The following is a 55,631-nucleotide window of genomic DNA, read 5'->3' as shown; positions in this document are numbered from 1 at the left end:
GCGAGGAAGGCCACGCGGCGCTCGATCTCCTGCCGGGCGTCGAAGGACGCGCTCACCTGGAGGTCCCGGGCGATCTCCTGCTGCAGCGATATGGACGCCTGGTCGGTCACGATTGCTCCTCGGTCGGGCCCCACGGACAGGTCGGTTCGCGCCGCGGGGCGGGCCGCGGCCGCGAAGAGGGGCCGGAAAGCACTCTAGAGGAAAGGCCGCAGAGCCCTGTTCGAGGGCGGTGGCAGCCGCGCGGACGGGGCAGGCGGGCCGACGGGGCGGACGGGGCGGACGGGGCAGGTCTGGCCACCGGGCGGCGGGCGGCCGGCCCGCGTCATCCCGCCGCGATGAGACCGGGCAGGTCGCGCATGTCGTGGAACACGCGGGTTCCCGGCCCTTCGAGCCGCTCGGCGGGGGTCATCCCGCCCGCGTAACCGAAGGAGCGCATCCCGGCGGCGCGGGCCGCCTCGACACCCGGCCGGCTGTCCTCGACCACCACGCAGGCCGCCGGATCGACGCCCATCCGCTGCGCCGCGTACAGGAACAGGTCCGGGGCCGGCTTGCCGCGGGCCACCTCCGTGGCGCTGTGGATGCGGCCCGCGAAGCGGTCGTAGAGCCCGGTGCGGCCCAGGGTGTGGCGCATCTTCTCGTGGGAGCCGCTTGAGGCGACGCAGGTCGGCAGGGAGATCGCGTCGAGCGCGTCGGGCAGCCCGTCCACGGCGGTCAGACCGGCGTCCACCGCCTCGCGGTGGAGCTGCTCGAACCGCTGCGCCCAGACGTCGGCCGCGGCCTCCCCGAGGCGGGCCCCGATCAGCTCCCGCACGGAGGCGTCGGACCGCCCGATGAACAGCTCGATCACCTCGCCCTCGGTGAGCGGCCACCCCAGCTCCGCCCCCAGGGCGACCTGGACGCGCGTCGCGATGCGCTCGGTGTCGACGAGGACGCCGTCGCAGTCGAATATGACGAGTTCAATCGGCTTGATCATTCCCGCAGCATAGGGTCCTGGGATCTCCGCGCGCCGGGCCCGTGGCGGACCGGGGGATTCCGTCCGTATGCATGAGGCGCCGGCCGCGGGGCAGGCGGAGTCCACGGGGAGAACGGACACCCCGCGTACGACAGACGAAGAAGGACGGACGGCAGGGACCTCCCCGCCGTCCCCCGTCCATCGGAGGAGTTGTTTCCGCGTGACTGAGCATGTGTGGAGTTACAAGTCGACCTCGGGCCACCTGGCCGGCACCGATCTGACCGGCTACAAGGTCGAGGCGACGGACGGCGGGATCGGCAAGGTGGACAAGCACTCCGACGAGGTCGGTGACGCCTACCTGGTCGTGGACACCGGGGTCTGGATCTTCGGCAAGGAGGTCCTGCTGCCGGCGAGCACCGTCGTCAGCATCGACCCGGAGACCGAGACCGTCTACGTCGACCGCACCAAGGGCCAGATCAAGGACGCCCCCGAGTTCCACCGGGAGAAGCACCTCGGCGACCGGGACTACCACCAGGAACTGGGCGCCTACTACGCCGCCACGCGTTTCGGCCTCCCGCCGCTCTGACCGGCCCGAGTCCGGCCGTTTCGAGGCCGTGGGCCCGAACTCACCGAGTTCGGGCCCACGGCCGTGCCGCATCCCGAGGAGGGGCGACGCCGTACGGCACCGTCTCCCCGGACCCGCACGCGTTATCGGGCCGTTGCCGGGTACCCGCGCAGCAGATGCCCGAGCGCGGACAACTCCCAGGAGAGGGAAGCACCATGACGCTGATACCGCACGCGAACGACAAGTCCGTCCCCACGCCGGCGGAGCTGCGCCGTCAGGTCGCCCGCGCGACCGGCCGGCTGAGGGACACCGCCGTGCACGTCGGGCGGCTCGTCGAGGACAAGACGCCCGACCCCGTTCTCGCCGGGGCGTTGCGGACGGCGACGCGCGTCCGGGACACGGCAACCCGCGCGGGGCGGCTCACCGGGCACCGCAACCTCGGTTCCGTGCGGGCGAAGGCCGGCCGGGCCGCGACCGCGGCGCGGGCCAACCGCACCGCGCTGGCCACGGCCGCCGGCGTACTCACCGCCGCCGTGCTCGCCCGGCGCGCCCGACGGGCACGGCGCGCGAAGTAGGGCGTCCGAGGCCGGCCCGGCCCGGCCCGGCCGACACGGCCCCGGGCCGGGCCGGCCGGGAGCGGCGGCTCCGCCGGGCCGCCGGCGTTCAGCCCCCCGGCCCGGCGGCCCGCCCGCGAGCCCGCTCGGCGTTGAACTGCGCACCCGTCAGCAGTGCCAGATTGGCGAACCAGAGCCAGACCACGAAGACCACGATCCCGGCCAGCGACCCGTACAGGCGGCCGTACGTGTCCAGTTGCGTGTACAGCGTGAAGAGCCCCGATGCGGCCAGCCACAGCAGCGCCGCCAGAACGCCGCCGGGCAGGCCCCGCCGGGTTCCCCGGCTCTGCACCGGCCCCGTCCGGAAGAGGACCAGCACCAGGAGGGTCACGACCACCAGGAGCACGGGCCAGCGCAGCAGCGCGACGGCCTGCGGGCCGCTCCCCCCGACCGCCCGCGCGGCCCATCGGGCCGGCGGCCCGGACAGGACCAGCCCCACCGCACCGACGACGAGCAGCACCAGGAGCAGCCCCGCGTGGACCACCAGGGTGTGCGCGGCGCGCAGCGGACGCCGCGTGTCCGGCACCCGGTGCATGGTGTGCAGGGCGCGCCGGAACACCGCCAGGTAGCTGCACGCCGACCACAGCGCGCTCACCACCCCGCCCAGCAACAGGGCCCACATCGACGTATGCCCCTCCGGGAGGCCGCCCAGCGCCTCGCGGAGCACCTGCGCCGACTGCGGGGGTGCGTACGCGGTCAGGTCGGCCACGAGGCGGTCGCGCCGCGCCCCGCCCAGCAATCCCACGACGGACACGGCGATGACGAGCGCGGGCAGCAGCGCCAGCAGGGCGTAGTAGGTGAGGGCCGCAGCATGGTCGGCCAGGTTGTCCGTCCAGACGCGGACGGCTGTACGGCGCAACTCGGCGCGGGTGCGCGCCGCGAGGGCGGTGGAGGCGGCGCCGGAGGAGGGCGGGCCGCCTCGGCGCGATGCGGTGCGGGGGATGTCGGTCACCCCGTGCGCGTGCCCTCGGGGACGCGCTCCCATGCGCCCGCGGGGCAGCAGCGTACCGGCCCATCCGCCGGGTACACGCGCCCCCATGACATGGAGCCACGCGCGGCGGCGCGACGAAGAACCGCGGGAAGCGGTGCGGCCGGTCACAGCAACCGCGACGAAGTCCCACCCGGCGTATCCGGCCCACCCGGCCGTGCGGGCCCTGGCCATGCTGGCCGCCTTCGCCGGGACCGTCCTGTTCAGCGTTGTCCTGGCCCGGCTGACGCTGGAGCCGTCGGCGGCCTCGGCGGCCCTCGTGCAGAGCAATCTCCGGCCTGGCCGCTCGATCCAGGCCTACCTGCACAACGCGTCGGCGCTCGAAGCCGCCCGCCAACTGGGCGGCAACCTGCTGCTCGGCGTCCCGTTCGGCGTGCTCCTGCCCGTCCTGCTGCCACCCGCACGCGGACTGCTGCGCGTAGCCGCGGTGACCGTGTGCCTGATGACACTGGTGGAGCTGGTCCAGGGCGCCCTCGTCACCGGACGTGTCTTCGACATCGACGACGTCATCCTCAACACGGCCGGAGCGCTCCTCGGGTACCTCTTCATCGGCCTGCGCCTCGGCCGCGCCGTACACCCGCGCCGCAGCCACTGGTGGCACCGCCGTCCTTCGTGACTCGTGAGTACTGCACACCCCATCGGTGACAGCGGTGACTGTCGGCCCCTCCGCCCCGCGTGACACGGTCGGGTCTGCCACCGACCGAGGGAGCAGGTGTGAACAAGGGGTACGCCGCCTTCTGCGACGCCGACCGCTGGTTCTACGACGCGCCGTACCGGCGGACCGGCGAGAGCTACCCGCCCGCCCTCGCCCCCGTCCCGTCCGGGTGGCGCTCGCACCGCAGCGGCGACTGGCTCGCACTGCGCCCCGCCGGCGCCGAACTGCCCCCGCAGGGCTGGAAGGTCCACGTCTCGGCCACGCTCGACAACGCCGAGTCGGTGCTCAGCACGGTGTACGCGTACTGCACCGAGCGGAACATCGCCTTCAAGTTCGTCCCGAGCCGCTACCTGCTCCACCTGCGCAACGCCAAGTACGCCGACCGCGCGGCGAGCGGGAAGTTCATCACCGTGTACCCCGTCGACGAGCGGCAGTGCCGACAGATCGCGGAGGACCTCGACGCCGCCCTCGGCGGCGCGGCCGGCCCGTACATCCTCAGCGATCTGCGCTGGGGCGCCGGGCCGGTCCACCTGCGCTACGGCAGCTTCACCCTGCGGCACTGCTACGGCGAGCACGGCGAACTGGTCCCGGCCGTCGAGACCCCCGACGGCCGGCTCGTACCGGACCGGCGCGGACCCGCCTTCCAGCCGCCCGAGTGGCTCGAACTGCCCGCCTTCCTCGAACCGCACCTCCGGGCGCGCTCCGCCGTCACCCTGGCCGGCCTCCCCTTCACCGTGGAGCGGGCGCTGCACTTCTCCAACGGCGGCGGCGTCTACCTCGGCAAGGACAGCCGCAGCGGCGAGACCGTGGTCCTCAAGGAGGCCCGGCCGTACGCCGGACTCGCCGCCGACGGCGCCGACGCCGTCACCCGCCTGCACCGCGAACGGGCCGCGCTGGAACGGCTCGCGGGCCTCGACTGCGTACCGGCCGTCCGTGGCACCTTCACCGTCGGCGACCACCACTTCCTGGTCCTGCAGCACCTCGACGGCAAACCGCTCAACACCTACTTCGCCCGCCGCCACCCCCTGATCGAGGCCGACCCCGACCCGGCGGAGCTGGCCTCCTACACCGCATGGGCGCTGAAGATCCACCAGCGGGTGACCGAAGCCGTCGACGCCGTGCACGCCCGCGGGGTCGTCTTCAACGACCTCCACCTCTTCAACATCATGGTCGCCGAGGACGACACCGGCGAACCCTCCGTGGCACTCCTGGACTTCGAGGCCGCCGCACACATCGACGAGGGCCTGCGGCAGACCGTGGCCAACCCCGCCTTCGTGGCCCCCGCCGAGCGGCGCGGATTCGGAGTCGACCGCTACGCCCTCGCCTGCCTGCGGCTCGCCCTGTTCCTCCCGCTGACCAGCCTGCTCGTCCTGGACCGCACCAAGGCCGTGCACCTGGCCGCCGTCGCCGCCGAGCAGTTCCCCGTACCGCGCCGGTTCCTCGACGAGGCCGTCGAGGAGATACTCTCCGGCGTATCCGCGGGCCTGCAGGGCGACCGCCTGCCCGCACCGCCCGGACCGTACCTGCCCGTCGAACCCGGCGACTGGCCGGCCGCCCGCACATCGATGACCGCGGCGCTGCGAGCGAGCGCCACCCCGCACCGCGAGGACCGCTTCGTCCCCGGCGACACCGCCCAGTTCGCGACCGCCCATGGAGGCATCGGCTTCGGCCACGGGATCGCCGGGGTGCTCCACGCCCTCGCCGAGACCGGCGCCGGACCCTGGCCGGAGGCCGAGGAGTGGCTGCTCGACCGGACCGCGGAACCTGCCTCCGGCACCCCGCTCGGCTTCTACGACGGCCTCGCCGGCACAGCCTGGACGCTGGACCGGCTCGGACACCGCGAGCGCGCCCTCGCCCTCGCCGACCGCCTGCTGCGCCAGCCCTGGCAGAGCGCGGGCCCCGACCTGTACGGCGGCCTCGCCGGCATCGGCCTCGCCCTGGACGCCCTCGGCACCGCGAGCGGCGAGGGCGAACTGCACACCGCAGCCCTGCGCTGCGCCGAGCTGGTCGCCCAGCCCGACCGGCGGCCCGCCCGTGCGGGCCTGCTGTACGGCAACTCCGGACCCGCCCTGCTCCTCTTACGCCTCTACGAGCGCACCGGCGACAAGGAACTGCTGATCCAGGCCGCCCACGCGCTCCACCGCGACCTCGACCGCTGCGTCACCAGCGCCTACGGCACCCTCCAGGTGAACGAGGGCTGGCGCACCATGCCGTACCTCGGCGAAGGCAGCGTCGGCATCGGCATGGTCCTCGACGACTGGCTGGAGCACGGCCCCGACGAACGGTTCGAACAGGCCCGGATCGAGATCGTACGGGCGGCGCAGGCCACCTTCTACGCCCAGCCCGGGCTGATGCGCGGCGCCGCCGGAATGATCCTGCACCTGGCCCGGACCACCACGCCCGGACCCGGCACCGGGCCCGGCGCCATCGCCCGCCAGATCGACGCACTGGCCCGGCACGCCGTGCCGTACCAGGGGCATCTGGCCTTCCCCGGCGAGCAGATGATGCGGCTGTCCATGGACCTCACCACGGGTACGGCCGGCGCTCTCCTCGCCCTCGGCAGCGCGGCGCCCGACGGGCGCGCCCACCTGCCGTTCCTCCCGCCGCTGCGCCGAGGCGCCGCGGCCCACCAGCCGGCCCCGACCGGGGCCGTGACCCATCGCACCATCCGAGAGAAGAGGAATCCGACATGACGCTTCTTGACCTGCAGTCGATGGAGACCCCCAAGGAAGAGACCGCCGAGGTCGCGATGACCGGCGGAGGCAGCCGCGCCAGTCTGCTGCTCTGCGGCGACAGCAGCCTCAGCATCACGACCTGTAACTGACCCGGGTCACCTCGGGCCCGGGCGGTTCACCGCCCGGGCCCGCACCACATCACTGGAGGCATCCGCCGATGAGCCCCTCCGACGCGGCCGCCGCCACTACGCGGGAGCCGGAGCCCGACCTGGCGCGCGGCGCGGACCGGGAACTCGTCGCGGCGGCCCGGCACAGCGGCGGGCGCACCGCCGCCGTCCTCGCATGCACCGTGGCCGCCGCCGCGGCGGCCCTCGCCGAACCGGCCGTCCTCGGCCACACCCTGGACCTGCTGCTGCGCCGGGACCCGTCCGGCCCCGCCTGGACCCTGCTGTGCGCCGCCGTCATCACGGCCGAAGTGGCCCTGGACGCCATCGCCGCGCGGCTGACCGGCGAGGTCGACGGCCGCTCCACCGCCAGGCTGCGCAGGCTCGGCCTCGCCGGGCTGCTGGGGACCGCCCCGCACCACGCGGCCCGCCACGCGCCCGGCGAAACGGCCGCGCGGCTGACCGCGCACGCCGCCGAGGCGGGCAAGGTCCCGGCTGCCGTCGCACACGCCCTCGCCGCACTGCTGCCGCCGCTCGGTGCAGTGGCAGCGCTCTTCCTCATCGACCTGTGGACGGCGCTCACCTTTCTCCTGGGTCTGCCGCTGCTGGTACTCCTGCTGCGGACGTTCACCCGCGACACCCTCACCAGCGTCGCCCGCTACCAGCAGGTGCAACTGGCCACCGCCGGACGCCTCGTCGAGGCCCTGGCCGGTGCGCGCACGATCGCCGCCGCCGGGACCGTCGACCGGGAACGGGCCCGGATCCTTGCGCGGTTGCCCGAACTCGGCGCCGAAGGCAGGCGCATGTGGCAGGTCTACGGCGGCACGACGGCCCGGTCCACGGCCCTCATGCCGATCCTCCTCTACGCGGTCCTCGCCGTCGGCGGCATCCGCCTTGCGGCCGAAGGCATCAACGTCGGCGAACTCCTCGCCGCCCTGCGTTACGCGGGCCTCGCGGCCGGCGTCGGCGCGGTCACCGGCGCACTGGCGGCCGTGGCCCGGGGCCGGGCCGCCGCCCGGCGGACCGCGGCCCTCCTGGCCCTGCCCCCGCTCGGCCACGGCCGGGCCGAACTGCCGGAGAACGGGCCCGGCACCCTGGAGCTGCGCGATGTCCGGGTCGTGCGCGGTGGCTCGGCCGTCCTGCACGACATCAGCCTGGTGATTCCCGGCGGCAGCACCGTGGCGGTGGTGGGCCGGTCCGGCGCCGGGAAGACGCTGTTCGCCGCCGTTGCGGGCCGGCTCGCCGACCCCGACGCCGGTCAAGTGCTGCTGGACGGTGTGCCGCTGCGGGAGCTGACCGCCGACGCCCTGCGCCGCGAGGTCGGCTACGCCTTCGACAGGCCCGTACTGCTCGGCGACACGGTCGCCGACGCGATCGGATTCGGTGCGGAGCCCGCCCCCGGTCCTCAGGCGGTCCGGGCCGCGGCCGGCGCCGCCGGCGCGGAGCCGTTCCTGCGGCGCCTGCCCGACGGGTACGCAACGCGCCTCGCCGACGCTCCGCTGTCCGGCGGTGAGGTCCAACGCCTCGGCCTGGCAAGGGCGTTCTGCGGGGCGGGCCGACTCCTCGTACTGGACGACGCCACCTCCAGCCTCGACACCGTCACCGCACGCGAGGTCGAGCGCGCGCTGGCGCGCCAGATCCGGCCCGGGACCCGGATCGTGGTCGCCCACCGCCTCTCGTCCGCGGTCCGCGCCGACCTCGTCGTATGGCTGGAGGACGGGCGGATACGGGCCGCCGGCACCCATGCCCGGCTGTGGCGGCACGACCCCGCCTACCGGGCGGTGTTCGCCGCCGAGGCGACGACGGACACCGGCGCTGATCCGCATCCGTGTGGGGGCTCGCAGGCCGGGACGGACGAGCACCCGGCACCCTCGCGGAAGCAGGAGGCGGGACGGTGACCGGAGCGGGGACAGGGGCCGGTAGGGGGACCGGAGCGGGGAACGGCACCGAAACGGATGCATGGCGCCGGGTGGCCCCCGACGGCCGGCGGTTCCTGCGGGGCCGCAGGCGCGCCCTGGCGCGCCTGGCGGCATGGTCGCTCCTCGAGTCCGCCCACACCTTCCTCGGAGGCTACGGAGTCGCCCGCGCCCTGGACGACGGCTTCCTCGCCGGGCACACCGCAACAGGCCTGGCCTGGCTGGCCGCCGCGGCGGCCGGGGCGCTCCTCGGCGGATTCGCGCTGCGCGGCGTGTTCGCCGGCCTCGCCGACCTCGCCGAGCCCCTGCGCGACGGCCTGGTACGGCGGGCGGTGCGGCAGGCGCTGGACCGCGCGGTGGCCGACCCGGTAAGGCCACCTGACGCGGGCGCCGTGTCCCGCCTGACCCAGCAGACGGAAATGGCCCGGGACTCCTTCGCCGGGCTGGTCCTGACGGTGCGTTCGTTCGTGTTCACCGCCGTGGGCGCCTGCGCGGGCATGGCGGCCCTGGCACCGGTCCTGCTGCTGGTCGTGCTGCCGCCCCTGCTGCTCGGAGGCGCGGCCTTCCTGGCCACACTGCGCCCCATGGCGGCCGTGCAACGCCGGTCCCTCGACACGGACGAGGCGCTCGCCGACCGGCTGGGGGAGCTGGGGGAGGGGCTGCGCGACGTCGTCGCCTGCGGCGGGCAGACGGCGGCGCGTGCCCGGGTCGAGCCGCTGATCTCGGCACAGGAACGGCTGGCCCGCAGGCTCGCAGGCTGGGCGGCCCTACGGACCTTGGCGCTGGGTACGGCGGCCCGACTGCCGGTGATCGCACTGCTCGCCGCGGCGCCCTGGCTGCTCGCGCACGGCATCACGGCCGGGACGCTGGCAGGCGGCCTCACGTACCTGCTTCAGGCCCTGCTCCCCGCCGTCAACGCGTTGATGACGGCACTGGGTTCGGCCGGGACACGCCTGCTGGTGGTCCTGGAGCGCTTCTGCGACCCCGTCGCGCCCCGGACCCCGTACCTCGCGGACACCGCCGCCGGGAGAACCGCCGGGAGGGCGGAACCTCGGCCGGTACACCGCCCGGCCGGGTCGACCGCTGCGGCGGAACTCCGTGGTGTCACCTTCGCCTACGGCCGCGGCGCGGCGCCCGTGCTCGACGCCCTCGACCTGGTCGTCCGGCCGGGGGAACACCTCGCCGTCGTGGGTCCCAGCGGTATCGGGAAGTCCACGCTCACCGCCCTGCTCGCCGGCATGCTCCTGCCCGACGCGGGCACCGTGCTCGTCGCCGGGTCGGCCGCCCGGCGGACACCGGACGCGAGGGGGCCGGACCCGCGGCGGACCCTCCTGCCGCAGCAGGCCTACGTGTTCACCGGCACCGTGCGGGAGAACCTCACCCACCTCTGCCCGGACCCGGGCGACACCCGGTCCGGCGACACCCCGTCCGGGGACGCCCGGGTCCGGCGCGCCGTCACCGCCCTCGGGCTCGACTCCCTGGTGGACCGGCTGGGCGGACTCGACGCCGAGGTGCGGCCCCGGCTGTTGTCCCGCGGCGAGAGCCAACACCTCGCGCTCGCCGCCGCCTACCTCTCGCCGGCGCCGCTCCTGCTGCTCGACGAAGCCACCTGCCACCTGGACCCGCGTACGGAGGAACGTGCCGAGCGGGCCCTCGCGGCACGGCCCGGCACCCTCGTCGTCGTGGCCCACCGCGTCTCGTCCGCGGTCCGCGCCGACCGGGTCCTCGTCCTGGACGGGACCCGCGCCGTGTGCGGCACCCCTGCGGAACTCCCGGCCAGATCCCCGCTGTACCGCGATCTGGTGGGGAAGTGGAACGGCCCCGCGGACGGCTGACCCGGCCGTCCGCGGGGCCGCGGCGGCCATGGATCAGACCCAGCCCTCCCGCCGGGATATCCGGATCGCGTCGATGAGGTTGCGCGCGCCGGTCTTGCGGGTCGCCGCGGCCATGTAGTTGCGCACCGTCCCGCTCGCCAGGTGCAGGGTGCGGGCGATCTCGGCGATGGAATCGCCCTCGGCGGCCCGGGCCAGCACGCTGAGCTCGCGGGGGCTCAGCGGTACGGGGTCCGCCTCCATGAAGGCGGAGGCCAGGGAGGCGTCTATGAACCGTTCGCCGGCGGCGACCCGCCGGACCGCCCTTACCAGACGTCCCGGCGAGCCGTCCTTGTCGACGTAGCCGCGGGCCTCGGCGCGGAAGGCCCGGTGCAGCGAACCGGGCGCGCCCGTCGACGCGAGCACCAGCACGGGAGAGGGGGAGGCGAGGACCTGGCGGTCCGCCGCCCGCCCCTGGTCGGCCAGTACGGCCGTCGTCCCCGGACAGTCGAGGTCGACGACCGTCACGTCCGGGCATAAGGACTCCGCTCGGCGGGCGGCGCTCGGCCAGCCCGCGGACGTCACCTCGAAAGGCCCTTCCGATCTCAGCAGGGCGGCCAGTGCCGACCGGACCAGGCTGACGCTGTGCAGGACCAGGACCTTCGTCATCGTGAGCTCTCCTCGGGGAACGAACCGACAGCACCACGCGGCTGCCCCCGGACGGGGCGGATGGAACGTCACTGCGGGGGGCGTGCAGGGGCGCACGGACAACTTGGCCGAGATGCCCGGGGATCCGGCTCCCCTTAGGCGGGTTACCCCCTTGAACCCCGAGCCGTCCCGCTTCACCCGTCCCTGCAGAACCGGGCGCCAGGGCTCCCACCTCACGCCTCCCTCGCGCCCTCACACCTCGCGCCACCGGGCCATCGCCCAGGAGAACGCACCGAAGAGCACGAGTCCCGCGGCGACCGCGACCAGCAGCCACGGCCCCGCCGGAGTGCCGGCGAACGACCTCAGGGTGTCGTCGAGCCCCTTCGCCTGCCCCGGGTCATAGCGCAGCGCCGCGTACACGACGAAGCCGCCGGCCGCCGCGAAAACGGCCCCGCGGGCCAGCCCGCCGGCCACCCCGAGGAAGTCGACCGCCTTGCGCGATCCCCTCGAGGCCCCTCCCATCGCGAGGTGCTCGCGGAAGCGGCATCGCGCCGCCTGTACCGCGATGACCACGCCCGCGACGGCGATTCCGAGGCCGACGGCACCCACCAGCCACTGGCCGGCGGGCAGAGCGAGGGACTTCGCGGTCATGTCACGCGACTGCTCGTCCCCGGAGCCCCCGCCGCCGCCCGAGGCGAACACGAGGACGGAGAAGGCCGCCACCGCGTAGAACACACACCGGCCCACCGAAGCCAGCCGTTTGGTGGGCTTGTCGCCGTCCGGCCCGGCCGCGCCGAACACAGCTTCCGACAGCTGCCACAGCACCATGCACACGAGACCTATGCCGACGGCCCAGATGAGGACGGAGCCGAAGGGCTTGTCCGCGAGTTCCTGGAGCGCCCCCTGCCGGTCGGCCTCGCGGTCGCCGCCGCCGAAGGCGACGCGGACGGCCAGGACCCCGATCAGCATGTACAGCACCCCGCGCGCCACCAGCCCGGAGCGTGCGGTGACCTCCCGCAGTGTGCCGCCTTGCGACGCGGACCGGGCGCCCTTGCGCGCGGTCTCCCCGCTCACCCCGCTGACCCGACCCATCGCGATCAGACCTCGCCGCGCCAGGCGCCCGTCTCGACCCCGCGGGACTCGATGAACAGCTTGAACCGCTTCAGGTCACCGGTGACCTGGCGTTTGACGAAGCCGAGCTTGTCGGCTGCGGCCTCGGCGATGCCGTCGGGCACCCAGTTCATCTGCAGGACGACCTTGGTGGTGGTCGCGTCGATCGGCTGGAAGGTGACGAGCCCGGCCTGGCGGGCCTCACCATCGACCGTCATCCACGCGACGCGCCGGTCCGGGAGCTGCTCGGTGATCTGCGCGTCGAACTCGCGGCGGACCCCGTTCACGTTCGTCACCCAGTGGGTGAGCGTGTCGCTGCGCTGGTCGATGCGCTCGACCCCCTCCATGAAAGCGGGGAAGTCCTCGAACTGCGTCCACTGGTTGTAGGCCGTGCGTACCGGAACGTTGACCTCGACATACTCCTCGACGTGCGACATGCGCACCCCTTCCGCGTCATCGGCGATCCCGCACCCCCGAGGTGCGGGCGTCCGTCTGGACGTCTCGTGGCGCGGCTACCCGGAGCCCCTCGCACCATGCAACCCGCACAGCGTGTGTACGGCCGACGACGCAGGGCACACGCGTGTGCATGACCGTAGTGAAGACAAGCGTCATCGTCCTGGACGCCGCGGAACCCGAGCCCCTGGCCCGCTTCTACGCCGACCTGCTCGGCGCGACGGCCGGCCCGGCCGCCGACGACGGCGACCTGTTCCTCGTCACCGGCAGCGCAGGCGTGCTGCTCGGCATCCGCCGCGACCCGCAGCACACACCGCCGAGCTGGCCGCTGCCGGAGGGAACCCAGCAGGCCCACCTGCGGATCCTGGTCGCGGAGGACTCCCTCGACGAGGCGGAGCGCGAGGCGGTCGCCCTCGGCGCGCGCCCGGTGGCAGCGGAGGAGAACGGCACCCGCCCGGACAACCGCACCACCCTGCGCCGCTACGCCGACCCGGCGGGCCACGCGTTCGTCCTCGCGTCCGTCGGGCCGGCCGGCGGCTGACGGTTGCGGGACACGCTCGGAAGGAGGCGACCGCACGGACCGGAACGCCGACCTGCACAGCCGATGAACCCACCTGCGCCGCCCGCGGGCGGGCGCCACCCACCTGACCGTCCGCGGGGCCACCCGGCTCCGCCGACGCCACCAACCCCCTGAGTGCCCGGGACGGCCGCAAGCACATACCCCGCAACACGCGTACCGCGAGGCCGTCGCCCGGTACCGGGCCACCCGCACCGCGTTCCCCGCCGCAGCCACCGCAGCCGGGCACCACGGGACGTCAAGCAGATCGGACGCGGCTTCGGAGCCGCCCTCGACACACTGGACAGCCGCTGTCCCTTCGAGACCGGACAACGCGATGAGCTGTTCGCCGCGTCGAAGCCCGGCGGTCCCGGGCCTCGTCCCTCACCGATCCGTACGGCGTGCTGTGCCCGCGGGCCGCCCGGCACGCGATGCGACAGGGCAGCCCGCTCGTCTGCGCCTGAGACGCAACCGGCCCGTCAGCCGTAGGTGATCGTCACCTCGCGGAAGCCCAGGGAGCGGAGCAGACCCTCCAGCATCGACGTCGTGTTCTGCTCGGCGCGCTCGGCGAGACCGCCGGTGCGGGCCGCCTCGTCTATGTGCTGCGCGGCGAGCTTCTGCACGGCTTGTTCGCCGGCCGGGTTGTCGGAGAAGAGGTCGCCGATCCGGTCCAGCAGGCCCCGCTGCTTCGACACCGCGTACGAGCGGTTCGGGTCGAGGGCCGCCGTCCCGAGTTCCGCGTGCGGCAGCCGGATCGAGGCAGCGGTGCGGTCCTCGTTCACGGTGACGCTGCGCTCGTCCAGCCCGCCCATGTCGACGTAGCCGCTCACCGTGCCCGCGCCCACATAGAGGGTGCGGGTCCCGCGGATCGCGTCGGGCAGGAACGCCGCGTCCTTCTCAAGGTCCACGACCACCTGGAAGTTGCCGACGGCCGCCTCGTAACGGTCCATGTCCTGCACCGACTTGAGCAGTGCCGGACCCGAGCGGTCCCGGGTGTCGCCGCCGAAGAGGCCCCCGAAACCCGGAACCAGGCTGAAGCGCTCCACGAGCACGAGCAGCACCGCGACCACCGCCACGCCGACGGCGATACGCCCCCACATCGGGCGCCGCGCGCCGCCCGGTCGATCCGAAGAGGTTTCCATGTCCCGCGGATACCCCGCGGGGACGGCTCCACTACGCGCGACGAGGACGGCCTATCGCCCGGTGGGCCTGCCGGACACCAGCCGGGCGACGTCGATCTCGGCCCAGACGGCCTTCCCGCCCGGGTGCGCGGTCGCGCCCCAGCGGTCGGACAGCCGCTCCACTATGTGGAGGCCGTGGCCGCCCGGGACGCCGCGCCGCGGTGCCGGATCGCGGCGGGGGAGTACCGTCGTGCCGTCGCACACCTCGATGCGCAGCACCTTCCCGGCCGTGAGGACGAGCTCGTGGCAGCCGTCGGCGTGCAGTGACGCGTTCGTCAGCAACTCGGACACGAGGAGCAGGGTGTCCTCGGCGGTCTCGGTCCCGTCCCAGCCCCAGTCCCGCAGGGCCTGGCGCGTGAAGTCGCGCCCCTTCGCCACGGAGCCGCGGACGCCCGCCAGGGCGAGCCGGCGGCGCTGCCCCGCAGCGGGTAGGCCGACACTCACAGGATCACCCGTTTCCGGTCCGACGGTCTCCACTGAGCTCTCTCACCCCCGCGTTGACACTGGTCTCTGTCACAGGCGTATGCCCGGCGCGGCACGATCGATGTACGCGACCGTCCACGCACCGCCGGCGGTTCGCGGACCGCCCTGGCAAGCGCAGGACATTGTAGGCGACGCCCGGTCTCAGGGCGTGGCCGCGTGCAGCCGCAGTGTGAAGCCGCTTGCCGTGGCGCGAACCTCCACCAGGTCGCAGAGCTGGTGGATCATCCACAGACCGCGGCCGCCGTGCGACGACGCCAGGGAGGGGCGCCGCCGCCCCGCCAGCGGGTCCGCCAGACGGCCGCCGTCGTGGATCTCGGCCACGACCCCCGCCGCGGCCCCTGTGACGGTCCACAGGCGCAGCGTGCCCTTCCCACCACCATGGGCGAGGGAGTTCGCCGCGCCCTCGCTGATCGCCATGATCAGGTCGCTGCGCCGGGCCCGGGTCAGAGCGGTGCCGCGTGCCCACCCCTCGGCGTACTCGCGCACCTCGGCCAGCCCTCCATGGGTGTACGCGAACCGCGCGACCGGGCCGTCGGGCTCGGGCAGCGGACGGTCCAGGTCCGCCGTCACCCGCGCGGCGTCGTCGTAGGCCGCGCTCGGCAGGTCCCGGCCCTCGTCGATGAGCAGGGGGTGGGTGCGCCGGGCGTCGTCCACCACGGCGGGAGCCAGCCCGACGACGTCGTACGGGCACAGGACGGTGGCGGGCCGGCCCGCGAAGGCCGTGTTGATGAGGGCCTCGTGGCGGGTGGCCTCCAGCACCTCGGCGGCGGAGCGGCCGGGCCAGATCGGTTCGCCGACGATCCGCGCCGCCCGGCCCGCGTGCCGGTCGGCGAACTCCTGGAGGGCGGCAAGGATCCGGCCGGGGTTGCGGCCCAGCTCCGTCATGTCCGTCCAGGTGATCCCGGCGCCGCCGTCCGCGCCGAGGCTCTCGCGCAGGGCGTCCAGGTGCGGTCCGGGTACGGCGACGAGCACCGGCTCCTCGGTTGCGAGGGCGCCGCGTACGAAGCCGCCCACCCCCGCCACGTACTCGGTGAGGTCCCGGTAGAAGAGGGCGGGATGAACGAAGGCCCCCGGCCCGTCGGGCGCAGGAACAGTGATCATGCTGCGACCTCCAGCGCGGCGCACTCGTCCGGGAACATCTCCACTACCTTGCGGAGCGAGTATGGCGGGTCGTGGAGCAGCAGGCGCCGCCCCTGCCCGCTGAAGTCCGCCGATGCCCGGACGAGTGCGGCGACCGCGGCCGGGTCTAGGAAGGCCACGGCGGAGAGATCGAGGTGCACGACAGGGCCGGGGATCCCGGCCACCACGCCGAGCGCGCCTGCCAGCGCCTGCCGGGTGTCGAGGTCACAGCTGCCGCACAGGCGCGCGCCCGGGCGGCCCTGCAGCGGCAGGGCGGTCAGCGGCGCCGTCGCGCCCGTGCTCGGCGTCATGGTGCGGGCGCCTACACCGTGAGCATCCCGGCACGCAGCCGTGCCAGGGTCCGGGACAGCAGGCGGGAGACCTGCATCTGCGAGATGCCCAGTTCGGCACCGATCTCGGCCTGGGTCCTGTCCTGGCCGAAGCGCATCTGCAGGATGCGCCGGTCGCGTTCGTCGAGCTGCTCCAGCAGGGGTGCGAGGGTGTGGAAGTCCTCGAAGAGCTCCATGGCGGGGTCGACGTCACCGAGGCGTTCCGCCAGCGGGCGGGCCGTCCGGTTCGCCGTGGACGGCGCGTCGTCGTCCGCGCCCGCGGCGTCGAGGGAGCCGCTCGTGTAGCCGTTCGCGGCCACCAGCCCGTCGATGACCTCGTCCTCGGACAGCTCCAGGTGCTGGGCGACCTCCTTGACCGTCGGCGCCCGGCCCAGGACGTCGGTCAGGGCCTCCTGCGCCTTGGCGAGTTCAGTACGGAGCTCCTGCAGCCGGCGGGGGACGTGCACGGCCCACGTGGTGTCGCGGAAGTACCGCTTGATCTCACCCGTGATGTAGGGCAGGGCGAGCGTGGAGAACTCGACCTCGCGTTCGAGGTCGTAGCGGTCGATGGCCTTGATGAGGCCGATGGTCCCCACCTGGATGATGTCGTCCATGTCGAGGCCGCCGCCGAGCACGCGGGCCCGGAAGCGCCGCGCGGCGAACTGCACGAGCGAGAGGTTCATCTCGATCAGGGTGTTGCGGGTGTACTGGTATTCGCGCGTGCCCTCCTCCAGGGACTGCAGTCGCCGGAAGAAGTGCCGCGACAACTCACGGGCGTCGGACGGCGCCATCTCACGGGCGTTCTCCACCCGCGTCAGGACCTCGTCCCCCGTCAGGGCCTCGTCCCCCGTCAGGACCTCGTCCCCTGTCAGGACCTCCTCCCGCGTCGGGTCTTCGTCCCGCGCCCGTGCTCCCGGGTCCTCTCGGTCACGTACGGGGACGTGCACGTCGGTTGCGCGAATGGGGCCTACAACGGTGGCCGAGCGAGACATGGTTGGCCGCTCCCTCCCGATTGACTGCGGCTGCCGTCGCGCTTCTGCCCCGGCATTCCGTTTTCACACACCCCGATTTCAGCGACTTGTTCCCCGCGCGCCGCGGTGCCGCCGCGGGGCCACCGGCCGACCCGCCGGCGAAGCGCCATCACGATGAGCAGGCATACTCCCTTGCGACGACGTACAGACGGCGATCCGTGGAGGCGGACATGAGCGGATTCGGGGACGTGTACCAGCCCGGGGTGGTGGGGGAGGGCTACCCTGCGGGGGGCGGTTGGGTGGTGGCGGCCCACGGGGAACTGGACCAGGACACGCTCAACCCGCTGGAAGAGGCCCTCACATCGGCCGCCGGCCGGTACTCGCTCGTGGTTCTGGACGCCGGCTCCATCACCTTCGGGGACTCCTCGTTCCTGAACCTGCTGCTGCGCCTGCACCACCTCACCGGGCTGCGCATCGCCGCCCCGGGCGAGCAGTTGCGCCGGCTCTTCGCCGTGACCGGCGCGGACACCGTGCTCTCCCTGCACGCGAGCGTCGAGGACGCCCTCGCGGCGTGAGTCGGGGCCCTGTTCAGCCGGCGGACGGGTCGACCCTGTGCGGGTCGGGTCCGCCCGCGGGCCGGAAGCAGGCGGTGATCGCCTTGCCGCCGTGGCACGAGTGGATGTCCAGGGAATCGGCCAGCGCGTCGACGATGCCGAGCCCGCGACCGGAAGTGGCACTCGCGTCGGCACCCGTGGTCCGGGTGCGGGGCAGCCGCGGATCGGCGTCGGCGACGCTGACGTGGAGGCAGCGGCCGTCCCAGGTCAGCACGAGGTGCGCGGTGCCGACGGCGTGCAGGTGGGCGTTGGTGACGAGTTCGGAGACGCAGAGCAGCACGGAATGCACGGTGTCGGCCGCCGAAGCGTTCCACGGCAGGGACGCCAGGTGCTCCGCGGTCCACTGCCGCGCCGCGCGGACGCCCTCCGAGATCGGGAACGAACGTGCCCAGCCGACCGCCTTGACCGCCAATGTCCTCACCCCTTTTCCCGTCTTCGTGCCGTTCGACAACGGTTCGTCTACCCGGAGCCCGCGGTGGCATCCGGGGATTCCCGAAACGCCCTGGGGAAACGTGAGTTCGGGTCCGGGCGGCCCGGGATCCCGGGCAACCGCCCTCCGCGGATTCCGGATCGGCCGCCTGCTGGAGTGATCGACCGTGCTCCACTGCGCCTCCGACGGCGTTAGCCTTCACCGGACCGGTGCTGCGGCGAGGACGGATCCGCCGAGCCGGGCGTTCCGGCATGCCCTGGTGGCGGGGTGCCTGTCCTTTCCGCGTGTCGGCGCGGTTGGTATCGAGAGTGAGGGTGACGGATGGCCGAGCGGGTGGGCGCGGATCCACTGGGCGGCGTACCGGCGTTGCCGGGCGACGGCGGCATCGGCGAGTCGGAGTTGCGCCAGTTGCTGGCCGGGCTGACCGCCGTACGGGACGGGGACTTCCGTACCAGGCTGCCCGACGGGGCCGACGGGCTGCTCGGGGAGATCGCGACGGTCTTCAACGGGATGGTCAACCAGCTGTCGCTGTTCACTTCCGAAGTGACCCGGGTCGCCCGGGAGGTGGGCACCGAGGGCACCCTGGGCGGCCAGGCCGACGTGCCGGGAGTCGGGGGAGCCTGGCTGGACCTCACGGATTCGGTCAATTTCATGGCCGGAAATCTCACTGCCCAGGTGCGGTCCATCGCCCAGGTCGCGACGGCCGTGGCCAAGGGCGACCTCTCCCAGAAGATCACCGTCACCGCGCGCGGGGAGATCCTGGAGTTGAAGGAGACCATCAACACGATGGTCGACCAGCTGTCCGGATTCGCCGGGGAGGTCACGCGGGTGGCCCGCGAGGTCGGCACCGAGGGCCGGCTCGGCGGCCAAGCGGACGTCAAGGGCGTCTCCGGTACGTGGAAGGACCTGACGGAGTCGGTCAACGTCATGGCCGACAACCTGACCGCCCAGGTCCGTTCGATCGCCGAGGTCACCACCGCCGTCGCCCAGGGTGATCTGACGCAGAAGATCCGGGTGGACGCCCGCGGGGAGATCCTGGAGCTGAAGGAGACCATCAACACGATGGTCGACCAGCTCTCCGCCTTCGCCGACGAGGTGACGCGCGTGGCCCGCGAGGTCGGCACCGAGGGCAACCTGGGCGGGCAGGCCACCGTCCGGGGGGTATCCGGCACCTGGAAGGACCTCACCGACAACGTCAACGTCATGGCGTCCAACCTGACCGGGCAGGTCAGGTCGATCGCCCAGGTGGCCACCGCCGTCGCGCGCGGCGACCTGTCGCAGAAGATCACCGTCGAGGCGAAGGGCGAGGTCGCCGCGCTCGCCGGCGTCATCAACACCATGGTCGACACGCTTTCGGCGTTCGCCGACGAGGTGACCCGGGTGGCCCGCGAGGTCGGCACCGAGGGCCGGCTCGGCGGACAGGCCCGGGTCCCCAACGTGGCCGGCACCTGGAAGGACCTCACGGACAACGTCAACTCCATGGCCAACAACCTCACCGGCCAGGTCCGCAACATCGCCCTCGTCACCACCGCCGTCGCCAACGGCGACCTGTCCAAGAAGATCGACGTGGACGCCCGCGGCGAGATCCTGGAGCTGAAGACCACCATCAACACGATGGTCGACCAGCTCTCCTCCTTCGCCGCAGAGGTCACCCGCGTCGCCCGCGAGGTCGGCAGCGAGGGCCGGCTCGGCGGACAGGCCGAGGTCGAGGGGGTCTCCGGCACCTGGAAGCGGCTGACCGAGAACGTCAACGAGCTGGCCGGCAACCTCACCCGCCAGGTCCGGGCCATCGCCGAGGTCGCCAGCGCGGTCGCCGAGGGCGACCTGACCCGCTCGATCACGGTCGATGCCTCCGGCGAGGTCGCCGAACTCAAGGACAACATCAACTCCATGGTCGGCTCGCTGCGCGAGAGCACCCGGGCCAACCAGGAGCAGGACTGGCTGAAGTCCAACCTGGCCCGCATCTCCGGTCTGATGCAGGGCCACCGCGATCTCGCCGCCGTCGCCGAACTGGTCATGGACGAACTGACGCCGCTCGTCGCCGCCCAGTACGGCGCCTTCTACCTGGCCGAGGAGGGCCCCAGCGGAACCTTCCTCACCCTCGTCGGCTCCTACGGCCGTCCCGCGGACGCCGTGGAGGGGACGCGGTTCGCCCTCGGGGAGTCCCTCGTCGGGCAGGCGGCCCGCAGCCACCGGATCATCGCCACCGACCGGGTACCCGGCGACTACATCATCTCCTCCGGGCTCGGCCACACCACCCCGGGCAGCCTGATCATCCTGCCGATCGTCGTCGACGACCAGGTTCTCGGAGTGATCGAAATCGCCTCGTTCAGCGCCTTCACCCCAGTCCACCGGGACTTCCTCGCCCAGCTGATGGAGACCATCGGCACCAACGTCAACACGATCGTCGCCAACGCCCGCACCGACGAACTCCTCGGCGAGTCCCAGCGGCTCACCGGCGAACTCCAGGCCCGCTCGGAGGAACTCCAGGTCCAGCAGGAGGAACTCCAGCGATCCAACGCCGAACTGGAGGAGAAGGCCGCCCTCCTCGCCAGCCAGAACAGCGACATCGAGGCCAAGAACCTGGAGATCGAACAGGCCCGGCAGGAACTGGAGGCCCGCGCCCAGCAGCTGTCGCTGGCCTCCACCTACAAGTCGGAGTTCCTGGCCAACATGAGCCACGAACTGCGCACCCCGCTCAACAGCCTGCTCATCCTGGCCCAGTTGCTCGCACAGAACCCCACCCGCAACCTCACCCCCAAGCAGGTCGAGTACGCGGGCATCATCCACTCGGCCGGCTCCGACCTGCTCCAGCTGATCAACGACATCCTCGACCTGTCGAAGGTCGAGGCGGGGAAGATGGACATCAACCCCGAACGGGTCCACCTGCCCCAGCTGCTCGAGTACGTCGACGCCACCTTCCGTCCGATGACCACCCAGAAGAGCCTCGACTTCACCGTCACCACTGCCCCCGACGCGCCCGACGACCTGCTCACCGACGACTCGCGGCTGCGGCAGATCCTGCGCAACCTGCTGTCCAACGCCGTCAAGTTCACCGAGCGCGGCGGCGTCGAGCTGCGCATCGAACCGGCGACGGCACCCGAGATCCCCGCCGGGGTCTCCCGCCGCGGCCCCATGCTCGCCTTCCGGGTACGGGACACCGGCATCGGTATCCCCGAACAGCAGCTGGAGTCCGTCTTCGGCGCCTTCCAGCAGGCCGACGGCACCACCAGCCGCAAGTACGGCGGCACCGGCCTCGGCCTCTCCATCAGCCGCGAGATCGCCCAGCTCCTCGGCGGTGCCGTCACCGCGGAGAGCACGCCCGGCCAGGGCAGCACCTTCACCCTCTACCTGCCCGTCAGCCGCGCGGACTACGAGGACGCCCCGTACACCGACACGGAGGCGGCGCCCTCCACCGAGGGCACGGACCGGGCGGGCGACCCGGGTCGCCGGGACACCCCCGCGCTCCCGGCGCAGCGGCGCACCCGCCGCCTGCTGGTGATCGAGGAGCGGCCCAACGGCCTGCTCTCCCTCGTCGCCGAGAGCGCCGACCGCGACTTCACCCCCCACCCCCACGCGGCCGGCGAGCGCGGCGCCATCCAGGTCGTGGGCGCCACCAGCTCACGGGAGGCGGCCGCAGCGTTGGCGTCCGACGCGTTCCACTGCGTCGTCCTGGAACTGGACATGCCCGGGGGTGAAGCGCTGCGCTTCCTCGACGCGCTCGACGGAGACCCGGCCCTCTCCTCGCTCCCCGTCCTCGCCCACAACAACCCCCGGGTGCGGACCGGCCGGGAGGAGGCCCTGCGGGAACGGGCCGTATCGCGCCGGGTGGAACTGCTGTCCAGCCTGGACGAGCTGCGCGAACGCATCGCCCTCCACCTGTCCGCCGAACAGCCCGGGGACGTACTGCCTCTCGTGCACGCGGACACCCGGCAGCAGGACACCCACGTGCCCGACGCGGACCTGGCCGGGCGCACCGTCCTCGTCGTCGACGACGACGCCCGCAACCTCTTCGCCCTCAGCGGGGTCCTGGAACTGCACGGCATGCGCGTACTCCACGCCGAGGACGGCCGCAAGGGCATCGACGCCCTCACCGGCAACGCAGACGTCGACCTGATCCTCATGGACGTGATGATGCCGGAACTGGACGGCTATGCGGCCACCGCCGAGATCCGGCGGATGCCGGCGTACGAGGCCCTGCCCATCATCGCGGTCACCGCCAAGGCCATGCCCGGAGACCGGGAGAAGAGCCTCGCCGCCGGCGCCAGCGACTACGTCACGAAGCCCGTCGACGCCGACGACCTCATCGCCCGCGTCCGGCACTGGCTCACGCGGTGACGGCGGACAGCACACGGAACGGCGCCGTCCACCCGCCGTCGGCACCGGTAGCGGGACAGAATGCCTGCGCCATCCCGCACCAGTCCCCGACCCCGCTGGGGCGGCTCGTCGCCACCGTCGAACGGCTGCGCAGGGAGGTGCTGGAGGCGCAGGCCGCCGCAGACGGCCGGGCGCTCGTCGAACTGGCCAAGGGCATCCTCATCGGCCAGCTGAACTGCACTCCCGCCGCGGCGGCACGGCAGCTCGACCTGCTGTGCCGACAGGGCGGCACGTCCCGCCTCGAACTCGCCGCGGACATCGTCAACCAGGCGTCCCGTGACCACGTCAGCGAGATCGCCGCCGCGTTCGTCGAGCGCGCCGGCACCGACGACGACCGGGCCGAGCACTCCACGGTCGCGGTCCGGCTGCGCACCGCCGAGAGCGGCATGCTGGCCGCGGCCTCCGACACCCAGGCCGTCGCCGAGTCCCTCCTGACCAACGCCCTGGGGCCGCTGGGGGCCGTCGCCGTCGCCGTGTGGACCGCCGTGCCCGACGGTTCGCTGGCCCTCGCCGGTCACGCCGGGTTCCCGCCGAGGGAGGCCGTCCGCTGGCGCCACGTACCCCCGGGAGTCTCCACCGTCGCCGGCCTCGCGCTGCGGGAGCGCCGATTGGTGACCCTGTCCCGCATCGAACGAGCGGGGCTGCCCTCGATCGGCCGTCTCCAGTGGCCCGAGGGCGGACGGATGGCGGTACCGACCGGGACGGGCGGACGGATCCACGGGGTCCTCGAGATCTGCTGGCCGCAGCCCCTGGCCCCGCAGCCACCGCAGATCGAACGCCAGGTCGAAGCGCTCGCCGAGCTGTGCGCCCGCACCATGGACGCCTCGCCACCGGGCGACCCGACGGCCGGCGACGCGGTGCTCCCGGACGTCGCGGAACTCATCGACCTCGCCGAGGGACTTCAGGACCCCGCGGTGGTGCTCACCCCGGTCCTCGACGCCGAGGGCCGCCTCACCGACTTCAGGATCCGGCACGTCGGCAGCCGGTTCGTCGACCCGGTGGGACGGCCGCGCGGTGACGTCAACGGAGCTCTGCTGCTGGAGGCCTATCCGATGGCCGCCGCGGAGAACGGCCTGTTCGACATCATCGAGCGCGTCCACGCGACGGGCGAGCCGTTCCGGGCCGAGCGCATGAGCCTGACGGCGCTGGTCGACCAGATCCCGCTCACCTCGGTCGCGGACATCAGCGTCAGCCGCCACGGGGCCGCGGTCCTGCTGATCTGGCGGATCGAGGACGAGACGGCCCGGCTGGCCAACCTCCTCCAGCACGCCCAGCGCCTGGGGCGCATCGGCGGTTTCGAGGAGAACCTGGCCACGGGGGAGACCACCTGGAACGCTCAGCTGTACGCGCTCCACGGACTCCCGGCCACCGCGCCCCCCGTACGGCTGCGGGAACTGCCCGGCCACGCCCATCCGGACGACTCCGCCGCCCTCGGCCGGTTCCTGCGGGCGCTGCTGCGCCACCGCCGCCCTTCCTCCGTCCACTTCCGCCTCCAGCGGCCCGACGGAATCACCCGGCACATCCGGGTGGTCGCCGAGCCCGTCCTCGACGCGGACCGGCGACTGCACGCCGTAAGAGGCGCCTACCAGGACATCTCGGCCCAGCACTGGACCGAGGTGGCGCTGGCCGCGACCAGGGACCAGCTCGCCCATACCGAGGCCGAGTCCGCCGAACGCAACCGGCTGGCACTCCAGCTCCAGCACGCCATCATGCCGCCCACACCACCTGCCGTCGAGGCCCCGGGGATGCGCGTCGCGGTCCGCTACCGGCCGGCCGAGACCGAGTCCCTCGTCGGCGGCGACTGGTACGACACCGTGGTCCTGCCCTCCGGTCTGATCATGCTGTCCGTGGGTGACGTCGCCGGCCACGGCATCGAGGCCGCCACCGGCATGGTCGTGCTGCGCAACGCACTGCGCGGCCTGGCCGTCACCGGCGCAGGCCCGGGCCAACTGCTGTCCTGGCTCAACACCGTCACCCACCACCTGGCCAAGCACGTCACCGCCACCGCCGTCTGCGGCCTCTTCGACCCGAGCACGCGGGTGCTGCGCTGGGCGCGCGCGGGCCACCTGCCGCCCGTGCTCGTGCGCGGCGGCCGGGCCGAGGCCTTCCCCCTCATCGAGGGCCTGCTCCTCGGCGCCCTGCCCGACGTCACCTACGGCGAGCGGGAGGTCCGGCTCGAAGCGGGCGACACGCTGCTGATGTACACGGACGGGCTGGTGGAACGCCGGGACTCTTCGGTCCAGGACTCGCTCGGCCACCTCGTGAACGCGGCCGCCGCCGGATCCGGGGACCTGGACGCGAGGCTGGACCGCCTCCTCGCCGGGAGCAGGTCGGACACGGACGACGACACCTGCGTGATCGGCATTCAGGTGGGCTGAGGCCGGCGCGCGGGACGCCGAGCGCCTTTTGCCCGCGCAAGGTTGACCACGACGCTCTACCTGCCGGTAACTTGAGCGCGGTCCTGAAGCGCCGATGGAAGGAACGGGCACGTGCCGCACCACGACCTGACCGGCTTCACCGAGGGTTCGTTCACCCACGACGGCGCGACCCGCCGCGTCCTGCGCGCGGGCACGGGCCCCGCCGTGATCGTCATGGCGGAGATCCCGGGCATCACCCCCAAGGTCCTCGAGTTCGCCGAACGGGTGGCCGCGTCCGGCTGCACCGCCGTGCTTCCGGTGCTCTTCGGCGAGCCCGGACGCGATCCGGATCCGCGCGCCGTCGGCTGGGCGAACAGCGGCCGCTACATGGCGTCGACCATGTGGCGGGTGTGCGTCAGCCGGGAGTTCACCCTGCTGGCCGCGGGCCGCAGTTCCCGCGTCGTCCGGTGGCTGCGCGCCCTGGCAGCCGCCGAGCACGGGCGGTGCGGAGGTCCGGGGGTGGGCGCGGTCGGCATGTGCCTGACCGGAGGGTTCGCCCTGGCGATGGCCACGGACGAACGCCTGATCGCCCCGGTCCTCTCCCAGCCGTCGCTGCCACTGGCCCTCACCCCGGGCCGCGCCGCCGCCATCGACATCAGCCCGGAGGACCTGGCCGTGGTCCGGGGGCGCTGCGAGCGCGAGGGCCTGCAGGTCCTCGGGCTGCGGTTCCGGGGCGACCGGCTGGTCCCGGCCGACCGGTTCGCTTATCTGCGGCGCGAACTCGGCGACGCCTTCATCGCCGTCGAGTTGGACGACGGCGACGCGAATCCCGAGAGCGCCCTGCCGCCGCACTCCGTCCTGACGGAGCACCTCGTCGACGAGCCCGGCCGGCCCACCCGTGACGCCCTCGACGCAGTCCTGGACCTCTTCCGCACCCGCCTCCTGCTCGAAGGGCGTCCCGCGGCCGCCGACTGACGCCGGGGCGCGCCGGTCGCGATGCTCACCGGCAGCTGCGCCGGATGGGCCGGAGTCCCGCCGCGTCGCCCACCCGGCCCCATGCGCAGGGCGTGGCAGGCGGGCCGAAGGGCGATCGAATGGCAATCTGGGGCAGAACACCATAAACCGTCGATCCAGTGCGTCACGCTTCCCGTCTGCGGCGACGACTCGCCGCCGGGGGGCCTCGCGCGCCGGGGCGGGTTCGTCCGCTCATCACATTCCAGTGGTTTGTATATGTCGGTGACCGACGTATGGTGGGTCCTGAAGATCCTTCCGGGCGTCGGCGGAATGCCGTCGCCGCACCGGGATTTCGCCTCGCGACGGAGACGGAGTGCTCATGGCCACCAGGAAGAACCTCACCGCCAACCGCGAATCCCTCGTCCACAAGGTCCGCTACGCGGCGAGCCGCCCCAACCGCATCGCCCCGTACCTCAAGCGCGCCGCGCGCGACCGGTGGCTGGCCTTCAAACACCCCGACCACGTGAGCTACTACCGTGCGGTGATGGCCTCGGACACGCGCCGCAACCCCGAGGCCGCCGTCGGCAGCCAGACCCACGAACGCTGGCTCGCCCTGGGGAAGATGCAGTTCGACTACCTGCTCGACCACGGACTGAGGCCCGAGGACCGGATGCTCGACATCGGCTGCGGCAACCTGCGCGCCGGTTGGCGGTTCATCGAATACCTCGACGCGGGCCACTACTACGGCATCGACATCTCGCCCGACATCCTCATCGCGGCCAAGCAGACGCTGACCGACCGGGGGCTTCAGGCCAAGGTGCCGCACCTGACGATCACCAGGAACCTGACGCTGGACTTCCTGCCGGACGGCTACTTCGACGTGGTTCACGCCCACAGCGTCTTCTCGCACTCGCCGATCGAGGTGATCGACGAATGCCTGGCCCACGTGGGCCGCGTCCTGGCGCCCGGAGGCCACTTCGATTTCACCTTCGACCGCACCACCGGTGCCGAACACCAGGTCCTGCGCGAGGACTTCTACTACCGGACGCAGACCCTCGTCGACCTCGCCGCCCGGCACGGACTGGCCGCCCGCTTCATGGAGGACTGGGAGGAGCTCGGCCACGGCCAGTCCAAGATCCGCATCAGCGCCGTCGGGTCCGACGTCCGACGCCTGACGCCCGACGCCTGACCTCTGCGCCCGACGCCTCATGTCTGACGGCGGCGCCCGACGCCTCATGTCTGACGGCGGCGCCCGGCCACGGCTGATCCACCGCCCGGCCCGGCGGTGGATCAGCCGTGGCCGGCCGTACCGGAATTCCCGAGGCGCCGCAGGCGCACGGCCAGGCCTGTGGCCGCGACCAGCACCAGGCACGGCAGGGCGTTCGCCTCGCCCACCACCCCGGAGAAGTGGCCGAGGACGAGGAACGGCGCCACGGCCAGGGCGAACTGCCCGGCCGTGCGGACACCGGACAGGGCCGACCGGCCCGCCAGGGCCAGCACGGCGGCGACGGGCACGGCGAACCGCCACAGCGGGCTCATCCCGACCCCGCCCGCGTCCAGCAGGGCGAGGACGACCACGGACAGCGGCGCCCAGATCAGCAGCGCCACGAGTCCCGCGGTACCGGCGATCCGGCACGACGGCCGCAGGTCCGCGGGACACAGCAGCGGCAGCGTCGCGATCAGCAGGGGGGCGGCACCAGATACGCCGCGTGCTCCAGCGGCATGTCCAGGGCGCCGGGCAGCGAGGAGGCGAGCAGACAGGCCGAGGTCCCCGCAACCCCGGCGAACGCGGACCGCGCGCCGAAGGCATAGCGGCCGCTGAGCGCGACGACGACACCGAGGAGGGTCAGCAGGTCGCAGACGAGCAGGGTGTGGCCGATCGGACCCCCGAACTCGGGCGGCCGGCCGGTGACGTACGCGCGGTTGAGCGCGGAGGCCAGCAGGAACGCGGCGCGTGCGCCCGTCGCGGCCAGCGCGAACGGTGCCGCGGCCGCGAGCAGGCGCCCTCCGCGGTGCGCGGAGCCGATACGCAGACGCAGGCGCAGGGCGTGCGCCACGATGTCGCAGCCCTCGCGGAGACGGTCGAGCGGCCCGGCGTCCTCGGTCGCCTCCCGGTGGGCCTCCGCGATCTCGTCGCCGAAGTCCCGGCGGAATTCCGCCGGGTACAGCCGCAGCAGGCGGCGGCTCACGCCGTGGCCGTCTCGCCGGACACGCCCAGTCGGCGGGCGGCCTCGCGGGCGGTCGCGGCCATCCGCGCCGCCTCGGCGGCGAGGCACTCCCGGCCCGCGCCGGTGAGGCTGTAGGTGCGCCGCAGCCGGCTGTCGACGATCTGCTCCTCGTGGACCTCGATCAGCCCCTGCCCCAGCAGCCGCTCCAGCGCCCCGTACAGGGTGCCCGTGCGCATCTTGACGCGCCCGCCCGAGATCAGCTCCACCTCGCGGGAGATCGCGTACCCGTGGCGGGGCTCGTCCGCGAGCGCGGTCAGGAGGAGGAGGGTCGGTTCCTGCATCGCGCGATCACTCATGCCCGCATGGTAGGTCACCCACCGGCATATGTCGTTTTCAGGAAATGGCGTACCACTGGCTGGCCCAGCCGGTGTTGATGGTTGCCGTGGACTGCTCGCCCAGGTTCACGGTGGCGGGCAGCGAGGTCTGGCCGGTCAGGATGCTGCTGTACCGCAGGTTCGGCGGGGTCAGCCCGGCGTTGACGGAGATGCCGGCACCCGTGGACTTCAGGGTGAGGGCGTTGGTGGCCCAGTTGCCGTTGAGCAGCAGGGCGATGAAGTACGTACCGGGGGCTGCCGTGAAGGGCTTGGCGAGGGGCAGCGGCTTGGCGATGGCGTCGGTCATCAGCTGGGGCGAGATGTCGGCGGTCGACGCGACGAGTGTGCCCTTGGCGTCGTACACGCCGAGGTAGCAGTTGGCCAGCTGCGCGTTCGGGTCCAGCCCGGCAAGGCCCAGCCAGATGTTCGACCAGGTGATCTGCTCGCGCAGCACGATCCGCACCAGAGTGATCCGGCCGGCGACGCCGGCGGTGGACTGGGCGGTGACGTGGCCCGCGTCATTGGGGTCGCCGGTCCATGCAAGCAGGTTCTGGTCCTGCGGGCGCGGGCCCTCGAACCCGGAGCCGCCACCCGGCGCGGCCGGGGCGGGCGCCGCCGCCGTGGGTCCCGCCGCCGCGGGCCGGCCCTTGTCCGGGGCGTTACTGCAGCCCGCCAGGGCGAGCACCACCGCGAGCGCGGTGAAGAGTCCTGTCGTGGCGGTGGCGGTGGTGGTGCGGGTGCGGGTGCGCATGGTCCCCCCATGAGGTGCTGTTGTGCCGACGGACATGATCACACGGCTGTCGGCCGGGGCCGGAGGGCGAGGGTCCAGGTGTGCAGGACGTGCCGGCCGGGCCGGTCCTCCGGCTCCTCCGCGAGGGTCACCGTGAGCCGGTCGCCGGTACGGCGCAGCCGGCCTCGGTAGCGCCAGGTCCGGTCCGGGCTCACCGGCAGCAGTTCGGCGAGGACGGCGTCCCCCAGTTCGCGGTCGACGGCCCGCAGCACTCCGGCGTCGAGGACCAGGATGGTGCCGTCCGCGAGCACCAGGGGCTCGGGGCACAGCGGGTCGGTGAGCGACGGCCCGCGTTCGACGGTGCCCCCGGGCAGCAGCCGTACCACGCCGCTGCGGGTGGGGTGTCTGCGGTCGGTCTCGACGACGCGGATGCCCGTGCCGGCGACGTAGTGGCCGTAGCTGCGCCAGGAGTCCACCAGGGCGCCGTCGCGGTCGTACTCCCACGTGTCGAAGACGTCGTAGCCCTCGAGACCGAGGAAGAACCTGCCGCCGCGCAGTACGGCGCCGCTCGCACCGCGCAGTTCGGCGATCGGTGCGCCGTCCTCCAGGTCCAGCAGCAGGGCCGGGCCGAGGTGCCCCCAGGGGGTGTAGTCGAGGGAGTCCGTGGTGACCAGGACCCTGCCGCCGGATACGTGGGCGGCGTTCGGGACGCCGTCGCACCCGGCGGTCCACAGCACGCGGCCGGAGGCGTCGACGCAGCGGACCTCCCCGGGGCCGCCCCGGACGAGCAGCCCGTCCCGCCGGGCCAGGGGCCGCCCGGCGGCGTGCGCCTCCTCGTACGCGGGGCGCCCGGCCCTGCGCCGGTACTTCACCACGCAGACCCGCCATCCGCCGGCCCCGCCGCTTTCCCCGCATGTCGTCATGGCCCCGGATGGTAGGCCGTGCCGTGCCCGATGGGGCACGGCCGGGCGGGGGCGTTGCCGGGCGCCGGGGAACGTGCGGAAGGAGGCAGGTGGAAGCGGCGACGGACGGCGGCCGGTCGGAGGCCGGGCGTGCAGAGCCGTTTCGCTCGAGGCTCCTTCGTGGTGTTCCGAGGCATGGCGGACGGCCTGGACGACAGGGCAGCTGCCTCAACCGGTCCTCGGTGCGACGGCTGTCGCCGGTCGGAGGACTCCTCCGGCGCCGAAGAACGGAGCGGGATCGGCCGCGGTCGCGACATCCGCCGGTTCGGGTGGGTGGTCGTCGGGGGACGGGTTCGTGATCGGGTGGCATCCGGTGCGGGCCGCCCGGGGCGGCGGTCGGGTACGGCCGGCGTGCTCCCGCCGCACGAAGCGGGGCCCGAACGGCCCAAGGCGGGTCCTCGTGCCGGGGCCGGGCCGCGCGAGCGCGCCTATCGTGGGAGGAACCCCACGGCCGGGACGGAAGCACGCGGACAGGTGGCTCGTGAACGGATCCGGGATTGACTACCGGGCGGTGTTCCACGCGCTGCCGGGTGCGGCCGCGCTGCTGACCCCCGGCCTCGTCTACCTGGACGTCAACGCGGCGTACCTGTCCGTGGCCGGCCGCACTCGCGAGCAGCTCATCGGCCGCCACATCTTCGACGCCTTCCCCGACAACCCCAACGATCCGGCCGCGACGGGCACGCGCAACATGCGGGCCTCTCTGGAGCGGGTGCTGGCCACCGGGGAGCGCGACGCAATGGCCCTGCAGCGCTACGACGTGGAGGACCCCCAGCGTCCCGGCGTGTGGCAGGAGCGGTACTGGAGTCCGGTCAACGTCCCCGTCCTCGCCCTCGACGGCAGTGTGGTCCTGGTGCTGCACCGGGTGGAGGAGGTGACCGAGCTGATCCGGGTCCGGGAAGCCACCAGCGGGCCGGACGCCACCCGGGTGCTGGAGTCCGAGCTCTACACCCGGGCGCGGGAGCTCCAGGAGCTCAACGAGAAGCTGCGCCGGGCCCACGCCCGTGAACGGGAAGTGGCACTCCACCTCCAGGAGTCGATGCTCCCCGAGCCGAGCCAGCTGGCCCACCACCAGGCGGCCGTGCGCTACCGCCCCGCCGCGGCGTCCCTGAACGTGTGCGGGGACTGGTACGACCTCGTCGAGGCGCCCGACTGCACCGCCGTCGCCGTCGGGGACGTCGTCGGCCACGGCCTCGGTGCGGCCGGCGTCATGGGACAGCTGCGCAGCGCCCTGTCCGCTGCCTCACTCGTCGCCGAAGGTCCCGCGCAGGCCCTGGAGGCCCTCGGCCTCTACGCCCGCTCCGTCGCCGGAGCCGAGTCCACCACCGCCGTCTCGGTCTTCATCGACTGGAACAGCCGCACCCTCACGTACAGCAGCGCGGGCCACCTCCCGCCCGCGCTCTGCGACCCCGACGGCACCGTCGTCTTCCTCGAGGGGGCCACCGACCCGCCGCTCGGCGCCCGACCCGAACACGCGCCGCGCCCCCAGGCCCGCACGGACTTCACGGAGGGCTCGGTCCTGGTCCTCTACACCGACGGGCTCGTCGAGCGCCGCCGGGAGGACATCGACACGGGTCTGGGCAGGCTCGCCGACGCCCTCTCGCGGCACCGGGCCGCCGATCCCGAGGTGCTTGCGGACGCCCTCCTGGCGGAGCTCGTGCCGCCCGCAGGGGTCACCGACGACACGGTCCTGGTGGTCCTGCGCCTGGAAGGACAGACCGACACGCCCGCCGGATTGCATGAACATGCGTGAGCCTGCATACTCTTCCTATGTCTAAGGTCCTCACCTCCCTTCCCACCGGCGAGCGCGTCGGCATCGCCTTCTCCGGCGGACTCGACACTTCCGTCGCGGTCGCGTGGATGCGCGACAAGGGCGCCGTCCCGTGCACCTACACCGCCGACATCGGCCAGTACGACGAGCCCGACATCGCGTCGGTGCCCGCCCGCGCCTCGGCGTACGGCGCCGAGATCGCCCGTCTGGTCGACTGCCGCGCCGCGCTGGTCGAGGAGGGGCTGGCCGCGCTCACCTGCGGTGCCTTCCACATCCGCTCCGGCGGCCGCGCGTACTTCAACACGACGCCGCTCGGCCGCGCCGTCACCGGCACCCTGCTGGTCCGCGCGATGCTCGAGGACGACGTCCAGATCTGGGGCGACGGCTCGACCTTCAAGGGCAACGACATCGAGCGGTTCTACCGCTACGGCCTGCTGGCCAACCCGCACCTGCGCATCTACAAGCCCTGGCTCGACGCCGACTTCGTCACCGAGCTCGGCGGCCGCAAGGAGATGTCGGAGTGGCTGCTCGCCCACGGCCTCCCCTACCGCGACAGCACCGAGAAGGCCTACTCCACCGACGCCAACATCTGGGGCGCCACCCACGAGGCCAAGACGCTGGAGCACCTCGACACCGGTGTCGAGACGGTCGAGCCGATCATGGGCGTGCGGTTCTGGGACCCCTCGGTGGAGATCGCGGCCGAGGACGTGACCATCGGCTTCGACCAGGGCCGCCCGGTGACGATCAACGGCAAGGAGTTCGCCTCCGCCGTCGATCTGGTGATGGAGGCCAACGCCATCGGCGGCCGGCACGGCCTGGGCATGTCCGACCAGATCGAGAACCGGATCATCGAGGCCAAGAGCCGCGGCATCTACGAGGCCCCCGGCATGGCGCTGCTGCACGCCGCGTACGAGCGCCTGGTCAACGCGATCCACAACGAGGACACCCTCGCGCAGTACCACAACGAGGGCCGGCGCCTGGGCCGCCTCATGTACGAGGGCCGCTGGCTGGACCCGCAGGCGCTCATGATCCGCGAGTCCCTCCAGCGCTGGGTCGGCGCGGCCGTCACCGGCGAGGTCACGCTGCGGCTGCGGCGCGGCGAGGACTACTCGATCATGGACACCACGGGTCCGGCGTTCAGCTACCACCCGGACAAGCTGTCCATGGAGCGCACCGAGGACTCGGCCTTCGGTCCGGTCGACCGGATCGGCCAGCTCACCATGCGCAACCTCGACATCGCCGACTCGCGCGCCAAGCTGGAGCAGTACGCCGCGCTCGGCATCGTCGGCAACACGCACGAGACGCTCATCGGGGCAGCCCAGGCCGCCTCGACGGGCCTGATCGGCGCGATGCCGGAGGGCGGCGCCGAGGTCATCGCCTCCCGCGGCCGGGCCGAGGGTGACGACGAGCAGATGCTCGACCGCGCCGCGATGGAGTTCGGCACCGACTGACCCGCGGCAGGCCCGGCGACGGGCGGCGCGCCTCCCGGGCCCGGGATCGCGGGCGGGGACGCGCCGCCTGCCGCGGCGCCCCGCGCCACACCGGCCCCCTCGCCCCTCGGGCGAGGGGGCCGCCGGCGTTGCTCGACGTCCCCGGCCCCGCAGGCACCCGTGGACGACTTGTGCGCCCGCCGGGCCGACCTGCGCACGGCGTGTCCGCCTCGTGTCCCGCTGTGCCTGCCGTCGCAGGTCTGTGCGGCCCCGGCCGGTCGACGGCTACCGGACGGATTCGGTCGGCCCGCCGGCGGACGGCCGCCGCGCGGTGGTGAAGATCCGGTCCAGGTGGTGGTCCAGCACCGCGACGGCCGACTCCGGCGTCCGCTGGCCCACGAGGATGCTGGTGCCCATGGTCGCCGTCATCGCGAGAAGGCTGATCGCCTCCGTGCGCGCGTCGGCCTCCGGATCGGCCAGGCCGTCGTCCTGGGCCTGCCGGATCAGGCCGGTCAGCGCGTTTTCGGCGGCATCCGGATTGTCGATGAACGGCTGGGCGGCGAGGGCGTCGTCCGTCACCGACAGGATCGAGTAGGAGCTGTAGAGGAGATGGAAGGTGCGGCTCTCCTCGTCCACGGGCAGGGAGGCCAGCAGGATCGCCTCGATCGTCGCGCGCGGGCCGGGGTCCGGGCCGACGGCGCCGAGGCGGGCGCCCACGCGGGCGGTGAAGCGGTCGGTGAGGTGCTGCAGCCCGTAGAAGAGCAGCTTCTCCTTGGTCTGGAAGTAGTACTGCACGAGCCGGAGTGACACACCGGCCTCGGCCGCCACGTCCCGCATGCCGACGGCGTGCAGCCCGCGCCGTCCGGCGACCCGGACGAGTGCCTCGGCGATCTGCGTCCGCCGCTCCTCGTGGTCCACGCGCTTCGGCATGTGCCCTGTCTCCGCCCGTCGGTGGTGAGTGAAGGGTCCGGCAGCCCGGCCCGTTTCATGATACCGCCGTACCATCTTTATGGTACGTTCGTATTACGAAAGCTGATCTTCTCGGAGGTGCCCCGTGCCCCAGAACACGACCCGACCGCGCGTGAGCCGCGACGTCGGCCACTACGTGAGCGACACCCTGCGGGACCGGTACTTCGCCGCCTGCGACGCCCTCTATGCGATGGGCGCGCCCGCCCGCGACGAGACGGACGTGGAGACGACCTTCGGGACCACGCACGTCTACCGCTACGGCCCGACGGACCCGGCGGGCGAGTCCCGTACGCCCGTGGTCCTGATCCACGGTTCGGGCGGCTGCTCCGCCCAGTGGTACCCCAACACCCGGGCCCTCAGCGCCGACCGGCCCGTCTACGCCCTCGACACTCCCGGCGACCCCGGCCGCAGCGTCCACCGCGAACCCATGTGGCAGCCCGAGCGCGCGGCCCAGTGGATGGACGAGGCCCTCGACGCGCTCGGCCTGGACCAGGTGCACCTGGTCGGCTCCTCGTACGGGGGCTGGCTCGTCATCAACCAGGCCCACCTCCGGCCCGGACGGCTGGTCTCGGTCACCGCCCTCGATCCGGGCGGCCTGGAGAAGGTCGGCCTGCGCTTCTTCGTCTGGATCTTCGCGAGCCTCTTCGCCACCTTCGCCCCCAGGGCGTGGCGCCCCCGCCTCGCCAAGTGGCTGGAACAGCCGGTGATCGTCGTCCCCGAACTCCGCGCGATGATCCAGGCCGGGGTGCGGGCCTTCCGGATCCGCCGCCCCGCTCCGCTGCCGCTGTCGGACGCGGAACTGGGCTCGATCCGCACGCCGTTCTATCTGATCACGGGCAAGCGCAGCCTGCTCGTACACCCGCAGCGACAGTTGGAGCGTGTACCGCGCCTCATTCCCGGAGCCCGCGCCGAAATCGTCGCCGCCACCGGACACGGGCCGCAGATCGACCACCCCGACCTGGTCAACTCCCGGATGTTGGCCTTCATGGAGGACGTCGACTCCACGAGGCGCAGCATCCGGTGAACCTCCCCGGGCCGCCGGCCCGGCCGGGTTGCAGGACCGCCAACCCCTGCGGGGTCAGCGCTCGCCGAGGTCCGAGGGTGCTTCCTGAACCACCCAGCCGTTGCCGTCGGGGTCGTGGAAGGAGAGGAAGGAGTTCCAGGTGCCGCCCTTGCCGTCCTCCCAGCCCGCCTCGCCGACGTGGCGGACGGGGGACACGTCCACCCCCCGCTCGGTCAGGGCCGCGTGGGCGGCGTCGATGTCGGTGACGCACATCTGCAGCCCGTGCAGGGTGCCCGGGGCCATGACCTTCGTGCCGGGTGGAGTGGGCATGCCCTCGAGCAGGGCGATGGAGCACCGGGAGCCGGGCGGCGTCAGCTGGATGATGCGCACTCCGGGGGCGACCTCGTCGTCGAGGTCGACGTCGAAGCCGATCTTTTCGGCGTAGAACGCCTTGGCGCGGTCCATGTCGGTGACGGGGACGGGGACGACTTCGATGGTCCAGTTCACGGGGGTCTCCTCGGAGACGTCGGGGTGTTCGGTCGGCGCCTGTGGCGGTCCACGGTTGCCGATGGCGTCCGATCGCGCACGTCGAAACGCCCATGGGACCTGACGGGGTTGTCCTGTGAACCGTTGTTCGAGGGTCCGGTGGCATGATCGGGACGTGATCACCGAACCCGCCCGCCCCGGAGCGCAGAAGTACGTCCTGTTCGACGTCGACGGCACGTTGATCGACGCCGTCGACAACCAGCGCCGCATGTGGGGTGAGTGGGCGCGGCGCCACGGGCTGGATCCCGACGAGGTCCACCGGGTGGCACTGCGCACCAGGCCCGTGGAGACCTTCGCCGAGGTCGCCCCGGAGCGCGACCCCGAACGGTGCCTGGCGGTGCTGCACGAGCTCGAGGACGAGGACGTGCGCTCGGGCGCGTACACGGCGTTCGACGGTGCGGCCGCACTGCTGGAGGCCCTGCCGTCCGGGTCGTGGGGGCTCGTCACGTCGAACTACGAGCACCGGGTGCGGGGGCGGTTCGCCCGGACCGGCCTGCCCGTTCCGGAGGTCGTCGTCGACGCCGCCTCCGTGGCCGAGGGCAAGCCCTCACCGGTGCCGTACCTGCTGGCCGCCGCCCGGCTGGGGGCCGACCCGCAGGACTGCCTGGTCATCGAGGACGCACCGTCCGGAGTGCGCTCCGGGTTGCGCGCGGGGATGACGGTCTGGGGGGTCAACGCCCCCGTTGCGGTGGACGGCGTGCACCGCCACTTCGGCAGCCTGCGCGAAGCGGCCGAACCCATCCTCGCGTTCGCCCGCGGCGCAGGGAAGGCGCCGCTGCCGGGGGGCCGGGCGGGGACGCGGGCCGGCACTCGTGCCGGTGGCTGAGCGCCTCGGTGCGTTCGGGCTTCGCCGCGGGATCGGATGCGGTGCGCAAGCCTGAGCTACGTGTGTGCAGGGCGGTCTCGCTCACGCCGTGGCGAGCACCCCCGTGGTTCGCCACGGCGTGTGCGAGGCCGCCCTGGGGCGGTGCGGTCGGGGCGGGTGCGGTGCGGTCAGTCGGTGGGGGAGTCGTACGACTGCGGTGTGCCCGTGGGAATGAAGCGGTCCATCCGGTCCGCGGGGACGATGGTGGGGAGCAGGAATTTCCACAGGTCCGTGACACGGGTGTGGAGGTCCTGGCGGCGCGTGCGGACGTGTGAGGTGACCTGGATGCCCGTGAACGCTCCGACGAGGAGTGCCGAGAGGGCGCCCACGTCCAGCTCCGGGTGGATGTCCCCGCCCTGCTGGGCCGGTGTCAGACAGCTGCGGCAGGTGTCGATCCAGGCGTCGTAGGGGGTCGGGTCGGGGCTGGTGAAGGAACCGAACTCGATGACCAGGCGGATGCCGGCGCGGATGCGGACGCTGGTGCGCAGCCCGTGGGCCATCTGGTGGGTCAGGTCGATGACGGTCTGCAGCCCCGGGTTCTCGGTCGCCGGAAGGTGCTCCGAGACCTGGAACTGTTCTTCCATCAGTGTCCGGGCCAGTGCCTGCTTGGAGGGGAAGTGGAAGTAGAGGGCTCCCTTGGTGACTCCGGCGTGCTTGACGACGTCGCTGAGGCTGGTGCCCTCGAATCCGCAGTCGTCGAACGCGACGGCCGCGCCGTCGAGGATGGCCTGACGGGTGATCTCGGCCCGTTCCTGTCTGGCCCTCGCCACGTGGGGGTCCTCCCGGATTGCTGTCGTGGGGTCCGCTGCAATGTGCCGTCAATGTAATCGGGTGACCTGAAAGAAAACCAGTCGGCAGGTACTTTTGTATGAGAACGGAGGGGCGTTCGTGCCGTTGTGGCGCTCTCCGTATTGCTGTCACATGATGGGCGGTTGGGCGATGAGCTGCGAACGGCGACTGAGAGCAAGCGAGTTGCATGGCCGGAAGTCGCGCGAGACGACGCATGGCCAAGCGGGCCGGCCGACAGCCGGCATCTGGAGATGAACGCTCCCGAGTCAGATCTGCACATGTTCCGGCTGCATGCCGATCAGTGCGAGCCGGACGACCACCGTGCGCGGCACGCGAGGACCGGCGGCCCGGCGAACTGCCCGGCGCGGGGCGGTCCTGCGGCCTCCCGGTGGCGCGCGTACCGGAGCTCTTCGACTACTGGCGCGACGGCTACGGCCGGCGGGCCGGCGAGGCGCGGCTGAACGAATGGCCGCCGCTCACCGCGATCACCGAAGGGACCCGAGTGCACTGCGCACGCGTGCGCCCGCCCGGGCCGGACGCGGCGCCGCTGCTGATGACCCACGGCCGGCCGGGATCGTTCGGGAATTCCCGCGGATCGTCGGCCCGTTGACCCACCCGAGGTCGCACGGCGGCGACCCGGCCGACGCCTTCCACCTCGTACTGCCGAGCATTCCCGGCTTCCCGCTGTCGGGGCGTACGGGTGCAGGGCGGCGACTGGGCTGCCGCGGCCTCGGAAGCCCGGGCGGATCCGGCCCGACCGCGCAACCGGCGTGCACCTGAACCTGCTGCCCGGCGGCGGGGCGGCCACCGAACCGGACGAGGCCGAGCCGGCCGCGCTGTCCCCGGCCGAGCAGGCCCACTCGCGCATCCCGCGGATCCCGGCGCCGTCCGGGGCGCCGCCGGGCCCCCGGCCCTTGTCGCACCAGCGGCGACGTACCTCCGCCCGTGGGCGCCGACGCTCAGCCGGGGCGTGGTGAACTCCGCGGCCGGGGAGCGCAGGGCACTGGGCAGGCCGGGTTCCTCCAGGCCCCCGGTCGCGGCCTGCGGGCGATGCGCCGGACCCGCCGAGGCGCACCGGGGGGTCGCCTGCGCCTGGTGGAGTTGGGCGCGCACCGGCTCGGGGATCCGGTCGGCGGCGTGTTCGATCTGCAGGAGGACCGCGGCCAGGACGCGCTCTGACCTGCGGTGGAGCCCACTTCCCCGCCCCATCCTCGCCAGCCGGGCCGTCCCCTGTCCACCCGTGCCGACACCCGTGTTCGGGTCACTGCGAACATGGCAGCATGAACCCGGCCGCGCGCGCCGGTTCCGCCTGCCCGGATCCGCCGCGTGCCGCAACCACCGTCACCAGGCTCACAACACGAGGGGATGGGCTGTGCCTGCTCCACGGATGCGTACGACGCCGCTGCCCGGCATCGGCGTCCAGTACGACCTCACCACCCGCGAACACCGCAACCTGTCGGTCATCGCACACCGGGACGGCACCCGCACCGTCAGCCTGTACCGGGCGGACGATCCGGACGCATGCGCCGAGTCGCTGCACCTGACGGGACCGGAAACGGCCTCGCTGATCGACGCGCTGATGCCGGCGCACCACAGCCCGAACCTCCTGCACACCACCGACCTGGGCCTGGTCGCCGAACGCGTCGAACTCTCCGCGCACTCGCACTGGAACGGCCGCGTGCTGGGCGAGACCCGGATGCGCACCGAGACCGGCGTCTCGGTCGTGGCGGTGCTGCGGCGGGCCGAGGCCCGTCCCTCCCCGGCCCCCGACTTCCGCCTGGCCGGCGGCGACACCCTCATCCTGATCGGCACCCGCGAGGGCGTGGACGCCGCCGCGGCGATACTCGGCAGGGAGTGATCGCATGCACTCTGCCGTCTTCCTCATCGAGTTCGGAGCGATCATCCTCGGCCTGGGCCTGCTGGGCCGGGTCGCGGGCCGCCTGAAGTTCTCGCCCATCCCCCTGTACCTGCTCGCGGGCCTGGCCTTCGGCACCGGCGGCCTCCTCCCGCTCGGAGCGAGCGAGGAGTTCGTCGCCATCGGCGCCGAGATCGGCGTCATCCTCCTGCTGCTGATGCTGGGTCTGGAGTACACCGCCAGCGACCTCGTCTCCAACCTCAGGACCCAGTACCCCGCAGGGATCGTCGACTTCACCCTCAACGCCGTGCCCGGCGCCGCGGCGGCCCTGCTGCTGGGGTGGGGGCCGGTCGCCGCCGTGGTCCTGGCCGGTGTCACCTGGATCTCCTCCTCCGGCGTCATCGCCAAGGTCATGGGCGACCTCGGCCGGCTCGGAAACCGCGAGACGCCGGTCGTCCTCAGCATCCTGGTGCTCGAAGACCTGGCCATGGCCGTCTACCTGCCGATCATCACCGCGCTGCTCGCCGGAGTGAGCCTGGCGGCGGGCAGCCTCACCCTGGCCATCGCCCTCGGCGTCGCGGGCGCGGTCCTGTTCGTCGCCGTCCGCTACGGCCGGCTCATCTCCCGGTTCGTCTCCAGTGACGACCCGGAGAAGCTGCTGCTCGTGGTCCTCGGCCTGACCCTGCTGGTAGCGGGCATCGCCCAGCAGCTCCAGGTCTCCGCCGCCGTCGGGGCGTTCCTCGTCGGCATCGCGCTGTCCGGCGAGGTGGCCGAGGGCACCCACACGCTGCTCAGCCCGCTGCGGGACCTGTTCGCCGCTGTGTTCTTCGTGTTCTTCGGCCTGCACACCGACCCGGCGAGCATCCCGCCGGTCCTGCTGCCCGCGCTGGCGCTCGCCGTCGTCACCGCCGGCACGAAGATCGCCACCGGCTACTGGGCGGCCGGGCGGGCCGGTATCGGCGTCAAGGGCCGCTGGCGGGCGGGCGGCACGCTCGTGGCCCGCGGAGAGTTCTCCATCGTCATCGCCGGACTCGCCGTCACCGCCGGCATCGAACCGGCGCTGGGGCCGCTGGCCACCGCCTACGTCCTGATCCTCGTCGTCATCGGGCCGCTCACCGCCCGCTACACCCAGCCCCTCGCGGCCTGGTTCGCCGAGCGCCGGCGCTCGGGCGGCCGGTCCGCCGACCCGGTGCCGGACACCGCCTCGGCCCTGCCGGAACCGGCCTCCCGGGAGCGCTGACGCAGGGCGCCGAATCCCGCCTCACGGCAGCCGTTCGCGGTCCCGGCCGGCCGAGCCGGAGCGGATGACCGCCACCGCGGCCACGATCAGACCGGCTGCGAGGAGCAGGCCGTGGGGCAGGACGGCGCCGGCGACGGCCGCCGCGAGGGCGGCGGCCAGGGCCAGCGTCAGAACGACCCCCGGCCGGCTCGGCCGGTCCCCGCCAGGGCTGCGCCCGAGTGCCCGCTGGGCGCGGGCGTCGTCGTCGCGGTGTGGCACCGCCGCTCCTCTCGTGCGCCGGTGCGCCTCTTCCCTCGGGGGCGACGCGTACGGGCAACACCGTGACCTGTGATCCCCGTCGGGGCCCAGGCCGCTGCGGGAGCGCACGCGCTCCGCACCGCCGGCCTCCCCGACGGGAGTGCTCCTCACCCCGACCCCGCCCTCACCCGGGGCGCCTGCCCCGCACATCGGGCCCGGCACCCATCGTCGCGACGCGCGTCACGACCGGGCCCCGTGCGCCGGACCCGGTGACTCGGGGCAGCGCAGGCGGTCGCCGGTCACCGGGGCGCCGTCGACGGTGTTGCGGTCGTAGGTGACGGTTTTGACCAGCACCGGTTGCGTACCGACGGCGACGTCGAAGTGCGCGTCGTGGCCGGGTACGGCTTCCAGCCGGGAGCCGGGAAGCGCCGCCGCGAGGGTCGCCGCGTGCTCCTCCTGGCCCGGCGCGTACCGGATGACCGGCGGGCCCGGCGGGCGGACGGGCGGTGCGGACGCGGAGGTGTCGGTGACGACGAATCCGTTGCGGCGCAGGGCCGCGGCCACGGCGGCGTCGTCGACCCGGACCGCGACGGCTGCGGGGTTGGTCGGCGCCGGGGTCTCCGCGACGGGCTGGATCCGGGTGTCGCCGGTGATCGGGCGGTCCGCACCCAGCGCCTCCCACAGCGCGGCGGACCGGGCCTCGTCCCACACGAGGGTGGAGCCCACGCCCGGCACCCGGTGGTCGAAGAGCCGGATCGGGACCGTGGCGAACTCGGTCCGGTCCGCCCGCAGGCGGCCGAGCGCCCAGCCGATGCGGATCAGGTCGCCCGGACCCGTGCGGGCGTCGGTGCGCACGGTCTTCAGCAGGGTGTGTACGGTCCGCGCCGTGCGTGCGGGGCTCGCCAGCGCGCCCTCGAGGGTCAGGCGGGCCAGCAGGTCGTTGACCACGCGCTGCTGGCGGCGGACGCGGCCCAGGTCTCCGGGCCGGAGGTTGACGTGCCGGGCCCGCGCGTAGCGCAGCGTCGTGTTTCCGTCCGTGTGGTGGCGGCCCGCCCCGATGTCCAGGCCGGAGTTCTCGTCCTGGAGCGGCCTGTCCGTGCAGACGATCCCGCCGCCGAGGTTGTCGACGGTCTGCTCGAAGCCCGCGAAGCCGGTCTCCAGGTAGTGGTCGACGTGGAGACCGGTCGCCTTCTCGACGGTGGCCACCGTGAGCGGGGCGCCGCCGACCGCGAACGCACCGTTGATCTTGCCGCGGCGCAGGGGGAGGGCGGTACCCGGGTATTCGACGTAGGAGTCGCGCGGGATGGAGACGACGCTCGCGCGGTGCCGGTCCTCGGACAGGTGTACGAGCATCATGACGTCCGTGCAGTTGCAGCCTTTCCCGCCCACGTGGAGCCGGTTCTTCTCGGCCCTGGAGAGCCCAGCGCGGCTGTCGATGCCCACGATCAGGATGTTCGTGCCGCGCCCGCCGCCCGCCGCGGTCGTTGTCTGGGCCGATACGGTCTGCGGGCCCACGAGGGAGCCGCAGGAAAGGGCGGTCACGCAGGCGAGAGCAACGGCGAGTCGACGCAACGCAGATCCCCCAAACAGGACGAAACATCTCAAATCGCGACTGTAGGGGTCGTCGGGGGAGGAGCCCTGGTGCACACGCCGGTGTCACCCGCGCGGCGGGGCGGTGGGCCTGCGCCCGGCGGACCGTCGGCCTACTCGCCGTTGGCGGAGAAGTGCTGGTAGTCAGGGTTGGCCCAGCGGCCACCCCACTGCCAGCCCACCGCACGGAAGGCCGCGGCGACGGCGTCGTCCGCGTGGATCTGCCCCGGCCGGGACGGGGACCGCCGCAGGTGGGCGCGGGCGTCCGCGGGGTGGACGACTCCGTTGATGTCGACGTACGGATTCTCCACGGGGTTGATGTCGACCGCATCGCCCCAGGCGTGTTGCGACAGGCGCCGGGGATCTCCGGTGACCGGGCGGCAGTTGAAGGCCGACGTGTTGTCGTCGGCCATGGCCTGAGCGTCGTCGCGGTACTCGGCCATCACGCGCATCCGGCGGATCGGGAAGCGGGCCTCGAAGGCACGCTCGAAGACGTGGAGGACGGGGCCGACGGCGTTCTCGTGGACGACCATCTCGCCCGCGTGGGGGCGGCCGTCGAAGCCCCAGTGGTTCATCCGGATCAGCCGGAGCCGCTCCGGCGGGACCGGGCATCCCGCCCGGTGGGAGGCGCCCAGCTTCTCCTGCGGGACGGGCGTGACGCGCGCGGCGAACCGGGCCGGCGGGTCGGGCGGCCCGACCGGCAGGCGCGCCGGGGCGGCCTGCGTGGAACAGGCCAGTGCGGCCGCGCACAGGGCCGCCGTCACTGCCGCGACCGCGGTGGTGTGGCGCACGGAACAACGCTACGGCGGGCGCCGGGGGCGGGCATTCCGGGCGGGGCCCGGTGGGCATGCCGGGGCTGGCGGGAGCCGGCCGTGTACCCGGCAGGGTCGACCCGGACGCATGGCGGGCGGGAGCGGCCGTGTGCCCGACGGGATCCGGCCGTGCTCCCGGGCGGGAGTCGGCTGTGCATCCCGGGCCGGACCTGACCGGGCGCGTTCCGGAGCCGGCCGTGTACCCGGCGGGGAGCCGGCCGGGCATCCCGAACGCGAGTCGGTATGAGCCGGGGGCGGGAGTCGGTCGGGCCCGTTCCGGCGGGAGCCGGCATGCACCCGCGGGATCTGGCTGGGCGCTTTCCGGGCTGGAGTCGGCCGGGCGCTTTCCGGCCGGGTATCCCGAACCGGCGTCGGGATGTATCCCGGGGCAAGATCGATCCGGCCGGGGGGCTGGAGCCGGCCGGGCGCTTTCCGGGCGGGAGTCGACCGGGCGCATCCGGGCCGTCCTGCAGCCGGGCGGCAGTCGGCCAGGCGCGTTCCGGGCCGGAGCCGATCACGTAGCCGGGTGCCAGCCGGGCGGGAGCCGACCGGTTCGAGGCGTTCGGGCCGGCCCGAGCGGTGGCGGGCCGGCTCGCTCAGCAGTCGGCCGGACCCGTGGGCGCCGCTGCGCACTCGGCGTCTGCGCCCCGTGCCGCCGCCGCGCACAGGGAGGCCTCCACCTTGCCCAGCAGGCGGCCCAGCTCGGCGCGCTCCGCTTCGTCGAGGCCGTCCAGGGTCTGGCGCTCCAGGTCGCCCCACGCCCGACTCACCTCGGTGAGGAGCCCGCAGCTCGCCTCCGTGACCTCGACCAGCGAGGCCCGCCGGTCCGCGGGGTCGGGACGCCGCCGCACGTGACCGGACAGTTCGAGGCGCTGGAGCATCTTGGTCACCGTGGACGGGTCGAGCCCGACCGCTTTGATCAGCTCGGACTGGCGCACGGCCCCGTTGTCCCACAGGTGCATCATCAGGAACTCCTGCCCCGGATGGAGCCCCAGGTCCCGCAGGAGGCGGCCTGCGGCGATGCGGTGGAGCCGGGCCACCCGGCTGATCGCATGGCTCACCGGCCCGTCCAGCACGGCGCCGGGCGCCGCCGCGCACTGCGCGGGCGAGCGCGTTTCCCGGGCGGTTTCCGGGGTCATGGGAGAGCTCCTCCTGCGTCGGTGCGGGCGGTCCGGCGGGCGGGGTTCCGCCCCGGACCGTCGTCCGCTCCGTCGATTTTACCCGCCGGGCACCGTTTATCTTGGTCGGCCAAGTAGTGGGGTGTACGCTGCGTCAAAGCCATTAATTGGCCGACCAACTATCTCTTGTGAGGCAAAGATGACCAGCGCTTTCGACCCCGTCCGCATGGCCGGCAGCACCCTGTCGAACCGGATCGCCCTGGCCCCGATGACCCGCAGCCGGGCAGGCGAGGGCGGTATCGCCACCCCGCTCGTCGCCGAGTACTACACCCAGCGCGCCTCGGCCGGCCTGATCATCAGCGAGGGAGTCCAGCCCTCCGTCGTCGGGCAGGGCTACCCCTTCACCCCCGGTCTGCACAACGCCGAGCAGGTCGCGGCCTGGCGCGGGGTCACCGATTCCGTCCACGCGGCAGGCGGGCGGATCTTCGCCCAGCTGATGCACTCCGGCCGCATCGGCCACCCCTCGCTGCTGCCCGACGGACTCGTCCCGGTGGCCCCCTCGCCGGTCACCCCCGCCGGCCAGTTGTTCACCGGCGAGGGCATGAAGGACTTCGTGACGCCGCACGAGCTGACGGGCGACGAGGTGCGGGCGACCATCGCCGACTACGCCGAGGCCGCCCGCAACGCCATCGCCGCGGGCTTCGACGGAGTGGAGCTGCACGGGGCCAACGGCTACCTGATCCACCAGTTCCTGGCCCCCGGTTCGAACCTGCGCACCGACGAGTGGGGCGGCCCGGCCGAGAACCGCATCCGCTTCGCCGTCGAGGCGGTCAAGGCGGTCGCCGCCGCGATCGGCGCCGAGCGCACCGCCCTGCGCGTCTCGCCGGGCAACCCGTACAACGACATCGCCGAGCCCGATCCGCGGCCCGTCTACGAGGCGCTGGTCAAGGAGATCGACGGGCTCGGGCTGGCCTACCTGCACGTGCTGGAGCACGGCCCCGAGGTGCGGGAGACCACCCTCGCCCTGCGCAAGCAGTTCTCCGGGCTGCTCGTGCTGAACCCGGCCACCGACGGCCCCACCGACCACCGGGCCCTCGCGCTGATCGAGGACGGCACCGCCGACCTCGTCGCCTTCGGAGCCCTCTTCCTGGCCAACCCCGACCTGCCGGACCGCCTGCGCACCGAAGGCCCGTACAACACCCCGGACACTTCCACCTTCTTCGGGGGCGATGCCCGCGGCTACACCGACTATCCGACCCGCTGAGGGGTCCCGCCGCCGAACGGCGCCGGGAGTTCGGCCTCGGTGCGTACGTCGCCGGACGAGCGGTGGGCCGTGTGCAGTGCCGCGTTGTGGTCCGGATCGCGCAGGGCCGCGTCGGCGTCGGCGGCCGTCACCCCGCGCGGCACCGTGGTGACGGGTCCCGGGCCGGGGCTTCGCAGCGGACGTCCGTCGGCGTGCCCGTGATCAGGGCGGTGTCCACACCGCGGTCACCGGCGGCCCCCGGGAGCGCCCAACGGCCCGGAAAGGAGGCGTTGCAGGTGTTCTTCTCCGCTCTCCGCCACCCGGTCCGACGCCCGGGGCCGGGTGCGCCACAGGCGTGAGCGCGCCGGGCCGACGCCGGTGGCCGCGAACCGCTCGCCGACCACCGGTCCGCGGAACTCCGCCCACGCTCCCGAGTGGCGGCTCGTCCGCCGGCACGGCCGGGCCACGGGGCCTCCGGCCGTGCGCAGTGCCGCGGAGATCCGGTCGACGTAGGGCGTGATGCCGCGGGCGTACGGGATCCGCCGCGGCGCAGAAGGCGCCAAGTCGATCACCACCAGCGCGGCGGGTGCCGGATCGACGCTCTCGTGTGAGTGCCTCCTGCCGTGCAGGGTTCCCGCCGGGCGTACTCCCCGGGCTCGACGCCGGTCGGGGAGCGTGGGATCTGCCCGCACCCGTGGGATCTGCCCCCACCCGTCTCCCGTGCCTGCCGGTGACGGCGAGAGGCGGCCCCGCCGCCGTCACCCGGGCAGGCCCTGCTCTGCTGCGCGTCAGCCGCGGTGCTGGTGTCCGCGGCGGCCCCAGGACTCGGTGTCGACGACGTTGCCGCGGTGGTCGCGGAGGGTGGCGGTGTCGCGGTCGTTCCAGACCTGCCGGTTGCGGTCCTGGTAGAGGTCGTGGCGGGTGTCGCGGCCCTGTCCGGTGTGGACCTTGACGGCGGAGCGGCCCTCGAGGCGGAAGTCGGGGAAGCGGTAGCGGTTGCCCTGCTGGTCGGTGAGGGTGTAGCCGCGGAGGTTGACGCTGTGGCGGCCGGTGTTCTTGATCTCGACCCATTCGCGGTTGAGGGCGCGGTTGGAGCGGTCGCCGCGATGGGGGCTGTCGTACTGGACGTCGCCGATGACGAGGGCGGAGTGCCGGGCGCGGTGGTCGCGGCGGTGGTCGTCGGCCGCGGCGGGCAGGGCGGCGGCGCCGAGGAGGGTGCCGGCGGCCAGGAGGGCGGCGAGGGCGCGGCGGGTGGCGAGGGAAGCGGACATGGAGGAGGGACCCCTTCGACTTCAACGGACGGCCCCGACCGGCGACATGCACATCGCACACACGCACGGGTGCGTGCCGGTCTGGCCTGAAACGGTTCCCGGCGTCCGGCCGAGGAGCCACACTCTGGCCCGGGACCGCGACGATTCGCCGCACATAATTCTCGTGTTGCGCAATCCCGACATATCCATAACTCTCCCGTGTGGCAGGCGATTCGGAGAGTAGTGCTCTCCTCACTTTCCGTGAATGGGTCGCTTGCGTTCGACTGTCCGACCGCTCCCGCCCGACTGCTGTCCAACTCCGGTCCGGCGGAGGAGGATTCGCCTCACGGAGCGGTGTCGCCCCGATCGCGTTCCTGTCGGAGCAGCTCTGGCAGGTCCTGCAGCCGGTCGAGGCCCCGAACCGGGCCGGCGGTGCGGGCGCCCCGCTCCAGCAGGGCTCGGTGGCGGTGGAGGAAAGCCCAGTAGCCGGCGGTGTAGGGGCAGGCGTCCTCGCCGCTGCGGGAACCGGGCCGGTAGCGGCACGTCCCGCACAGGTCGCTCATCCGGTCGATGTAGGCACCGCCGGACGTATAGGGCTTCGTCGTCATCCTGCCCCCGTCCGCGTACTGCGACATGCCGACCACGTTCGGCAGCATCACCCAGTCGTAGCCGTCGACGAACGAGCGGTGGAACCAGTCGGTGAGCGCGGCCGGGTCCCAGCCCCGCTGGAGCGCGTAACTGCCCAGGACCATCAGCCGCGGGATGTGATGGGTCCACCCGGTGTCCCTGACCTGGCGCAGCACCGTCGACAGGCAGCGCGCCGACACCGCGTCCGCGTCGAGCGCGACCCACCACGCCGGCAGCGGAGCCGTGTGCCCCAGGACGTTGGACGTCCGGTACCCCTCGCCGAAGTGCCAGTAGAGGTGCCAGACGTACTCCCGCCATCCGGCGATCTGGCGGACGAAGCCCTCGACGGAGTTGAGGGGCGCGGCGCCCGCCCGCCACGCGGCCTCGGCGCGCTCCACGCACTCCGCCGGATCCAGCAGGCCCAGATTGAGGGAGGAGGACAGCAGGCTGTGGCTCAGCACCGGGTCGGCGGCCAGCATGGCGTCCTCGTGGGCGCCGAACCCGGCGAGCCGGTGGTCCACGAAGCGCCGCAGTGCGGCCAGCGCCTCGCGCCGGTCGGCCGGGAAGAGCCGCGGCCCGTCCCGGCCGACGAACGAGACCGCCCCGTCCCGCTCCCAGCGGTCGAGGTCCTTCCGGACGCCGGCGTCGATGTCGTCCTCGCGGGGCCGGTAGGGGGCGGGGGAGCCGAGGGTGCGTGCTGCCCGCGGCGGCGGCTCCCGGTTGGCGTGGTCGAGGTTCCACCGCCCTCCGGCAGGTTCACCCCCGTCCATCAGCAGATCGTGCCGCTTGCGCACATGGCGGTAGAAGTTCTCCAGCCGGAGGCCTCCGCCGGAGTGGCCGGCCGCCCACTGCGCGAATTCCTCGCGGCCGATCAGGAAGCCCCGTGCGGGGAGCACGGTCACATTGCCGAGAGAGTCCACCAGGGCTGCGGCCGCCCGAGAGGTCGGGTGGTACACCGTGACGGGCGAGCTGCCGACGGCTCGTCGCAAGCCCTCGCGGTAGGTGTCGGCCTTGACGTAGACGACGCGGTCCCCCAACTCGGCGGCACGATGGCGCATCGCCGAGAGCACCAGGTGCGCTTTGGCCCGGTGGAACCGCCGTCGCCGGAACACCGCCCGCGATTCGATCATCACCAGTCGGGCGTCGCGGGGGATCCCGCCGCTGCCCGGGGCGGTGAAGGCTGGGCCCAGCTGATCCCCGAAAAGCCAGTGCACGCCGGTCATGTCGCCGACCTTCCTCACGTGGTGCATGCGTTCCCGCTGTCCTTTCCCGATCGTCGGGCGCTTCGGACGCACCCCGCGGGCGGCGCGCCCGAGCCGCATCCGATCGTGCGGCTCGGACCGAAGAGGGGGAGCAGGGGTGTCCGCACGCGGTGGACGCCCTCCGACCGCGGAGCGGAGGCGCTCGATGGCAGGATCCGGGCGGTGGCAGGTCGCGCCCGACGCGGGGCGCCCGGAGGGACGGACGTGCGCGCATCTCGACCTCTTGGACGACGGGAGCGCGGCCCCGGCGCCGGAGTCCGCCGAATGCTCGGGGTGCCTGCCTCGCGGGCTGCCCCGGGTGAGGCTGCGGCAGTGCGTGACCTGCGGGTACATCGGATGCTGCGACAGCTCCCTGGACCGCCACTCCTACGCGCACCACAAGGAGAGCGGGCACCCGGTGGCCGTGTCGCTCGCACCGGACGAGGACTGGGCCTGGTGTTTCCACGACGAGGTCTTCCTGGTCCGGGCCGGGCGGAACACAGGGGCCCCGCCGGCCGGCGGGGCCCGGCACTGACAGGAGGCCGTCATGGGAACGAACGGCGTGGCCGGGGCGGGGACGGAATCGGTGTGGGACTATCCGCGCCCGCCCCGGATCGAGCCCGACACGCGGCGCGTGGTGGTTCGTCACGCCGGCGTGGCGCTGGCCGACTCCCGGCGCTGCCTCCGGGTCCTGGAGACCAGCCATCCGCCGGTGTTCTACATACCGCGCGCCGATGTTCGCATCGAACTCCTCCGGGCCTCGGCGCACCGGAGCGTGTGCGAGTGGAAGGGCACGGCCACCTACTGGCGGTTCGGCCCGGAACTCGGTGATCCGGGCCTGCCCGACATCGCGTGGAGTTACGAGGCCCCGCGGCCCGACTACGCGCCGATCACCGGTCATCTCGCGTTCCACGCCGACCGGGTCGAGGCGTGCACGGTCGACGGAGAGCGGGTCCGTGCCCAGCCGGGCGGGTTCTACGGAGGGTGGATCACGGACGAGATCACAGGCCCCTTCAAGGGCGTGCCCGGGAGCCGGGGCTGGTGACGGGCCCTGAGGTGGTGCCATGGCCGAGAACTCCCCCCGTAGCCCTCGCATGACCACCGGAGCCGTGGCGAGGCGACTCGGCATTTCACCCACCACCCTCAGGTCGTGGGACCGGCGGTACGGCATGGGCCCGGCGGTGCGTGACGGCGGCCGGCACCGGCGCTGGACCGTCGAGGACCTCGCCGTCCTGGAGGACATGTGCCGGCTCACCACCTCGGGAGTGCCCCCGTCCGAGGCTGCCGGTGTGGCGCTGTCCAGGGCGAACCGGTCCCGTGCGGCGGCCACCGGGCCGAACAGTCCCGCCGACGTGCGCCGGACCCGCGGCCAGGCACCGGGCGGCGGACTGCCCCTCGGCGACATCCGGCAGGAGTTCCGGGGCCTGGCCCGCGCAGCGGTACGGCTGGACGGCCCGGCCATGGACGAGCTGCTGGCCGGGCTGGTGCACGGACATGGTCTCGTGGCGGCCTGGGAAGAGGTCATCGCACCGACCCTGCACGCGGTGGGCCGCAAATGGGAGTCCTCCGGCGACCGCTACATCGAGGTGGAACACCTCCTGTCTTGGCATGTCTCCACCCTCCTGCGGCAGGCCGTCGGCAACGCCGCGCCGGGCCCCAGGGACGCACCGCCCGTGCTGATGGCGTGCCTTCCCGGCGAGCAGCACTCCCTGCCGCTCGAAGCGCTCGCGGCCGGCCTCGCCGAGCGCACCCTGCCGATGCGCATGCTGGGCGCCGCGGTACCGGCCGAGGCCCTCGCCGCGTCGGTGCGCAGGACCGGGCCGTCCGCCGTGGTCCTGTGGTCCCAGTCCCGGCACACCGCCGACCGAATCCTCGCCCGCCAGGTCGCCGCCACGGCCTTCGGCCTCCGGGGCGCCCGCACGCATCCGCTGCTGGTACTCGCCGGCCCGGGGTGGGGCAACCGGGCCCCCGGTCCCGGCATGATCCGTCCGACCGGTCTGCGCGAGGCGCTGGACGCCCTGGCCGGCCACTGCGCGGCGGTGGCCGGCCCACTGACCTCCTGACCGGCATCGTGGTGAGCCGTCGTCTACTTCGGCATCAGCACGGTGTCGACGACGTGGACGGTGGCGTTGGACGTGGCGACGTCGCCGCAGACGATCGCGGCCGTGCCGTTGACCTTGTACGAGTCGCCGCTTCCGCTGGTGGTCAGCGTGCTGCCCTCCAGCGTGGTGAACGATCCGTCGGCCAGGTCGGGCTTGTCGACCGTCGAACCCACCACGTGATAGGTGAGGATCTTCGTCAGTGCGGCCTTGTCGGCCAGCACCTTGTCCAGATCCGCCTTGGGGATCTTCGCGAAGGCCTCGTCGGTCGGCGCGAAGAGGGTGATGTCCTTGGCGTTGTTGAGCGTGTCCACGAGCCCGGCCTGCTTCACGGCCGAGACCAGGGTGGACAGGGCGGGGTTGCCCGCCGCCGCCGTGGCCACCGGCTGCCCGGCCATCACGGACGGGCTGCCCGGGCCCTGCTCCGGCAGGGCGGCGCAGCCGGGGCCGAAGGGCTCACCGGCGTTCGCGGCCCACGCCTGCGGGGCCACGGCCGCGAGGGACAGCGGAAGAGCCAGGGCCGCTACGGCCGCGGCCGCGCGGCGGCGCATGTGCGAGATGTTCATGACGTGCTCCTCGAGTTGCCGCGGGCTCACCAGCCAGCGGCACGGGCGACGAAAAAGAAGGCGACCAGGACGGCTCCGACGACGATGACGGCCAGGAACGCCCCCGGGTGCTCCCAGATCCCACCGTCGCTGCGCTCCTGGTGGGCTGAGGCGATGGACCCCTCTGCAGGGGGAGTCTCTCCCGGCGGTACGCGTGGCGAGGACATGAGTCCTCCTCTCGGCCGGTCGTGGTTCGGGACCCGACCGGGCCGCGGCTGTGGATGATCAGAATGCACGGATTCCCGATACCCCACGCTCACCCGCTCCGGTGCAGCCGTGCAACTCGCACTGTTTCTGCATCGAAACGGCCCGCCGCCGGAGCAGCGGGCCGCTCACGGGGGCTACCTGCGGGCGTCGACCACCGCGAGGAGCTTGCCGCTGGTCGGGCTGCGGTCCAGCGACGCGCCGTCGACGGCCTCGACGACCAGGTCCAGCAGCCGCTCCGCGACCGCCGACCGGAGTTCCGGGTATCCGGCGAGGAAGACCTCCCGCAGCCGCTCCGGATCCGTGGCGCCGGGGCGGCGTTCCACCCGTACGGTCAGCCGCTCTCGCGCGTCCGTGACGTCGAGCCGGACCTGCAGCTCGCCGCGGTGGCCGCCGTTCTCCCCCGCCAGGTCCAGGAAGCGGCGGTGGTTGAGGAAGTACGTCGCCACCCGCATCACGTCGCCCGTGCGACCCCGCAGTTCGAAGCGGGGCGCGTGCCGCCCGCACGGACAGCGGCCCGGGACCTCCCGGCCGAGGTCGCCGATCACGTACCGGCCCAGGTGCTGGCCGCGCCGGGCATGCGTGCTGAAGACCAGCCGGCCCGTCTCGCCCGGCGCCACCGGCCGGTCCTCGGCCAGATCCAGGATCTCCATGGTGTGCAGGTCCGCGTGCAGGTGGTGGACGCCGCCGGTGCTCTCGGTGCACTGGTAGCCCAGCGGCCCGAGGTCGGTGCTGCCGTAGGTGATCGAGCGGATCACCTCGATGCCGAAGGTGTCCCGCAGGGTGCGCTGCTGCTCCTGGGTGAAGTGCTCACCGCCGTAGAAGACCTTGCGCAGGCCGCCGTACGCGCGCAGCGCGTCCGCCTCCGCGTGCAGCAGCTGCCACAGGTAGGAGGGCATCCCGAACAGCGTGTCCGCCCCGTGGTCGATGAGCGCCTGCGCCGTCGCCCGGTGGTCGGGGCTCGCCGACAGTGGCAGCTGCACCCCGCCGAGCCGTTCCAGCACGGAGAAGAAGCTGATGAAGCTGCCGTACATGGCGCCGCAGTAGAAGAGATTGGCGGTGCGGTCCCCGACCGGGTCGTAGCCGGCCGCGAGCAGGCCGCGGGCAGCCGCGTGCATCTGGGTGTCGTAGTCGTCGTAGCTGAAGATCGACAGCGCGGGCGCCCCGGTGCTGCCGCCGCTGCGGAAGTACAGCTCCGCATCGGCGCGCCCCACCCGCCGGGCCGGCTCCTGCACGTCCTCCTTGCCCAGCAACGGGCCCGCGGGCGGCGGCAGGACGACGGGCCGGGCCAGGTCGTCCAGGCAGGCGGTGGTGGCGAACAGGGCCGGGTCGGCCTGGACCGCGACGCGGCGGCTGTAGCGCTGGAGGGCGTACACGCCGTCATGGGGCTCGCCCGGGTAGCTCTCCAGCATGGCGCCGACCGGCGTCACACGGGTGACGCCCGCGGCCAGGGCGGTGCGGGAGAGCTCGGCGATGTCGGTCCGGCTGCCCGCGAGGCCCGCGGTCTGCAGGTAGCGGCGCATCGGGCGCAAGGTGGCGATCATCCGCTTGCGCGGCAGCGGCTTGATCCAGACGCTCCGGTGCAGCGGCGAGGCGGTGAGCGGGGACCGGGTGTCGGCCATGACCCGCCACGAGCCGTCCCGCGCGGCGAACACCCGGGTCAGTCCGAGGTGTTCCTCCAGCCGGGCCACCAGCTCCGTGGTGGTCAGCTCGGCCGCCTCGGCCGGGTCCGGCCCGGCCGTCGACGCGGCGCCCACCGCCGGCGGCCGGGCATCCAGCACTGCCGCGAACCGCTCGGCGAAGGCGAACACCTCGCCCTCGTCCTCGGTGTCGAGGTAGACCACCTGGGGGCTGGAGCAGGCCTGCTGCTCGTGCAGGCACACGTCGTCCGCGAGAGCGCCGAGCGTCACCGCATCCGACCAGACGTCACGCGTCAGGTAGGCGAAGGAGATCCGGTGCCCCCACTCCACCAGCCGGCAACCGGCCGGCACGTGGGCTGCCACCCCCTCCACGGCGCCTTCCCCGCCCCACACGGCCACGGCGTCGGCGGGCGCGCACATCAGGCGCAGCCACTCCTGGCGGGACGAGGGGAACCGCAGCACGACGATCCGCGCCGCCAGCGCGCCACTGGGGTCCAGCGCCGCCAGCTCGGCCATCAGGTGCTGTGTCAGCAGGGTGTCGGCGCTGCTGGTCTTCAGGATGTTGACGTTGCCGGCGAGCAGGCCCTCGACGATGCTCAGCGGTGCCACGGTGGCCGCGTTGCCCGGGGCGATGTGGGCGACCAGGCCGACGGGCGCCCACGCCTCGTAGACCGTCTCGCGCGGATCGGCCCGGTTCAGCCGGCCCGGAGCCGTGTCGCCCAGTTCCCGGCGCAGCTTGCGCGTCAGCTCACGCCGGCCGAGGAGAACGCCGAGCTCGGCCAGGACCGCCGGGTCCTCGCCCTCCGGCAGGTGCGCGGCGAGTCGGCCGTGCACGGAGTGGTCCGGGTCGCACAGTGCGGCGGAGAGGGCGTCGCAGGCGGCCAGAACCGTTTCGGTCTCCAGTTCCGCCGCCAGCGCGGCCTCGACGGCGGCCGGCAGCTCGGCGAGGCGGCGCCCCGCCTCCTCGTCGCCGACGAAGGCGCCCTGCCAGTAGTGGTGGTGCACGCTCATGTCACGCCATTCCCTTCATCAGTTCCGCCGCGGCCACGGCGCAGCTCCGGTTGCGGCTCACTCCGGCACGGCCGTGCACGGTGAACCACGGGGTCTCCAGCTCGCACCCGCAGGCCTCGCCGGGCTGCAGGGAGGCGAGGTCGCCCATGACCACGCTCTGCGCCGGCACCGAGGTGATGTACGGCGACACGAGGTGCAAATAGCCCTGCTCCCCGTACGGCAGGGGCTCGAGGTCCCGCGTGGAGCGGATCGTCACCCGGGACCAGACGGGGGCGTGCAGCCGGTGGTGGTCGCACTCGATGTAGGGGATGCAGTGCTCCACCGAGCCGAAGGTGTCCCGGATCCGCTCACCCGGGATGCCGAGCTGCTCGGTGACGCGCGCGTACAGCTCCTCCTTCTCGATGCGGCGGTCGGCGTGGCCCTTCCAGCCGCCGCCGAGGACGACGAGCGAACCCTCGGGCAGCCGCAGTGGCGCCAGCCCCATGGCCCGCATCCGCTCCAGGGTGAAGAAGAGGAAGGCGGGAAAGCCGAGGATGCGGACCGGGGCGTCCTCCCCCTCGAAGCGGCGCAGCGCGGCGATGCAGCCGAAGGGGTCGAACTCGTGGTCGCCGCCGGTGTTGCGCAGCGCGTACTCGACGCTGCGCGCCGGCGCGAAGTCGCACAGGTAGTTGTCGGTGAAGGCGGTGCCCAGGTTCAGCGACGGAGCCGGCTCGTAGCTGTACAGGAGGTAGTTGACCTCCTGGTCCGGGGTGATCCAGCCGTTGCGCTCGAAGATCCGGGCGACCATGCGCTGCGCGGAGCGGATCGTCCAGTGGTCGAAGAACATCTGCGACTTCTGGCCGGTGGTGCCGGAGGACGTCAGGTGCAGCTCGACGTCCTCGCGGGGGATGGAGAGCACCTCGTGGCGCTTGAAGAAGTTCGCGTGGACGAGCGGGGTTCGGTAGGGCGCCCCGGCCGGGGGAGTGGCCTCGTACAGGGAGCGGAAGAACGGGGAGTGTGCGGTGTGCCAGGCGTTGGTCTCCGCCATGGCCGCGGCGAACAGCTCGTCCACGGCGGGCCCGTGGGCGTAGGGGTCGGTCAGGTCGCACAGCTGCTGTACGTGCGGAAGGAGGGCCGGGTCGGGTACGGCGACCGGCGCGAGATGGGGGTTCATGCGGTTCACGGGGCAACCTCGGATGGTGTGGGCAGGTGCGCCGACGCCCAGGCCGACGCGTAGCAGTCCAGGTAGGGCTGGAGGGGCGGTTCGACGGCGACGCCGCGGAAGTCGATCCGCTCGCTGGAGCGGGACAGGACGGCGTAGTCGTGGAAGCCGTCGCCGTCCGCGCGCATCGCC

56 protein-coding genes (2 of these 56 cut by a window edge) are annotated in these 55,631 nt (G+C 73.2%); 24 read left to right on the top strand and 32 right to left on the bottom strand.

The annotated features are described in order from the left end of the window. Both nadE and ACZ6JS_RS30090 read right to left on the bottom strand, forming a co-directional pair. A protein-coding gene (gene nadE, locus ACZ6JS_RS30095) for an ammonia-dependent NAD(+) synthetase (protein WP_469302573.1) crosses the window boundary here: on the bottom strand, positions 1-110 show its start. 721 nt of this gene lie to the left of the window's left edge; 110 of the gene's 831 nt are visible here — the first part of the coding sequence; it begins with the start codon at positions 108-110; its stop codon lies beyond the left edge, outside the window. A gap of 212 nt (positions 111-322) precedes the next feature. Continuing rightward, positions 323-973: an HAD family hydrolase gene (locus ACZ6JS_RS30090; protein ID WP_469302572.1), complete on the bottom strand. Its 651-nt coding sequence runs from the start codon at positions 971-973 to the stop codon at positions 323-325. A gap of 199 nt (positions 974-1,172) precedes the next feature. On the opposite strand from ACZ6JS_RS30090, the gene ACZ6JS_RS30085 reads away from it, so the two are divergent. Beyond that, complete coding sequence (locus tag ACZ6JS_RS30085; RefSeq protein WP_469302571.1) at positions 1,173-1,538, top strand: PRC-barrel domain-containing protein; 366 nt, start codon at positions 1,173-1,175, stop codon at positions 1,536-1,538. A gap of 194 nt (positions 1,539-1,732) precedes the next feature. Next, positions 1,733-2,092, top strand: a complete 360-nt coding sequence (locus ACZ6JS_RS30080) for a hypothetical protein (RefSeq protein WP_469302569.1) — start codon at positions 1,733-1,735, stop codon at positions 2,090-2,092. 88 nt (positions 2,093-2,180) lie between these two features. Here the strand turns inward: ACZ6JS_RS30080 and ACZ6JS_RS30075 are convergent, their stop codons facing one another. Beyond that, entirely contained in the window at positions 2,181-3,083 is a 903-nt protein-coding gene (locus ACZ6JS_RS30075; protein WP_469302567.1) for a YihY/virulence factor BrkB family protein, read from the bottom strand. 85 nt (positions 3,084-3,168) lie between these two features. Here ACZ6JS_RS30075 and ACZ6JS_RS30070 point away from each other — a divergent pair, with 85 nt between their 5' ends. The 5 genes from ACZ6JS_RS30070 (at position 3,169) to ACZ6JS_RS30050 (ending at position 10,364) form a co-directional block, all read left to right on the top strand. Further along, positions 3,169-3,735, top strand: a complete 567-nt coding sequence (locus tag ACZ6JS_RS30070) for a VanZ family protein (RefSeq protein ID WP_469302565.1) — start codon at positions 3,169-3,171, stop codon at positions 3,733-3,735. A gap of 98 nt (positions 3,736-3,833) precedes the next feature. Next, positions 3,834-6,467, top strand: coding sequence for a class III lanthionine synthetase LanKC (gene lanKC / locus ACZ6JS_RS30065; protein ID WP_469302564.1), 2,634 nt, complete (start codon positions 3,834-3,836; stop codon positions 6,465-6,467). After that, positions 6,464-6,598: a SapB/AmfS family lanthipeptide gene (locus tag ACZ6JS_RS30060; protein ID WP_030962357.1), complete on the top strand. Its 135-nt coding sequence runs from the start codon at positions 6,464-6,466 to the stop codon at positions 6,596-6,598. Before lanKC ends, ACZ6JS_RS30060 begins: the two co-directional genes overlap by 4 nt. 68 nt (positions 6,599-6,666) lie before the next feature. Continuing rightward, positions 6,667-8,511, top strand: coding sequence for an ATP-binding cassette domain-containing protein (locus tag ACZ6JS_RS30055; protein ID WP_469302562.1), 1,845 nt, complete (start codon positions 6,667-6,669; stop codon positions 8,509-8,511). A 71-nt stretch (positions 8,512-8,582) separates the two neighbouring features. After that, positions 8,583-10,364, top strand: coding sequence for an ATP-binding cassette domain-containing protein (locus tag ACZ6JS_RS30050; RefSeq protein ID WP_469302560.1), 1,782 nt, complete (start codon positions 8,583-8,585; stop codon positions 10,362-10,364). A gap of 33 nt (positions 10,365-10,397) precedes the next feature. On the opposite strand, the gene ACZ6JS_RS30045 is transcribed toward ACZ6JS_RS30050, so the two are convergent. From ACZ6JS_RS30045 to ACZ6JS_RS30035, 3 genes are all read right to left on the bottom strand, one after another. Then, a complete protein-coding gene (locus ACZ6JS_RS30045; RefSeq protein ID WP_469302558.1) occupies positions 10,398-11,009 on the bottom strand; it encodes a response regulator transcription factor in 612 nt (203 codons plus the stop codon). A gap of 231 nt (positions 11,010-11,240) precedes the next feature. After that, positions 11,241-12,080 carry a DUF1206 domain-containing protein gene (locus ACZ6JS_RS30040; protein ID WP_469302557.1) on the bottom strand — a complete coding sequence of 280 codons (840 nt, stop codon included), beginning with the start codon at positions 12,078-12,080 and terminating at the stop codon, positions 11,241-11,243. Positions 12,081-12,085: 5 nt separating this feature from the next. Further along, positions 12,086-12,535: an SRPBCC family protein gene (locus ACZ6JS_RS30035; RefSeq protein ID WP_469302555.1), complete on the bottom strand. Its 450-nt coding sequence runs from the start codon at positions 12,533-12,535 to the stop codon at positions 12,086-12,088. A 149-nt stretch (positions 12,536-12,684) separates the two neighbouring features. Here ACZ6JS_RS30035 and ACZ6JS_RS30030 point away from each other — a divergent pair, with 149 nt between their 5' ends. Further along, positions 12,685-13,092: a VOC family protein gene (locus ACZ6JS_RS30030; protein ID WP_469302554.1), complete on the top strand. Its 408-nt coding sequence runs from the start codon at positions 12,685-12,687 to the stop codon at positions 13,090-13,092. Positions 13,093-13,586: 494 nt separating this feature from the next. Here ACZ6JS_RS30030 and ACZ6JS_RS30025 read toward each other — a convergent pair whose 3' ends face one another. The 5 genes from ACZ6JS_RS30025 to ACZ6JS_RS30005 form a co-directional block, all read right to left on the bottom strand. Then, the gene (locus ACZ6JS_RS30025; protein WP_469302552.1) at positions 13,587-14,249 is read right to left on the bottom strand and encodes a DUF4230 domain-containing protein; all 663 of its coding nucleotides are present in this window, start codon (positions 14,247-14,249) and stop codon (positions 13,587-13,589) included. A 51-nt stretch (positions 14,250-14,300) separates the two neighbouring features. Continuing rightward, positions 14,301-14,732, bottom strand: coding sequence for an ATP-binding protein (locus ACZ6JS_RS30020; RefSeq protein WP_469302551.1), 432 nt, complete (start codon positions 14,730-14,732; stop codon positions 14,301-14,303). A gap of 180 nt (positions 14,733-14,912) precedes the next feature. Next, positions 14,913-15,872 (bottom strand): anti-sigma factor RsbA family regulatory protein, encoded by a 960-nt coding sequence (locus ACZ6JS_RS30015; protein WP_469302549.1) that lies wholly within the window; start codon positions 15,870-15,872, stop codon positions 14,913-14,915. Further along, on the bottom strand, positions 15,869-16,201 hold the full coding sequence (locus tag ACZ6JS_RS30010) for an STAS domain-containing protein (protein WP_469302547.1): 333 nt from the start codon (positions 16,199-16,201) through the stop codon (positions 15,869-15,871). The genes ACZ6JS_RS30015 and ACZ6JS_RS30010 overlap by 4 nt, the downstream gene beginning before the upstream one ends. Positions 16,202-16,212: 11 nt before the next feature. Next, on the bottom strand, positions 16,213-17,010 hold the full coding sequence (locus ACZ6JS_RS30005; protein WP_469302658.1) for a SigB/SigF/SigG family RNA polymerase sigma factor: 798 nt from the start codon (positions 17,008-17,010) through the stop codon (positions 16,213-16,215). A 410-nt stretch (positions 17,011-17,420) separates the two neighbouring features. Between ACZ6JS_RS30005 and ACZ6JS_RS30000 the strand changes: the two genes are divergently transcribed. Continuing rightward, positions 17,421-17,765, top strand: coding sequence for an STAS domain-containing protein (locus tag ACZ6JS_RS30000; protein WP_469302545.1), 345 nt, complete (start codon positions 17,421-17,423; stop codon positions 17,763-17,765). 13 nt (positions 17,766-17,778) lie between these two features. Here ACZ6JS_RS30000 and ACZ6JS_RS29995 read toward each other — a convergent pair whose 3' ends face one another. Continuing rightward, on the bottom strand, positions 17,779-18,216 hold the full coding sequence (locus tag ACZ6JS_RS29995) for an ATP-binding protein (protein ID WP_469302656.1): 438 nt from the start codon (positions 18,214-18,216) through the stop codon (positions 17,779-17,781). Between the two features lie 339 nt (positions 18,217-18,555). Between ACZ6JS_RS29995 and ACZ6JS_RS29990 the strand changes: the two genes are divergently transcribed. From ACZ6JS_RS29990 to ACZ6JS_RS29975, 4 genes are all read left to right on the top strand, one after another. After that, positions 18,556-22,572: a HAMP domain-containing protein gene (locus tag ACZ6JS_RS29990; RefSeq protein WP_469302543.1), complete on the top strand. Its 4,017-nt coding sequence runs from the start codon at positions 18,556-18,558 to the stop codon at positions 22,570-22,572. Further along, complete coding sequence (locus ACZ6JS_RS29985; protein WP_469302541.1) at positions 22,569-24,989, top strand: PP2C family protein-serine/threonine phosphatase; 2,421 nt, start codon at positions 22,569-22,571, stop codon at positions 24,987-24,989. Before ACZ6JS_RS29990 ends, ACZ6JS_RS29985 begins: the two co-directional genes overlap by 4 nt. Positions 24,990-25,100: 111 nt before the next feature. Continuing rightward, entirely contained in the window at positions 25,101-25,943 is an 843-nt protein-coding gene (locus ACZ6JS_RS29980; protein ID WP_469302539.1) for a dienelactone hydrolase family protein, read from the top strand. Positions 25,944-26,301: 358 nt separating this feature from the next. Next, positions 26,302-27,111 carry a class I SAM-dependent methyltransferase gene (locus ACZ6JS_RS29975; RefSeq protein WP_469302537.1) on the top strand — a complete coding sequence of 270 codons (810 nt, stop codon included), beginning with the start codon at positions 26,302-26,304 and terminating at the stop codon, positions 27,109-27,111. Between the two features lie 101 nt (positions 27,112-27,212). On the opposite strand, the gene ACZ6JS_RS29970 is transcribed toward ACZ6JS_RS29975, so the two are convergent. The 5 genes from ACZ6JS_RS29970 to ACZ6JS_RS29950 all read right to left on the bottom strand — a co-directional run bounded on the left by ACZ6JS_RS29970 (position 27,213) and on the right by ACZ6JS_RS29950 (position 30,117). Then, positions 27,213-27,530, bottom strand: coding sequence for a hypothetical protein (locus tag ACZ6JS_RS29970; protein ID WP_469302535.1), 318 nt, complete (start codon positions 27,528-27,530; stop codon positions 27,213-27,215). A gap of 71 nt (positions 27,531-27,601) precedes the next feature. Beyond that, a complete protein-coding gene (locus ACZ6JS_RS29965) occupies positions 27,602-28,111 on the bottom strand; it encodes a hypothetical protein (protein ID WP_469302534.1) in 510 nt (169 codons plus the stop codon). Continuing rightward, positions 28,108-28,446, bottom strand: a complete 339-nt coding sequence (locus tag ACZ6JS_RS29960; RefSeq protein ID WP_469302532.1) for a PadR family transcriptional regulator — start codon at positions 28,444-28,446, stop codon at positions 28,108-28,110. The genes ACZ6JS_RS29965 and ACZ6JS_RS29960 overlap by 4 nt, the downstream gene beginning before the upstream one ends. 37 nt (positions 28,447-28,483) lie before the next feature. After that, positions 28,484-29,215, bottom strand: coding sequence for a hypothetical protein (locus ACZ6JS_RS29955; RefSeq protein ID WP_469302530.1), 732 nt, complete (start codon positions 29,213-29,215; stop codon positions 28,484-28,486). A gap of 38 nt (positions 29,216-29,253) precedes the next feature. Then, the gene (locus ACZ6JS_RS29950) at positions 29,254-30,117 is read right to left on the bottom strand and encodes an outer membrane protein assembly factor BamB family protein (RefSeq protein ID WP_469302529.1); all 864 of its coding nucleotides are present in this window, start codon (positions 30,115-30,117) and stop codon (positions 29,254-29,256) included. Between the two features lie 520 nt (positions 30,118-30,637). Between ACZ6JS_RS29950 and ACZ6JS_RS29945 the strand changes: the two genes are divergently transcribed. Beyond that, a complete protein-coding gene (locus ACZ6JS_RS29945) occupies positions 30,638-31,906 on the top strand; it encodes a PP2C family protein-serine/threonine phosphatase (protein WP_469302527.1) in 1,269 nt (422 codons plus the stop codon). Positions 31,907-31,923: 17 nt separating this feature from the next. Beyond that, positions 31,924-33,375 (top strand): argininosuccinate synthase, encoded by a 1,452-nt coding sequence (gene argG / locus ACZ6JS_RS29940; RefSeq protein WP_387115457.1) that lies wholly within the window; start codon positions 31,924-31,926, stop codon positions 33,373-33,375. A 264-nt stretch (positions 33,376-33,639) separates the two neighbouring features. Here argG and ACZ6JS_RS29935 read toward each other — a convergent pair whose 3' ends face one another. Next, on the bottom strand, positions 33,640-34,284 hold the full coding sequence (locus tag ACZ6JS_RS29935; RefSeq protein WP_469302525.1) for a TetR/AcrR family transcriptional regulator: 645 nt from the start codon (positions 34,282-34,284) through the stop codon (positions 33,640-33,642). 124 nt (positions 34,285-34,408) lie between these two features. Here ACZ6JS_RS29935 and ACZ6JS_RS29930 point away from each other — a divergent pair, with 124 nt between their 5' ends. Continuing rightward, complete coding sequence (locus tag ACZ6JS_RS29930) at positions 34,409-35,347, top strand: alpha/beta fold hydrolase (RefSeq protein WP_469302523.1); 939 nt, start codon at positions 34,409-34,411, stop codon at positions 35,345-35,347. 54 nt (positions 35,348-35,401) lie between these two features. Here the strand turns inward: ACZ6JS_RS29930 and ACZ6JS_RS29925 are convergent, their stop codons facing one another. Then, complete coding sequence (locus ACZ6JS_RS29925) at positions 35,402-35,833, bottom strand: VOC family protein (protein ID WP_469302522.1); 432 nt, start codon at positions 35,831-35,833, stop codon at positions 35,402-35,404. Between the two features lie 154 nt (positions 35,834-35,987). Here ACZ6JS_RS29925 and ACZ6JS_RS29920 point away from each other — a divergent pair, with 154 nt between their 5' ends. After that, positions 35,988-36,698 carry an HAD family hydrolase gene (locus tag ACZ6JS_RS29920; RefSeq protein ID WP_469302520.1) on the top strand — a complete coding sequence of 237 codons (711 nt, stop codon included), beginning with the start codon at positions 35,988-35,990 and terminating at the stop codon, positions 36,696-36,698. 167 nt (positions 36,699-36,865) lie between these two features. On the opposite strand, the gene ACZ6JS_RS29915 is transcribed toward ACZ6JS_RS29920, so the two are convergent. Beyond that, complete coding sequence (locus ACZ6JS_RS29915; RefSeq protein WP_469302518.1) at positions 36,866-37,507, bottom strand: ScbR family autoregulator-binding transcription factor; 642 nt, start codon at positions 37,505-37,507, stop codon at positions 36,866-36,868. A gap of 407 nt (positions 37,508-37,914) precedes the next feature. On the opposite strand from ACZ6JS_RS29915, the gene ACZ6JS_RS29910 reads away from it, so the two are divergent. The 3 genes from ACZ6JS_RS29910 (at position 37,915) to ACZ6JS_RS29900 (ending at position 40,621) form a co-directional block, all read left to right on the top strand. Beyond that, positions 37,915-38,136, top strand: coding sequence for an epoxide hydrolase N-terminal domain-containing protein (locus ACZ6JS_RS29910; RefSeq protein ID WP_469302516.1), 222 nt, complete (start codon positions 37,915-37,917; stop codon positions 38,134-38,136). A gap of 762 nt (positions 38,137-38,898) precedes the next feature. Then, on the top strand, positions 38,899-39,384 hold the full coding sequence (locus ACZ6JS_RS29905; RefSeq protein ID WP_199838191.1) for a cation:proton antiporter regulatory subunit: 486 nt from the start codon (positions 38,899-38,901) through the stop codon (positions 39,382-39,384). A gap of 4 nt (positions 39,385-39,388) precedes the next feature. After that, positions 39,389-40,621, top strand: a complete 1,233-nt coding sequence (locus ACZ6JS_RS29900; protein WP_469302514.1) for a cation:proton antiporter — start codon at positions 39,389-39,391, stop codon at positions 40,619-40,621. 21 nt (positions 40,622-40,642) lie between these two features. On the opposite strand, the gene ACZ6JS_RS29895 is transcribed toward ACZ6JS_RS29900, so the two are convergent. From ACZ6JS_RS29895 to ACZ6JS_RS29880, 4 genes are all read right to left on the bottom strand, one after another. Then, positions 40,643-40,879, bottom strand: a complete 237-nt coding sequence (locus ACZ6JS_RS29895) for a hypothetical protein (RefSeq protein WP_469302512.1) — start codon at positions 40,877-40,879, stop codon at positions 40,643-40,645. 219 nt (positions 40,880-41,098) lie between these two features. Further along, positions 41,099-42,400, bottom strand: a complete 1,302-nt coding sequence (locus tag ACZ6JS_RS29890; RefSeq protein WP_469302511.1) for an LCP family protein — start codon at positions 42,398-42,400, stop codon at positions 41,099-41,101. 161 nt (positions 42,401-42,561) lie between these two features. Further along, on the bottom strand, positions 42,562-43,239 hold the full coding sequence (locus ACZ6JS_RS29885) for a M15 family metallopeptidase (protein ID WP_469302509.1): 678 nt from the start codon (positions 43,237-43,239) through the stop codon (positions 42,562-42,564). Between the two features lie 617 nt (positions 43,240-43,856). Then, on the bottom strand, positions 43,857-44,399 hold the full coding sequence (locus tag ACZ6JS_RS29880) for a MarR family winged helix-turn-helix transcriptional regulator (RefSeq protein WP_469302507.1): 543 nt from the start codon (positions 44,397-44,399) through the stop codon (positions 43,857-43,859). Positions 44,400-44,577: 178 nt separating this feature from the next. Between ACZ6JS_RS29880 and ACZ6JS_RS29875 the strand changes: the two genes are divergently transcribed. Continuing rightward, entirely contained in the window at positions 44,578-45,642 is a 1,065-nt protein-coding gene (locus tag ACZ6JS_RS29875) for an alkene reductase (RefSeq protein WP_469302505.1), read from the top strand. Here ACZ6JS_RS29875 and ACZ6JS_RS29870 read toward each other — a convergent pair. From ACZ6JS_RS29870 to ACZ6JS_RS29860, 3 genes are all read right to left on the bottom strand, one after another. Further along, positions 45,627-45,773, bottom strand: a complete 147-nt coding sequence (locus tag ACZ6JS_RS29870) for a hypothetical protein (protein ID WP_469302503.1) — start codon at positions 45,771-45,773, stop codon at positions 45,627-45,629. The two genes, ACZ6JS_RS29875 and ACZ6JS_RS29870, sit on opposite strands and share 16 nt — an antisense overlap. Positions 45,774-46,409: 636 nt before the next feature. Next, positions 46,410-46,892: a lamin tail domain-containing protein gene (locus tag ACZ6JS_RS29865; protein WP_469302501.1), complete on the bottom strand. Its 483-nt coding sequence runs from the start codon at positions 46,890-46,892 to the stop codon at positions 46,410-46,412. A 323-nt stretch (positions 46,893-47,215) separates the two neighbouring features. Continuing rightward, positions 47,216-48,748: a cryptochrome/photolyase family protein gene (locus ACZ6JS_RS29860; RefSeq protein WP_469302499.1), complete on the bottom strand. Its 1,533-nt coding sequence runs from the start codon at positions 48,746-48,748 to the stop codon at positions 47,216-47,218. Positions 48,749-49,058: 310 nt separating this feature from the next. On the opposite strand from ACZ6JS_RS29860, the gene ACZ6JS_RS29855 reads away from it, so the two are divergent. From ACZ6JS_RS29855 to ACZ6JS_RS29845, 3 genes are read left to right on the top strand one after another with little or no spacing between them, the layout of a single operon-like run. Further along, positions 49,059-49,274 (top strand): UBP-type zinc finger domain-containing protein, encoded by a 216-nt coding sequence (locus ACZ6JS_RS29855; RefSeq protein WP_469302497.1) that lies wholly within the window; start codon positions 49,059-49,061, stop codon positions 49,272-49,274. A gap of 12 nt (positions 49,275-49,286) precedes the next feature. Next, positions 49,287-49,784 carry a DUF427 domain-containing protein gene (locus tag ACZ6JS_RS29850; protein WP_469302496.1) on the top strand — a complete coding sequence of 166 codons (498 nt, stop codon included), beginning with the start codon at positions 49,287-49,289 and terminating at the stop codon, positions 49,782-49,784. 19 nt (positions 49,785-49,803) lie between these two features. Beyond that, a complete protein-coding gene (locus ACZ6JS_RS29845) occupies positions 49,804-50,802 on the top strand; it encodes a MerR family transcriptional regulator (RefSeq protein ID WP_469302494.1) in 999 nt (332 codons plus the stop codon). Positions 50,803-50,825: 23 nt separating this feature from the next. On the opposite strand, the gene ACZ6JS_RS29840 is transcribed toward ACZ6JS_RS29845, so the two are convergent. The 5 genes from ACZ6JS_RS29840 to ACZ6JS_RS29820 all read right to left on the bottom strand — a co-directional run. Beyond that, the gene (locus ACZ6JS_RS29840; RefSeq protein ID WP_469302492.1) at positions 50,826-51,404 is read right to left on the bottom strand and encodes a fasciclin domain-containing protein; all 579 of its coding nucleotides are present in this window, start codon (positions 51,402-51,404) and stop codon (positions 50,826-50,828) included. 26 nt (positions 51,405-51,430) lie between these two features. After that, entirely contained in the window at positions 51,431-51,679 is a 249-nt protein-coding gene (locus ACZ6JS_RS29835) for a DUF6480 family protein (RefSeq protein ID WP_469302490.1), read from the bottom strand. A gap of 105 nt (positions 51,680-51,784) precedes the next feature. Beyond that, a complete protein-coding gene (locus tag ACZ6JS_RS29830) occupies positions 51,785-54,298 on the bottom strand; it encodes an acyl-CoA reductase (protein WP_469302489.1) in 2,514 nt (837 codons plus the stop codon). 1 nt (position 54,299) lies between these two features. Continuing rightward, entirely contained in the window at positions 54,300-55,451 is a 1,152-nt protein-coding gene (locus ACZ6JS_RS29825) for a LuxE/PaaK family acyltransferase (RefSeq protein ID WP_469302654.1), read from the bottom strand. Positions 55,452-55,456: 5 nt separating this feature from the next. Further along, positions 55,457-55,631 carry the final stretch of a GNAT family N-acetyltransferase gene (locus ACZ6JS_RS29820; protein WP_469302487.1) on the bottom strand. 971 nt of this gene lie beyond the right edge of the window, so 175 of the gene's 1,146 nt are visible here — the last part of the coding sequence; its start codon lies beyond the right edge, outside the window — the gene reads right to left on this strand; its stop codon occupies positions 55,457-55,459.

The organism is Streptomyces sp. NPDC046349 (assembly GCF_055587885.1).
This window is presented reverse-complemented; position numbering and strand designations above follow the sequence as displayed.

Coding starts and splice junctions, on each gene's coding strand:
- ACZ6JS_RS30090 (WP_469302572.1), bottom strand. CDS start 973: ATGATCAAGCCGATTGAACTCGTCATATTCGACTGCGACGGCGTCCTC.
- ACZ6JS_RS30080 (WP_469302569.1), top strand. CDS start 1,733: ATGACGCTGATACCGCACGCGAACGACAAGTCCGTCCCCACGCCGGCG.
- ACZ6JS_RS30070 (WP_469302565.1), top strand. CDS start 3,169: ATGACATGGAGCCACGCGCGGCGGCGCGACGAAGAACCGCGGGAAGCG.
- ACZ6JS_RS30060 (WP_030962357.1), top strand. CDS start 6,464: ATGACGCTTCTTGACCTGCAGTCGATGGAGACCCCCAAGGAAGAGACC.
- ACZ6JS_RS30055 (WP_469302562.1), top strand. CDS start 6,667: ATGAGCCCCTCCGACGCGGCCGCCGCCACTACGCGGGAGCCGGAGCCC.
- ACZ6JS_RS30045 (WP_469302558.1), bottom strand. CDS start 11,009: ATGACGAAGGTCCTGGTCCTGCACAGCGTCAGCCTGGTCCGGTCGGCA.
- ACZ6JS_RS30040 (WP_469302557.1), bottom strand. CDS start 12,080: ATGGGTCGGGTCAGCGGGGTGAGCGGGGAGACCGCGCGCAAGGGCGCC.
- ACZ6JS_RS30035 (WP_469302555.1), bottom strand. CDS start 12,535: ATGTCGCACGTCGAGGAGTATGTCGAGGTCAACGTTCCGGTACGCACG.
- ACZ6JS_RS30030 (WP_469302554.1), top strand. CDS start 12,685: ATGACCGTAGTGAAGACAAGCGTCATCGTCCTGGACGCCGCGGAACCC.
- ACZ6JS_RS30025 (WP_469302552.1), bottom strand. CDS start 14,249: ATGGAAACCTCTTCGGATCGACCGGGCGGCGCGCGGCGCCCGATGTGG.
- ACZ6JS_RS30015 (WP_469302549.1), bottom strand. CDS start 15,872: ATGATCACTGTTCCTGCGCCCGACGGGCCGGGGGCCTTCGTTCATCCC.
- ACZ6JS_RS30010 (WP_469302547.1), bottom strand. CDS start 16,201: ATGACGCCGAGCACGGGCGCGACGGCGCCGCTGACCGCCCTGCCGCTG.
- ACZ6JS_RS30005 (WP_469302658.1), bottom strand. CDS start 17,010: ATGGCGCCGTCCGACGCCCGTGAGTTGTCGCGGCACTTCTTCCGGCGA.
- ACZ6JS_RS30000 (WP_469302545.1), top strand. CDS start 17,421: ATGAGCGGATTCGGGGACGTGTACCAGCCCGGGGTGGTGGGGGAGGGC.
- ACZ6JS_RS29990 (WP_469302543.1), top strand. CDS start 18,556: ATGGCCGAGCGGGTGGGCGCGGATCCACTGGGCGGCGTACCGGCGTTG.
- ACZ6JS_RS29975 (WP_469302537.1), top strand. CDS start 26,302: ATGGCCACCAGGAAGAACCTCACCGCCAACCGCGAATCCCTCGTCCAC.
- ACZ6JS_RS29960 (WP_469302532.1), bottom strand. CDS start 28,446: ATGAGTGATCGCGCGATGCAGGAACCGACCCTCCTCCTCCTGACCGCG.
- ACZ6JS_RS29955 (WP_469302530.1), bottom strand. CDS start 29,215: ATGCGCACCCGCACCCGCACCACCACCGCCACCGCCACGACAGGACTC.
- ACZ6JS_RS29950 (WP_469302529.1), bottom strand. CDS start 30,117: ATGACGACATGCGGGGAAAGCGGCGGGGCCGGCGGATGGCGGGTCTGC.
- argG (WP_387115457.1), top strand. CDS start 31,924: ATGTCTAAGGTCCTCACCTCCCTTCCCACCGGCGAGCGCGTCGGCATC.
- ACZ6JS_RS29935 (WP_469302525.1), bottom strand. CDS start 34,284: ATGCCGAAGCGCGTGGACCACGAGGAGCGGCGGACGCAGATCGCCGAG.
- ACZ6JS_RS29900 (WP_469302514.1), top strand. CDS start 39,389: ATGCACTCTGCCGTCTTCCTCATCGAGTTCGGAGCGATCATCCTCGGC.
- ACZ6JS_RS29880 (WP_469302507.1), bottom strand. CDS start 44,399: ATGACCCCGGAAACCGCCCGGGAAACGCGCTCGCCCGCGCAGTGCGCG.
- ACZ6JS_RS29875 (WP_469302505.1), top strand. CDS start 44,578: ATGACCAGCGCTTTCGACCCCGTCCGCATGGCCGGCAGCACCCTGTCG.
- ACZ6JS_RS29865 (WP_469302501.1), bottom strand. CDS start 46,892: ATGTCCGCTTCCCTCGCCACCCGCCGCGCCCTCGCCGCCCTCCTGGCC.
- ACZ6JS_RS29860 (WP_469302499.1), bottom strand. CDS start 48,748: ATGCACCACGTGAGGAAGGTCGGCGACATGACCGGCGTGCACTGGCTT.
- ACZ6JS_RS29850 (WP_469302496.1), top strand. CDS start 49,287: ATGGGAACGAACGGCGTGGCCGGGGCGGGGACGGAATCGGTGTGGGAC.
- ACZ6JS_RS29845 (WP_469302494.1), top strand. CDS start 49,804: ATGGCCGAGAACTCCCCCCGTAGCCCTCGCATGACCACCGGAGCCGTG.
- ACZ6JS_RS29840 (WP_469302492.1), bottom strand. CDS start 51,404: ATGAACATCTCGCACATGCGCCGCCGCGCGGCCGCGGCCGTAGCGGCC.
- ACZ6JS_RS29830 (WP_469302489.1), bottom strand. CDS start 54,298: ATGAGCGTGCACCACCACTACTGGCAGGGCGCCTTCGTCGGCGACGAG.
- ACZ6JS_RS29825 (WP_469302654.1), bottom strand. CDS start 55,451: ATGAACCCCCATCTCGCGCCGGTCGCCGTACCCGACCCGGCCCTCCTT.